Origin of the sequence: Parabacteroides distasonis ATCC 8503, from assembly GCF_000012845.1 — a bacterium.
GTDB lineage: Bacteria > Bacteroidota > Bacteroidia > Bacteroidales > Tannerellaceae > Parabacteroides > Parabacteroides distasonis.
The window spans coordinates 1,992,988-2,050,658 of sequence record NC_009615.1 but is presented as its reverse complement, the minus strand read 5'-3'; the positions used below and the strand labels follow the sequence as shown (position 1 = coordinate 2,050,658).

The following is a 57,671-nucleotide window of genomic DNA, read 5'->3' as shown; positions in this document are numbered from 1 at the left end:
TGAAAATCAATAATAGTCTTAAGAAAAAAAACAATAGTGTTAATGAGCGGAGTGAAATAAAACCATTTACCACCAGAGTCCCGCAGGTACTCGTAAACTTAAAGAACCATGAAACACCTACTTTATATATTTTTAGTTTTAGCAACCTTGCTTACGGGGTTGTACTTGCTACCTAAGCATACTCCCTTATTTGAGTATTATAGGCTGAGGCCTGTTTTTGAGGTAGCTACTATCGTATTTTTAATCGGTGTCTTATGCTTGTATGGGCGGGAGAAGAGGCAAGTCAAGATGATCTTCTCCCGTCTGTCTCAAAAGAATTTCTTCTTGGATTTGGCCATACAGTGTGGAGGCATATACATCTGGGAGTTTAAGGACGAGGAGTTCTTTTTCGAGTATCCTGTCGGTGACCAGTCATCACGGATCGAGTTGGAAGAGATGTGGAGGCTGATACATCCCGATGATCTCACTGCTTTCAAATTACTTTGGCAATCCTTATGGAAGGCGGACAAGGAGGTATTCCAATGCCGTGCCCGCTTCGCCGGATCTGATTATGAATGGTGGGAATTCCGCTTTAGCGCCATGCCTGCGGTAGATAATGCGGAGGGAGGCAAAGACGTGAGCGGTATACTTATCAATATCAATGACATGAAGAAACGAGAAAAAGAGCTTATCCTCATGAGGGGATATGAGCAAAAGTTCTTGGCGAACATGAGCCATGAGATACGTACGCCGCTGAACTCTATCGTAGGCTTCTCGAACCTGCTGGCCTCGGAGAAGGACTTAGACGAGGCCGACAAGCAGCTGTTTGCCAAGACGATCAATCAGAGTTGCGATCTGTTGTTGGTGCTCATCAATGATATTTTGGAGGTTTCGAGACTTCAATCGGGACAAATGAAATTCGAGAAAGAGAGCTGCTCCGTCAAGGAGTTGGTAGACGACCTTTACCTCGCCCATCAGTTATTAGTCCCCACCCACCTACAATTCTCGAAAGAGGCGGAGGGGGATTTGTTTATCTATACGGATAAAAAGAGACTTTCTCAAGTTATAACCAATTTCTTGACAAACGCTTGTAAATTCACGAATAGCGGATATATAAAGTTGGGATTTAAGCATCTGAGGGGGACGGATGAGGTAGCGATTTTTGTCAAGGATTCCGGGATCGGTCTATCGGAGGAGCAACAAGAGAAGGTGTTCAGCCGTTTTTTCAAGCAAGATGAATTCAGCCAAGGGGCCGGTCTGGGGTTGTCTATCTGCCAAGGAATCGTACAAAACTTGGGGGGACGGATAGAACTGAGTTCTAAGCTAGGAAAAGGAAGCCGCTTCTCGGTTGTGCTGCCGGTATATAAGGGGGGATACGTTTGATCATTCGTTTTTTTCATTCTACCAAAATCTGATATCTGATGGGAAAGAAGTACATTTGCCGGATCAAAATAGAAGAAGATAAATGGCATTGAAACTTATCCATACGGCCGACTGGCATCTGGGCCAGACCTTTTTCGGCTACGACCGGGAGGCGGAGCACGAGGCTTTCCTCGGTTTTCTGACAAATCTATTGGTGGAGCGGGAAACGGATGTCCTGTTGATCGCCGGCGACGTGTTCGACGTGACGAACCCTTCCGCCGGGGCGCAACGCCGTTTCTATCGTTTCCTGCGGGAGGCGAACCGCCTGAACCCGGGCTTGCAGATCGTGATCATCGCCGGCAACCACGACTCCGCGATCCGTCTGGAAGCCCCGAATCCCTTGCTGGAGGAATTGAATACTTCGATTGTCGGTATCGTGGGGAGGACGGATTCCGGGGAGATCGATCTCGCCTCGCTCGTCGTCCCCTTGAGGAACCGGGCGGGAGAACGGGAGGCGCTTTGCCTGGCGGTGCCTTTCCTCCGCCAAGGGGATTACCCGGCGGCGCCCGAGGGAGAGCTTGATTCGTATGTGGCGGGCATCGGCCGGATGTACCGGCGGCTCTACGCCTATGCCGATGCCCAGAGGAATCCCGGCGAGGCGATCGTAGCCTTGGGACACCTCCACGCTACCGGAGCCGAGTTGTCGGACGACGACCGGAGCGAGCGCGCCATCATGGGAGGTCTGGAGTCCGTATCCGCGGATACCTTCGACGCCGGGATCGCTTATACGGCGCTGGGGCATATCCATAAAGCGCAACGGATCGGCGGGCGCGAGGCGGTACGTTATGCCGGAAGCCCGCTTCCCATGTCGTTCTCGGAGAAGAATTACCGGCATCAAGTGATAGCTGTAGAGATCGAGGAGGGGAGTGTCACGGAGATCGAGGCGATCGGGATTCCTAGAGTCGCGGACTTGATGCGTATACCGGACAGCCCGTTACCTCCGAAGGAGGTCTTGCGATGCCTCGCCGGGCTTCCGGAGCCGGAGGAGGGCAGGGAGGACGAGAGCCGCTGGCCTTATTTGGAGATACGGGTCCTGCTGACGGAGCCGGACCCTACGTTCCGCCATCGGGTAGAGGAGGCGTTGGTCGGGAAGGCGGTCCGCCTCACCTCCATCGTTCCTTCGTATCCCCGGAGGGAAGGGGAGGCCGAGGAGAGGGCCTTATCCTATAATGATTTGCAAAAGATAGCCCCGTTGGATATGCTGAGGCATACGTTTGCAGCGAGATACGGAGGCGAGTTGCCCGAGGAGATAGAGACATTGTTTAACGAGGTGATAAGGGAGGTCGCTTTATGAGAGTGCTGGCGATCAGAGGACGCAACCTTGCGTCGTTGGAAGGAGAGTTCTCCATTGATTTTACGGAAGAGCCTTTGGCTTCGGCGGGTATCTTCGCTATATCCGGGCCTACGGGGGCAGGAAAATCCACGTTGCTGGATGCCATGTGCCTCGCCCTCTTCTCCCGTACGCCGCGAACGGAGCTGGCGAAGGAGAATAACGTGCGGCTGAGGGACGTGCAAGAGGATGTGTTGCCGCAAAGCGACCCCCGCTTCCTCTTGCGCCGCGGGACGGCCTCGGGCTATGCCGAGGTGGATTTCGTGGCGCTGAACGGGTGTCGGTATCGCGCCCGCTGGTCCGTATCCCGGGCCCGGGAGAAGGAGAGCGGACGTTTGCAGGCCGCCCGCCTTACATTATATAATATAGATGCCGGGAAAGAGGAGCCGGGAACCAACAAGGACCTGCAAGCCCGTATCATCGAGCTGATCGGCCTGACTTTCGATCAGTTCACCCGCTCGGTGCTCTTGGCCCAGAACGATTTCTCTACCTTCCTGAAAGCGGAGCAGGGCGAGAAGGCCTCCTTGCTGGAAAAACTGACCGGTACGGAGCAATACTCGGAGATCTCCCGCCGGATCTTCGCCAAGAACGCCGAGGCGAAGGAGGCCTACGAGCAGCTATACGCCCGCGTACAAGACATAGAGCTTCTGTCGGAGGAGGAGGTGGAAGCCTCCCAAACCCGCCTTTCGGCCTTGGAGGTGGAGCTGGCCCGTCTGGAGAAGGCGAGGGCCGAGCGGCAAAGCCTGCGGGAGGCCGTGAAAGCGGCCGAGGTCCAGATCGCCTCGAAGGAAAAACAGCGGGAGGAGAACGCCCGTTTCTTGGAACGGGCGTTGGCATCGCTGGAAACCTCAAGGAAGGAGTATGAGCAAGGAGAGGTGCGATTGGCGAGGACGGATGAGGAATCTAAGGGCTTGCGACTGGAATTGCAACAGGCCCGGAAACTGGACGTGCAACTGGAATCGGCCTTGAAAGCCCGCTCCGAGGCTGATGAACGGATGAAAGACTTCTCCCGGCGGAAGCAGGAGGCAGAAGAGAAACTCAGGAAGGTGGAAGAGCGGCAGAAGAAAGCCTCGGAGGAATGGGACAAGCTGACGTCGTGGCGTGAACGTTACCGGAGCAAGGAGGGGATCGCCGAGCAACTGTCGGCCTTGTTGATTCATCTGGATACCTGCCTTACGGCTCGCCGGGCAGTCGAGCGGTCGGACAAGGCCTTGCTAGCCATCCGACAGAAAATCCAGCGGTTGGAGGTTCGGAGGCAATCCTTGCGGCGGGAGGCGGAGACGCACGCCAAGGAACAGGTAAAGATTGAGGAAGAGCGGAAGTCCGTAGCGCTTGCCCTCCAGGAATTGGAACCGGAGGCTTTGGACCGGTCGATCGAGACCTGCCGTACGGAACGGGAGCGTTTATTGCTGGAGCAAGCCCAGTTCGTGACGACTGGCGATATCAAAAGCCTGCGGGACAAGCTGACTGCCGGAACGCCTTGCCCGGTCTGCGGAAGCCTTGAGCATCCTTTCGCCTCTCACGAGGCGCATGAGCGCCTGTTGGCCTTGGCGGATCGCATCTCGGAAGCTACCCTGCGCCTCAAGCGGCTTCTCGACCGGAAAGAACGGCAGGAGGCCTGCGGGAAACAACTCGCCGCCCTGCAACAGAAAGAATTGGAGCTGCATAAACAACTCGCCGCGGACGAGAACGCACGGACGGAATTAAGGAACCAGTTACAATCCTTGTCCGAGCAAATCGACCGGGAAGAACTGGATAAGCGGGAACAGCAGGAGAAGCTGTCCCAATCCCTATCAGCGGCCAACGCCCTGTTCGGGAACGACGCATGGCAGACGGGCTGGAACAAGGACCCGGAAAGCTTCCGGGAGACCTTGACGGATTTCGCCCGCCAGTGGCAAGCCAACGGGGAACGCCTGCGGGAACTGGAACGGGAGCGGAGCGCCCATCAAGCGGAACGGGAGTCGTACGAGGCTTTCCTCCCTCCCTTGCGCAAGCAGTACGAGGACGCCGCGAAAGCCTACGACGAGAAGAATCAATCCTATACCCGCTTGCGTTCGGAGCGGAATCTCCTGCTGGGAGGCCAGCCAGCCGACCAGGTGGAACGTACCTTCCACGAACGGGTGGAAGCCTTGAAGAGCCATTTGAAGCAGTTGCAAGAGAGTACGACGAGGCACGCCGGCGAGGTGGAGCAATACCGGGGGGGTACGGAACAGATCAAGAAGGATCTGGCGGAGACTTCCGGTCTCCTTTCCGCACGCCGGCAGGAGCTGGATAACTGGATGGTCGCCTATCAAGAGAACTCCGAGGGGAAGACGCTGGAGGAATCTCTGTCGGAAATGACGGCCCAAAAGTCTGAATGTAGTTTCCGTCTGCGTACGCACGAGGAGAATAAGCGGAAGATAGCCGGCTTCCAGCAAGAGCTCTCGGAGCGGAGGGCGATGAGCGAGCGTTGGGCGAAGCTGAATGAGTTGGCAGGCTCGGCGGATGGCGCCAAGTTCCGTAGGATCGCCCAAGGCTACACCTTGGATGTCTTGTTGAGTTACGCGAATGTGCAATTGCGGCAACTATCCCGGCGTTACCGGTTGGAGCGTGTGCCGGATACCTTGGCCTTGCAGGTGATCGACCAAGATATGTGCGACGAGATCCGTACCGTGCATAGCCTTTCCGGAGGGGAATCTTTCTTGGTCTCGCTGGCCTTGGCGTTAGGCTTGTCCTCGCTCTCCTCGAACCGGATGAAGGTTGAGAGCTTGTTTATCGATGAGGGCTTCGGCTCTTTGGATGCGGAGACGTTGCGGGTCGCTATGGATGCCTTGGAGAGCCTGCGTACGCAAGGGCGCAAGATCGGCGTTATCTCGCACGTACAGGAAATGACGGAACGTATTCCCGTGCAGATCCGGGTGAACCGGGCGGGAAACGGACGGAGTTATCTGGAAGTCATATAGCTTTACCAGCCGTTGTGATGGATCTGTTGGACGTTGTATTTGTTTTTGGGAGTCTCTTTCTGCATGGGGTATCCCACAGGTATGACGTTCAACGGCATGATATGATCCGGTAGCCGAAGCTCTTTCCGGACGATCTCGATCCGGTCCGGATAGGGGTAAACAGCCGTCCATACGGCTCCCAATCCCATGGATTCGGCGGCAAGTAGCAGGTTTTGCGAGGCGGCGGAACAATCCAGAAACCAAGCGTTGGAGGATTTGATCGTATCGCCGCAAACGACGATCGCTTGCCTTGTCTCTTTCAGCATCCGGGCGAAGGGGAGACCTTCGGCCATTGTGTCCAAGGCTTTCCGGTCGGTTACGATAATGAATTCCCAAGGTCGCCTGTCACGGGAGGAGGGGGCGGCCATTCCGGCTCGTATCAGTTTGTCTATCTTTTCCTTTTCTACCGGGCGATCCTTATACTTACGTACGCTTTTGCGATTGAGTATCGTTTCCAAGGTCTGGTTTTCCGGTTCCTGCCGCTGGTTCCCCGTAGAGGAGCAGGCCATGAGGAAAACGGTGATCAAGAAGAAAAGACAGATTCTCATAAAGACGGATTTATATGGTTTATAACGGATTATTTACTTAATATCAACGTAGAAGGCATCTTCTGCAAGGCTTCTTTCCGGTGCTCGGAGACATCGTTCCATGTCTTATAACTGATCAGCATGAAGTTGAAGCCGTTGAAAGACTGGGGCGTAAGGTCTTTTTCTCGTAGAAGCGTGGTCTGCTTCACGTCTTCCGTGAATCGCAGGATTCCTTCCTTGATCACCTCGTTCCCCGGGGTCGTGCTGCTGGATTTATCAAGTACGCTGGCCGAGCCGTGTGTAGACTTCAATAAGGTCTGGGCATATCCCAACAGGAATAAATCCTCCTCGGAATCGATGACCACGATCACGTTCGACGCCTTGACGAAATTCCGGTTCACGAATACACCTACCGGGCAATTGCTTTGCTCGATAAACATCTTCGTCTTGTCTTTCAATAAGGCACCCGGATAAAACCAAGATTCCGGAGCCTTGAAGCGTTTGAAATAACGGTTGTAGAAAGAGGCCCGGTAATGGCTTGCCGCTATATCATCCGGTGTGTTGCTCATCGATATCCCGGAACCGACCAGAAGGAAATCATACCCCTCATTGTTTACGATGCTACAAATATCCACTCCGGCGTTGTTCGATACCTCGTAGCGGGTCTGTATCTGAATGCCCAGCTTCTTGGCCCCGTAAAGGATCGGGCCGAAGCTGACTTCCTCGAAATTATCCGTGTGTAACGGGTTTACGTCCGAGCCAACCGTTAAGTGCAGCGCCGTCAGCTCCAGCTTGTTTTTGCCTTGGGCGAACATCTGGTAGGCTACGTCCAGCATGATCTGTCCATTTCCGGCTCGTCCGAAGGACAACAGTACCTTGAATATTCCCTCCAATGGCATTCTCTCTTTTTGCTCCATCAGCTTGTCATGCGTCCGGTAACAGAATTTGATGAATGAGACCAACGGTGTTGTCATAAAGGTGGTGACCAGCGTCATTAGCACTAAGATCACGAATACGGAAGGTGTCAATATCCCCATCTCGTACCCGATCGTCAATACGACCAGCTCCATCAACCCGCGGGTGTTCATGAGTGCCCCTATGTATAGGCTATCCTTCCAGCTCTCACCCACGAATCGGGCGGAGAACATCGCTCCCCCAAACTTTCCCGCGATGGCCACGATTATGAAGATAAGGCATAGCCACCATAACTCAGGCTTGTTTAGAAGACCTATTTCCGTACGTAATCCGGTGGATACGAAGAATAAGGGAAGAAATAGCGCAAGGGATACATCCTCTACTTTCTCGGTCATGATCTTGCGGAATTTGACATTTCCCGGCATCACCACCCCTGCGATAAAAGCGCCGAACAAGGCATGCAATCCCAATATCTCAGTCAGATAAGCCGAGGTGATCAATAGCAAGAAGATGAAAGCGACCAGCCCCTTGTCGATTACCTCCTTGTTGTGGTAAATATGTCCGATCATCCGCAGGAATGGCCGCACCGCCAAAAACATAAACACTATGTAAAGGACTGAGAATAAGATGTTGTAAACGGCACTTAGCATCGAACCCGCTTGTGCGATCGCTATGACAACCGCTAGCAAGCACCATGCGGTGATATCCCCATTCGCCGCGCTTGCCAACGAGATGGTACCCAAATGTGTCTTGGTAAGTCCTTTCTCTTGGATAATACGTGCCAATACGGGAAAGGCGGTAATACTCATGGCGATACCTATAAACAAGGCGAAAGAGAGGAAAGGCGTACTCTTATCCGCATATTTGTCGTACACGAAATAGGCGGTCAGCATACCGAAAAAGAAGGGGACGATCGTACTGGTATGACTGATTAAGATCGTCTCTTTCAGCTTTTTCCTTACCTCGGAGATATTAAGTTCCATCCCGATAGCGAACATAAAGAGTATAAGTCCGAATTGACTCAGCATATTTATATTCACCAACGATTCCACAGGAAAAAGGAAGGCGGAAGCCTCCGGGAATAAATTGCCTAATACGGACGGCCCTAGCACGATTCCGGCAACGATCTCGCCGATGACGGTGGGTTGCCCGATCTTCTGGAATAACCAACCGAACAAACGGCACGTAAGCAATATCGTGATGATTTGTAAAAGCAGAATTCCTATGGAAGACTCGATATTATGTACTAATAATTGAGTAAATATGGTAAATCCCTCTTCTAAATTACTAGGTGCGTTTTGAATGGACGCAATCGAATTTTCCAGTTGCTGACTTTCCCCTTCTTTGGCGATAAAGTACATCAGCGAACCGAAAATGAGGATCATCATTAGGTAAAAGGCTATACTTTTTGTTCCTTTGCTCATCTTTATACGGTTTACCGCGAATATAAGAAATATCCTAATATTATCAATGGGTATGTTTTTTTCTTTTATCTTTGCCGAGAACCAAATTATAATAAATCATGGAGTCTCTAAATCTGATAAAAAATGACCCGTGGCTGGCCCCTTATGAGGCGGCTATAGAAGGCCGGTATCAATACGTGATTGATAAAGAAAAGAGCTTGACGAATAATGGTAAACTAACTTTATCCGAGATGGCTTCCGGATATCTTTATTTTGGGTTACACAAAACCACGAAAGGCTGGGTGTTCCGTGAATGGGCGCCGAATGCTACCGCTATTTATTTGATCGGAACATTCAACGGATGGCAGAAAGATAATAAATACAAGCTTAAACGTAAGGCGAATGGCATATGGGAGATCGCTTTGACCGATGCGCAGATGTGTCATGAGGACTTGTTTAAGTTGCTGGTCGAGTGGGACGGCGGTAGCGGAGAACGTATTCCCGCATGGACTCGCCGGGTGGTGCAAGATGAGCAATCTAAGATATTTAGCGCTCAAGTATGGAACCCGGAGAAACCTTATAAATTCAAGAATAAACGATTCAAACCTAAGAAGTCTCCCCTTTTGATCTACGAGTGCCATATCGGTATGAGCACTAACGAGGAGAAGGTGGGGACGTATAATGAATTCCGTCAAAATATATTGCCTCGTGTAGCGAAGGATGGTTATAACGCCATTCAGATCATGGCTATACAAGAACATCCTTATTATGGATCGTTCGGCTATCACGTAAGTAGCTTCTTCGCTGCCTCTTCCCGTTTCGGTACGCCGGACGAGTTGAAACAACTGATCGACGAGGCGCACGGGATGGGTATCGCCGTGATCATGGACATCGTACATAGCCACGCCGTAAAGAACGAGGTGGAGGGATTAGGCCGCTTTGACGGTTCGTATGACCAATATTTCCTGAGTGGCGAACGCCGTGAGCATCCGGCATGGGATTCCCTGTGCTTCAATTATGGAAAGAACGAGGTGCTTCATTTCTTATTGTCGAATTGTAAGTTCTGGCTGGAGGAGTATAAGTTCGATGGTTTCCGTTTCGACGGCGTGACCTCCATGCTTTACTACAGCCATGGCTTGGGCGAGGCTTTCTGTAATTACGGCGATTATTTTAATGGCCACCAAGATGGCGACGCTATCGCTTATCTAACCTTGGCCAATAAATTGATCCATGAGGTGAATCCGGGCGCTATAACGATCGCCGAGGAGGTGAGTGGCATGCCGGGTTTGGCAGCCAAGGTCGAAGATGGTGGTTATGGCTTTGATTATCGCATGGCCATGAACATCCCGGATTATTGGATCAAGACGATCAAGGAAAAGAAGGATGAGGATTGGCATCCGTCTTCGATCTGGTGGGAGACGACGAACCGTCGTGCCGATGAGAAGACGATCAGTTATGCCGAGAGCCACGATCAAGCCTTGGTGGGTGATAAGACGATCATCTTCCGCTTGATCGACGCCGATATGTATTGGCATATGCAAAAAGATGACCATAATTTCATGGTAGATAGAGGTATCGCCTTGCATAAGATGATCCGTTTGGTTACGGCTTCTACCATTAATGGCGGTTATCTGAACTTCATGGGAAATGAGTTTGGGCATCCGGAGTGGATCGACTTCCCAAGGGAGGGCAATGGATGGTCTTATAAATACGCTCGCCGCCAATGGAATTTGGTGGACAACTTGGATTTGAAGTACCATTTCTTGGGCGATTTCGACCGTGAGATGTTGGAATTGATCGGGGATGTGAAGAATTTCCAAGATACCCCTATCCAGAAGGTTTGGGATAATGATGGCGATCAGATATTGGCTTATATGCGTAAAGACTTGGTTTTTGTGTTCAACTTTAGCCCGACGAAATCGTTCACGGATTACGGTTTCTTGGTTCCGAAGGGAGAATATGAGGTCGTATTGAACACTGACGCTACCCGTTTCGGGGGGTTTGGCTTGGCTGATGATACCATAAGGCATTTCACGCAATTTGATCCGTTATATAAGAAAGAAAAGAAAGAATGGCTGAAACTTTATATCCCGGCACGTAGCGCCGTCGTATTAAGGAAAGTGAAGGTCAAAAAGTAAAACTCTATACACAAAACACGTTATGTTATATCCATTTACATTTAAGCCGATCCTCAAGAAGGTGATTTGGGGCGGTTCAGATATCTGCCCGTTTAAGGGTATTACTCCGGTTGAGAATGGTGTAGGCGAGAGCTGGGAGCTTTCTCATGTTGAGGGAAATTATTCTATTGTCGATAATGGCGAGTTGGAAGGCAAGTCTTTGGATGAGTTGATCCGCTCTTATGGCAAGGAGTTGCTGGGAGAGAAGGTGATGGAGAGATTCGGGACGACTTTCCCGTTGCTAATCAAGTTTATCGATGCCCGTGATAATTTATCTATTCAAGTTCACCCGGACGATGAGCTGGCGAAAAAGCGCCACAACTCTTTCGGTAAGACGGAGATGTGGTATGTGATCAAGGCGGAGAAAGGCGCTGGCCTATATTCCGGTTTCTCTGAGCAAATCGACGCAGAGGAATACGTGAAACGGGTGGAGAACAATACGATCATGGATGTGCTTCAACGTTACGACGTAAATGAAGGTGATGTATTTTTCTTGCCGGCGGGACGTGTGCATGCGATCGGAGCGGGTTGTTTTATCGCAGAGATCCAGCAGACTAGTAATATCACGTATCGTATTTACGATTACAACCGTAAAGATGCGAACGGTAATGGCCGTGAGCTGCATACGGAATTGGCGAAAGACGCGATCGATTATACGTTGTATCCGGATTACCGTACTCACTACAAAGGTCATACGAATGCCACGGTAGAGTTGGCGGACTGTAAGTATTTCACGACAAACCTTTTGGATCTGGATACGATTATGGTTCGTAATTTCTCGGAACTGGATTCTTTTGTCGTTTATATCTGTATGGCAGGCAAGGCTTCCATCCGTGATAATAAAGGAAACGAGATCTTTGTACACCAAGGTCAAACTGTCTTGATCCCTGCGGACACGGAGGTAATAACCATCTCTCCGGCTCCGGGCGCTAAGTTCATGGAGACTTATATCGGTCAATAAGATCGATGCGCTAAATAATAATGAGGGGGTGTGTCAAATCTAATAAACCGGACTTTTGACACATCCCCTTTTTATTATCCTTTCCTGCAAACGCAGTCTATCAGATGATCATTGATAAATCCCGAAGCCTGTAGGTGGGCGTAACAAATTGTAGGTCCGAAGAATTTGAAGCCCCTCTTCTTCATGTCCTTGCTCATGGCTTCGGATTCAGGCGACGTGACAGGGATCTCGCTCAATGACCGGAATGTGTTGATAATCGGTTTTCTGTCGGGAAAGAATGACAGGGTGTAATTGTAAAAGCTGCCGAACTCCTTTTGTATGGCGAGGAACAGCCTTGCGTTTGTGATTGTGGATTTGATTTTCTGGCGGTTTTTCACGATACCCTCAAACCGCATCAACCGTTCAACATCCTCATCGGTCATTTGCGCTACCCGTTCGGTGTCGAAGTCACAAAAAGCCTTACGATATCCCTCACGCTTCCGAAGGATTGTTATCCAACTCAATCCGGCTTGAGAGCTTTCCAATACAAGAAACTCGAACAGTGTTTTATCGTCAGTCACCAACTTTCCCCACTCTTGATCGTGGTACGCCATATACAACTCGTCAGTTCCGCACCAACCGCAACGCCCGTTTATTAGATCTTCCATAATGTATGATATTACTGATTTTTCGGATAGGGATAAAAAGACAATCCGTTATACATAAATCGATAAGTAGGGACATCAACGCCGAGCTTCTCCGCTTGACGAATAACATATCCGGTCAATGTTTCCAACTCTGTTTTTTTCCCGGCGAGAAAATCACTATGCATGGAAGTCGTGGAGCCGGCCGGCATCATCTTTTGCGTCTCGATGGAAGTATAGACGATGTCATCGGGTAAACTGACTCCCATAGCCTCCGCTACGCTTTTTAATTCCGTACCCAAAGCGATGAATAGATCAATATGTTGGGCTAGTACTTCATCAATGGGCTGGTTGAAGAAACTCGTAGCCGTAGCCGCCGTAGAGATCATGAAGAATTTCTTCCAGATGCGTAGGTCTATATCCGCTGGATTAAAAGCGTTTAACCGGGCATACATAAGTAATTTAAGCAACTCGGTTTGCTTATCTTTGTTTGCATCTTTGTTGCCGAAGAAAATACGTTCCTTCAAGGAGAATTTCTCGACAACACCCGGCTCTGTCAAGCGGGAACCGATATAAACACATCCTTTCCAGACCTCTTGTCCGGGTAGTATATTATGGATTCGTTCTTCGATATCCAATCCGTTTAGCAAGGGGATGATAACGGTCTTAGGTCCGATAACAGGCTTTAGCTGCTGGATGTTTTCTTCTAGATCGTAACTTTTTGTACAACAGAAAAGGTAGTCTACCGGCCCTATCTCGGCGGGATTATCGGTGGCTAGTGCCGGAGCCGTATGGATTGTCCGGATGCCTAGTTGCATTTGTAAACCTTTTTCACGGATAGCCTTTAGATTTTCTCCACGGGCGATAAAAAAGATATCTGCTTTTATTGTTCCTTGATAGCGGGCGGCGACCATACCTCCGTAATAACCACCCACCGCACCGATACCAGAAAACGCTATTCTTAATTTAGCCATACTATTATATTCCTTTTATTTGCAAATATGAGAAAAAAAAGGCTCTCATTTATATCAGTTTCAGTTCTTTTAGTAAATCCGGAATGGATTGTTCGAAGTTCACGCCAAAGCGATAATCCGTTTGCGCCTTGAATGTTCGAAGAATACTTTCTGCCGTGAAGCGAACGGCTATTTCCGCAGATCTCTCCAAGTTGAAATTATTTAACAAACCGGACAGTAAAGCACTTGCGAAAACATCTCCCGTACCATGATAATAACCGGGTATTTTCTCTGTTAAAACATACTCTGTCGCATTTCGTTCCATATCGAAAGTGGCGGCTCCCAGTTCTTTCTCGTCGAAATAGACACCGGTCAAGACAACTTGCTTAGGGCCTAGCTGACTTAGCTTATGTAAAATACCATCGATATAAGCTTTGGTATAGGGACCTGCTTGGTAGGGTTCGCCCAACAATAATGCGGCCTCCGTCAGGTTCGGCACGATAATATCCGCTCTTTCACAAAGGGATCTCATTCCTTTCGCAAATTTAGGGGTGAAGATCTTGTACAGTTCTCCGTTATCGCCCATGACAGGATCGACTAGAATCAGGTTATCTTCCCGCTTGAAAAGGGAGAAGAACTCTTTTACGATATCTAATTGCTCGAAAGATCCAAGAAAGCCGCTGTAGACGGCGTCGAAACGGATATCTAATTCTTTCCAATGCTTCATGAACGGACGCATATCTTCCGTCAAGTCTCTATATGTATAGCCGAGAATACCTCCTGTGTGTGTAGAAAGTATGGCCGTAGGTAAGGCGCTTGTCTCTATTCCTGCCGCCGAGAGGATCGGGAGGGCAACTGTCAATGAACATTTGCCGAATCCCGATAGGTCATGAATGGCGGCTACTCTTTTTTGTTGTTCCTTATTCATCTTGAATCGATTAAAATGTGATAGGAAAACAAGAGCGGATCGGTAAAGGTTTATTTTACTTTCCTAGAAATAGTTCCATGTCTTCGTCTACACTACCTATTCCGGCGATCCCGAAATTATCGACCAATACTTTGGCTACATTCGGCGACAAGAACGCTGGCAATGTCGGTCCTAAGTGAATGTTTTTTACGCCTAGGTAGAGTAGGGCGAGTAATACGATTACCGCTTTTTGCTCGTACCATGCGATATTGTATGCGATAGGTAATTCATTGACATCATCCAGCCCGAAGATCTCTTTTAACTTGAGGGCGATCATCACCAATGAGTAACTGTCATTACATTGTCCGGCATCTAATACCCGTGGAATACCTCTGATCTCCCCCAAAGGCAGTTTGTTGTAACGATATTTGGCACAACCGGCGGTTAATATGACGGTATCTTTCGGTAATTTCTCGGCGAATTCGGTATAGTAGCTACGGCTCTTCATTCTTCCGTCGCAACCTGCCATGACAAAGAATTTACGTATCGCTCCTGATTTTACGGCATCGATAACCTTGTCGGCTAATTGGAATACCTGCTCATGAGCGAATCCACCGATGATTTCCCCGTGTTCGATTTCCGTTGGAGGGGCGCATTTCTTTGCGTGTTCGATTAACGCAGAGAAATCCTTAGAGCCTCCGGGCTTACGATCGGCGATATGTGGGAATCCTTCGAACCCGGTAGAGCCGGTCGTATAGACCCGATCGGCATAAGTGGCGGAAGAACGGGGAGGGACAAGGCAGTTGGTCGTAAACAGGATAACTCCATTGAATGTCTCGAAATCGGATGTTTGTTTCCACCAGGCGCTACCGTAGTTTCCTACAAAATGCTTATACTTCTTGAAAGCCGGGTAATAATGTGCGGGAAGCATCTCGCCATGTGTATAGACATCTATGCCTGTACCTTCGGTTTGTTCCAGCAAGTCTTGAATGTCTCTCAAGTCGTGCCCACTGATAAGTATACCCGGGTTCTTTCCTACGCCGATATTCACTTTCGTAATTTCCGGGTTGCCATAGGTGGAAGTATTCGCTTTATCTAATAAGGCCATGGCTTTTACTCCGTATTCGCCGCAGGTAAGTACCCATTGGGTTAAATCGGCGACAGTCAGGTCTGATCGAGTCGTCGCTACCAAGGCATCTTGCATAAAGGCATAGAGGCTGGTATCCTCGAAACCTAGGTTGTAAGCGTGCTCCACGTAGGCGGCCATACCTTTAACCCCATAAGTGAGTAATTCGCATAGAGAACGGATATCCTCGTTTTCTGTGGCAAGAATACCTACTTCTTTCGCTTTGACCTCCATTTCCTCTACTTTATCCGATTTCCAAGTCAGACAGTCGCAGGTTAAGGAAAGATGGATTCCCAGTCGATGCAATTCGTTGAGAAGGTTCTCCCGTAGCTGATAGGCTTCCTTGATCTTTGAGACGAACCTGGATGAATCGAAATTGGCGTTTGTGATGGTCATGAAAAGTCCGTCTACGATAAACTTATTGGCCGTGGATGATTCCACGCCTTGTTTGCGTAAAGTCGTTGTTAATTTGGAGATTCCCTTCATTAAGTACATCAGTAAATCTTGTAATCCGGCCACTTCGGCGGTCTTACCACATACACCTTTTAATGTGCAGCCCTTTCCTTGGGCGGTTTCTTGACATTGATAACAGAACATAGCTTTTATTTTTAAAGTTTATCGCGAATGTAGGGGGGAGAAGGTCGTTTAATCTGTAACAGTTGTTACACTCTTTGATTATTTTCTTTATCTTTATCCGCAAAAGGAAGTTTTATGAACCTGAGCTTGTGTCCTATTTGCGGAAAATTGTCTGAGGAAGAGCAAACCGCTCTTTTCAGTTCGTTGGATTATTCGACAAGGTCGTTTAAGAAAGGTGACTGGGTGGCTCGTCAGGGAGATGCCTTATCTTCGCTTTATCTATTGAGTAAAGGACGGGTAAAGACTGAGATGATCACCGAAAGCGGGACAATTCTGGAAGTGGAGACTTTATCGGCGCCTACTCCTTTGGCCTCCGCATTTTTGTTTGCGGAAAATAATCGCTTCCCGGTAGATGTTATCGCCTTGGAGGAATGCGAGATCATTTTAATACCTAAGAGTGCGGTGATGCGTTTGCTGGCGACAAACGAGCATTTTCTTCAAAGCTATATGGCTTTTAACGCCAACCGAACACAATTTCTTTCTGAACGTCTTCAATTATTATCGATTAAGACCATTAAAGGTAAACTGGCTTACTATATACTTAAACGTATTCAAGGAGACCATTATAAGCAGGATCGTAATCAAACAGAGCTTTCGGAATATTTTGGAGTGGCCCGTCCTTCATTGGCCCGTAGTTTCTCGGAAATGATAGAGGAAGGGGCTATTTCCCGGGAAGGGAAAATAGTTGATATGAATAAGCTGAAAAGCTACGTGCTTTGAAAATCCATCTACGAATGTACTTGTTCTCGAAACAACTTCCTCTCTATATATGTTACTAGAGTAGATGATTTTTCATTCGACATGGTTATGATGATAAATGAATTAAATACAGGCTTGATTGAAGCTTTAAAAGAAAAACTTCCCCCTAAGACAAATTTGGCGAATCTGTTGATGGATACCCTTTGTATTGGCAGAGAAGCCATTTATAGGCGCTTACGTGGCGAGGTTCCTTTCACCTTGGAAGAGGCAGCTCTTATCTCAAGGAAATTGGGTGTGTCATTGGATAAAATAGTAGGGGTTAGTTTTAGTGCCAATGCCGTGTTCGACTTGAATGTGGTAGATCACGATGATCCTTTTAATGCTTATTTTACGATCTTGTCTAGATATGTGAAGATCTTTAGGGCCTTTCAGGATGATCCTACTACGGCTTTGGGTACCTCTTCCAATACTATTCCTCAGACCCTTTATTTGAAGCATGACCTTTTGTCAAAGTTTCGTTTATTTAAGTGGATGTATCAGAATAAGCATATCCAATGCAATCATTTTGAGAATCTGAAGATGCCGGAAAAACTGGTTGATACCCAAAGAGAATTTGTATCGTTGACACAGTATATCCATTCTACGGATTATATTTGGGATAATATGATCTTCCATCATTTGGTCAATGACATTAAATATTTCTCCGATATCCATCTTATTTCCTGTGAGGATATACAACGTATCAAAGAGGAGTTATTAGTGTTGGTGGATGAATTGGAAGAACTTGCCATGAGAGGAAAGACCGAGGCTGGCAATAGTGTACGAATTTATGTATCGCATATTAACTTTGAGGCTACGTATAGTTATCTGGAAACAAGTTCTTTGCAGTTAAGTATGATACGGGTTTACTCGATAAATTCTATTACGACACAGGATACTGAGATGTTTAATAGCTTGAAAGACTGGATTCAATCTTTAAAAAAGTTCTCTACCATGATCTCCGAGAGTGGAGAGATGCAACGTATCCAGTTTTTCAATAGACAAAGGGAGATTATAAATACGCTTTAGGGTTTGAACCTGTTTCGATAAATGAAACAACCTAGATCTTCCGATTGCGCGATTCGAAATTTATAGGTGCTTTTTTAGTTTAATTTCGTTTTCTATCTTTTTCTGTCTGTGTTTGCTTTAATTAGAAAAGGAACAATTCTCATAGGCTTGCTTTATCGTACAAAACTATCGTTTACATGTTTTACATTTGCCAAATGTATCAAGGAATATTAATAGTTGGAAATAAGGTATAAGGCAATGAAAGATAGTATTGTAAATGAATTGATAACCGCAATGAAAGATAGGCTTCCTCCCGGACAAAATCTTGCTAATTTCTTGACGGATACTTTATGTATCGGGAGAGAGGCGGTGTACCGCAGGCTTCGTGGGGAGGTCGCTTTTACGATTGATGAGGTTGCGCAAATTTCCTGTAAGTTGGGATCAGATCATAGGAAATCACTTGTATAATAGAGTGACTTTCGATATGAACTTGCTCCGATCCGCTAATGCGATAGAAAGTTATTATGAGATTATTGATCGTTATTTACGGATTTAACGTATTGACTTTATGAAAAGTCAGAGGTTGGTTATCGATGCGTTATAAAAATGAAGAGGCTTTACACGATAAAGGTTAAAGAACTAGCTAATTTCGCCCGGATTCTACTTAAGGATTGAGCCGTGACACCTAGATAAGAAGCTATATATTTTAGGGGGACGGATTGGATGATTTCGGGCTGCTTGTCCAATAGAATGGCGTAACGTTCAATGGCGGTTCGTTTGTAAGAACTTAACCATGAAGTCTCGATCTCAAGCATAAAATTCTCTAGAATCCTTCTTCCGATATTTGCTAATTGCACGGAGGATTGAAATAGGATTTCTAGTTTCTGTTTGGATAGGCAATACGCCTCGCTTTCCGTAACGGCTTCTATGGTATAAAGAGAAGGAGAGCCGGAAGTATATCCCCATACCGGGAGTGCGATCTCGCTCTCCACGGCGAACCAAAAGGTATCTTCCGTCCCATCTTTAAATGTATAAGCCCGCCAGATTCCCTTGGATAAGATATACATATTCGTGTTTATCTCACCTTCATGTACGATTATATCTTTGGGGACAAACGACATCATCTCTGCGCTTTCCAGCAATAACCGCATGGCCTGCTCAGAGATTGAAAACCGTTCCATCACTTTCTGGCGAACTTCCTCTTTCATGCTCTTGTACGTTTCAATAGATAGTATACCACAATGATTACAAAAGTAATTAATTCCGACAAAGGTACGGCCAGCCAAATACCTTTAATTCCGCAGACAACAGGTAGGTACATGAAACTTAGGGTGATAATCACGATTCCTCGTAGAATAGTGAATAGCGTAGCGGGTTTGAAACGTTCTATGCTCTGGTAGTACCCGATACAAACGATATTGAGAGCGAAAAAGACATATCCCAAAGAAAAATAGGGAATGCCGGAGACCGCTATCTCGTAAGCGTTGCCATGATTACCGAGAAATAAGGAGGAGACTTCCGGGCAGAATAAAATAGTACCCACGCAGGCGAGTCCTCCGCACACGACAGCGCATAGCAGGGCTAACTTAAACGCCTGCCGTACTCTTTTCCACTGCTGTATGCCATAGTTGTAGCTTATGATCGGCTGGGTAGACTGGGCGATCGCATTGTTCACCATGAATACGATAGGAAAGCAATAACAGGCTACACTGTAGGCGGCAACCCCGTCTTCCCCAAGGTATCTCATGAATATATAATTACCCACCAGCATCATACAAGCGATAGCTGCCTCAGTTAAGAACGCGGAAGAACCAAGCTTTACCATGTATCCGATATTGCGGATTGTCAATAAGATACTTTTAAGCGAGAATTTAGGGCGGTAAAGATGTAATACTTTAGAAAAACCTACGATATAAACCACGATCATAATACTTCCTACGATTACGGAAATAGCGGAAGCTAAAGCGGCTCCCATTAATCCCCAATGCAATGGGAAAACGAAAATATAGTCTAATGTTAGGTTTATCAGGGCCGGGATAGCGCTGCATAACATGGCGTATGTAGGTGATCCGTCTAACCGGATAATGAATAACCCGATATTCAATAACATGTAAAAGGCAAGGAACGGGACGATCCAGTTCATATATTCCAATACGGAGGGCAATAATTGCTCGGAACTACCCAATAAAAGAGCGACCTCAGCACGGAATGTCATCACTAACAAGGAAAGCGATAACATAATACATAATGAGATCGAAAGCGCTTGCGTGATATTAATATTCGCTACCTTGACTTTCTGGTGTGAAAGGTGGATCGAGGCGACGATAGAAGCGCCTACTCCGAACATAAGCCCGATTCCGGTTGCTAACATGAAAAAAGGAGCCACGATATTTACCGCAGCCAAGGCGTCATTTCCTACGCCTCTTCCTACGAATATTCCATCGGCGATATTAATAGTGGCGGAAAGGATCATACCTAATAAGGTAGGGATAAACATCATACGGAACAACTTCGGAATGTTCATTGTTCCAAAATCAATACTGTCTTGCATCATCAGTTTCTTTTCTTTTTATTTTTGCGGCACAAAAGTAGGCTTCTCCATTTAGAAAAAAGTTACCATTAGGGTAAAAAACGGAGTATTTATCAAGTTTGAATTCGATAGCTTATATTTCCTTTGTACATTTGTCCATAATTAAATATTATAGTGACATAATGAAAGACGCATTTATAAAACTGCATATATCTATTATTTTGGCAGGTGCGACGGGCATATTTGGAAAATTGATTAGCTTGAATGAAGCCCTATTGGTCTGGTATCGTATGATGCTTGCGTCTTTGTTGTTTTTACTCGTTTTATCCGTCAGCAAAAGATTGAATCGAATTTCTTTCGGGGATGCCTTGAGAATAGGGGGAGTAGGGTTATTGCTGGGATTGCATTGGGTTTTCTTTTATGGGAGTATAAAGGCTTCGAATGTGTCTATTGGAGTGGTTTGTTTTTCTCTGGTAGGTTTCTTTACGGCTTTTCTAGAGCCATTGATTAATTGTCATAGAGTGTCTTTCAAGGAGGTTGTTTTTAGTTTGTTGACTTTATTTGGGGTGGTACTGATTTTCCATTTCGATACTCGCTATCGTTTAGGAATAGGTTTGGGTATTATATGGTAGGTGGCTTTATCGGGCTTTCCTGTATTTTACCGTTCTATTTGCGATATTTTCCTGTATCGACGATTGTTCCCGGGCTATTAGATTTTACTTATTTATTGCTTTTAGCTTCTGTTTGTACGATTGGTTTGTATTTACTTCAGATACAAGTCTTGAAAAAGATCTCTGCGTTCACGGTAAACTTGAGTTATAATCTGGAACCTATTTATAGCATTATCTTGGCTATGCTTCTTTTTAGTGAGGCTAAAGAGTTGAACGCCGCTTTTTATATAGGGCTAGGGGTAATAATATTGTCTGTCATCTTACAAACACTAAGTGTTATTCGATCAAACAAGAAGATTTAGTGTAGGTAACAAAAAATCTAAAAAGTCCCACAAATCGTTGGATTTGTGGGACTTGACTGCTCATTATCTGGTTAGTTCTGCGGAGAGAGCGGGATTCGAACCCGCGAAACCCTTTAGGGGTTTACACGCTTTCCAGGCGTGCCTCTTCAACCACTCGAGCATCTCTCCAAGGTCTTGTTGAAACCGGGTGCAAAGGTATTGATTTTTTTTGATTATGCAAGAGTTTCGCTTGCGAATTTACATAGAGATGCAATGTCTGGATGCGATTACTTGGCTCACCCGATATTTATTGGGGACAGACTTAATTCAAAGGGATAAGACAAGAATCGCGGATGTCAGCTTAATGCGATGAATGGTATCTTTTTGATTGAAATGCCTTCTTTTTCACGACACGGCTCTCTGGCTATAAAAGCCAACGGGCGTAAACGGGGAGCGCGAACAAGCTGCCACCACCGCTTTTTAACACGATAAGCGTCGCTTTTTAACGAATATATACGTATCAACCTACACATATGGCTGTATCAGCTCACACATATAGCAGTGTTAACCCACACATATAGTTGCGTCAAGCTACACATATAGTGGCGTAAGCCTACACATATATAGGCATCGGCCCTCAGATGCGGTAGCGTTGGGCATTATTACCGCCTAACGACCGTAAAACATGAACTAGGGTGAATTATTTCGACTGGAACGAAAGGCCGTTTTTCAGCAAACAGCTATCAAACAGAGAATTGCTGTTTTTTTCTCTCGAATTTGGAAGCGAGACTCACTTAGGTACGGAATAATCGATTCTCCGGGACTTCAGATTACAAGTTGTCAAAAAGACAAATGGGGCACTTGTATCTATAGTTCCTCTGCCATTTCCCGATAACCATCGGGGGAGAGACGGTTAATGTATAATTTATGCCTTGTCAGGTGAATAACTTACGGCTTGTCAAGTGAATAACTTACGGCTGGAGGTAGCCGTAAGCTTACGAGTCTGGAAGTGGTTAGTTATTCACTTGGGAAGCCTTTCTCAAGTGAGTTGGCCTGTTGATTAACAGGATATAAGACAGCGATTTATATGGCAATGGTTATCCCATGATCTCATCTGTTGGCCGACTTCTATATTTCTGTAGGTCGACTTGTCTTAGGTTGCCGGCTGAAATGAAATATAGATGAGCCTGAAGATACCCCCACTGATTATCGGGTGAGCCGAATTTTCTTCTGATAAGGCATTGGAGACAAGACTTATAGGTAATAAAAAAAACCTACAAATCAGCGATTTGTAGGTTTTTGTCCACTTACTCTCTTGTTTTGTTCAGTAGGTTCTGCGGAAAGACAGGGATTCGAACCCCGGGAACCTCTCGGTTCAACGGTTTTCAAGACCGCCGCAATCGACCACTCTGCCATCTTTCCAATATGTTTTGCGATCAAACGTTTCGTTTAATCGCTTTGCAAAGGTAGTCATTCTTTTGGAATATACAAGAGTCTTATGCGCTTTTTTTCTTTTTGTTTATTCTTTTCTTTTAAGAATAGAATGTGTGGGAATCCCCTTTTTATTGCTATTTTTGTAGCAAATAATTTATCAATCAAGTAAAAGGTTTCTATATGAGAAAGTTGAAAAGTTTATGGCTGGTTTCGGTTGTGCTGCTATTAGTAAGCTGCTCGATGTCCGCTAAATCAGATAAATCAAGTGAGGCTGGTACCGCCTCCAAGGGAGAGGTCGTTACTTTGAACAAGGCAGAGTTCTTGCAAAAGGTATTCAATTACGAGAAGAACGCAACGAAATGGGTATATGAAGGTGATAAGCCTTGTATCATCGATTTTTATGCGGACTGGTGTGGTCCCTGCAAGCAAGTGGCTCCTATTTTAAGGGATTTGGCTATCCTGTATAAGAATGATATCGTAGTTTATAAGGTAAATGTGGATAAGGAAAAGGAGTTGGCTGCCGCTTTCGGCATACAAAGTATTCCTACGTTCTTGTTTATCCCTAAGGAAGGACAGCCTCAGATATCGATGGGAGCTCTTCCCCGTGAGGAGTTTGTGAAACAGATCGATACTTTCTTGTTGAAGAAGAAGTAACACGACTTAGTTAATCATCATTTATAGATCGGAAAGCCGTAGAATTTTAGATTTTACGGCTTTTTTAATTGGGAGGGATGCTTTATGAAAGTAGGAATTATCAGATGTATGCAAACAGAGGATTTTTGCCCCGGTACTACTGATTTTAGGATGATCCGTGAGAAAAAGGGAGCCTTTGAGGGCGTAGAGGAAGATATTGAGATCATCGGGTTTATCAATTGCGGAGGTTGTCCCGGAAAAAAGGCCGTATTAAGGGCGAGGGAGTTGGTGAATAGAGGGGCGGATAGTATCGCTTTTGCTTCCTGTATCCAAAAAGGGACGCCGATAGGTTATGCCTGTCCTTTCGCCAAAAGGATGAAGGATGTTATCCAGAACGATTTAGGCGATGGCATCCGGCTGATCGATTATACGCATTAGGAAGATCCGGTAGCTGGTGGAAAAGGCATAAAAAAAGAGGGCATTGAAAAATGTCCTCTTTTTTATTTTGGCATCGCACGAATTATTCAGCGCTTTCAGTTGCCGGAGCTTCTTCAGCGGGAGCCGCTGCGGCTGCTTCCTCAGCTTGCTTAGCAGCTTCAGCTGCTGCCAATTCTGCTTTCTTTTTAGCTACGATTTCTGCTTTTGCCTTATTCGCTTCCTTTTCAGCCTCAAGACGTGCTTTAGCTTCTGCTCTAGCTGCTTCGCTGTCTTTTTCTTTGATAGCTTGTACGGAAGCTTGTTTGTTCTTCAACCAAGCTTGGAATTTCTCCTCAGCTGCGGCTTCGTCGAACGCACCCTTCTTAACACCTTCCAATAAATGCTTTTTCAAGCAAACGCCTTCGCGAGAAAGAATGTTACGAGTTGTGTCTGTAGGTTGAGCACCTACTTGTAACCAATACAAAGCTCTTTCGAAGTTCAAATCTACTGTAGCAGGATTAGTGTTCGGATTATAAGAACCTATCCTTTCAATAAATCTTCCATCACGTGGAGCCCTGCTGTCTGCGATCACGATTTGGTAGAAGGCGTAACCTTTACGACCGTGTCTTTGCAATCTAATTTTTGTTGCCATGTTTGAATAATTAATTTAAGCTGTTTGTATTAGCGGGTGCAAAGATAGGAGTTTCTGTTTATAAAACAAGCGTTTTGTTGGAAAATATGTGGATGCTTCTGCTTTTTTTAAAGGTAGTTTAAGGGATTAGTCCCTTATGCAATTGGTTGCCGACACCGTCGGCAATAATGCTGACGCTGTCGGAAATATTGCTGACGGCGTCGAAAATATTGCCGACGGCATCGGCAACCAATTTCTTCCTAGTCTTGCCCCGGAAAGATCGTATGAAATCTCCTGTACATCCCTAATGAAAGGGATTTTTCTTATCTTCGCGGCTTCATTATATTAATGTATTAAAATAAACATATGATTTCAGTTGACGGACTAACAGTAGAGTTTGGTGGAAGCGCCCTTTTCTCGGATGTTTCTTTTGTGATTAACGAGAAAGATCGTATCGCCTTGATGGGTAAGAACGGTGCCGGTAAATCTACCTTGTTGAAGATATTGGCCGGCGTGCGGGAGCCAAGCCGTGGAAAAGTGTCCGCCCCTAAAGATACCGTGATCGCTTATTTGCCGCAGCATTTGATGACGGAGGATGGCCGTACCGTTTTCGAGGAGACGGCGCAGGCTTTCGCCCATCTGCACGAGATGGAGGCGGAGATCGCCGAATTGAATAAGCAACTGGAGACTCGTACGGACTATGAGTCGGATAGTTATATGGAGCTGATCGAGCGGGTCTCTACCTTGAGCGAGAAATTCTATTCCATAGAGGAGATCAATTACGACGCCGATATAGAGAAAACCTTGTTGGGACTGGGTTTCAAACGGGAGGATTTCGACCGGCAAACCAGTGAATTCAGCGGTGGCTGGCGTATGCGTATCGAGCTGGCGAAACTACTGTTGAAGAAACCGGATGTCCTTTTGCTGGATGAGCCGACGAATCACTTGGATATCGAGTCTATCCAGTGGTTGGAGGATTTCTTGATCGATAACGGTCAGGCCGTAGTGGTGATCAGCCACGACCGTGCGTTCGTGGATCATATCACGACTCGTACGATCGAGGTGACGATGGGCCGGATTTATGATTATAAGGTAAACTATAGCCAATACTTGCAATTACGGAAGGAACGTCGTGAGCAACAACAGAAGGCTTATGACGAGCAACAGAAGATGATAGCCGAGACGAGAGAGTTCATCGAGCGTTTCAAGGGCACGTACTCCAAGACCTTGCAGGTGCAGAGCCGTGTGAAGATGCTGGAGAAACTGGAGATCTTGGAGGTGGATGAGGAAGATACCTCGGCTTTGCGCTTGAAGTTTCCGCCTTCGCCTCGTTCGGGCTCTTATCCGGTGACGATCGAGAATGTCTCGAAAGCGTATGGCGATCATACGGTTTTCCGAAACGCTAATCTGATGATCGAGCGAGGGGATAAGATCGCTTTCGTCGGGAAGAATGGCGAGGGTAAGTCTACCTTGGTGAAGTGTATCATGAAAGAGATCGAGCATGAGGGGACGTTGACGCTGGGGCATAACGTGATGATCGGTTATTTCGCCCAGAACCAAGCCTCCCTGCTGGATGAGAATCTTACGGTTTTCCAGACGATAGACGATGTGGCGCAAGGCGATATCCGTAATAAGATCAAGGATCTGCTGGGTGCGTTCATGTTTGGCGGCGAGAACTCGGCGAAGAAGGTGAAGGTGCTTTCCGGTGGCGAGCGCACACGTCTGGCTATGATTAAGCTATTGTTGGAGCCTGTGAACTTGCTGATTCTGGATGAGCCGACAAACCATCTGGATATGAAGACGAAGGATATCTTGAAGCAGGCGTTGCTTGACTTTGACGGGACGTTGATCGTCGTATCCCACGACCGTGATTTCTTGGATGGGCTGGTCTCTAAGGTCTATGAGTTCGGAAACCAAAAAGTGACGGAGCATTTGGAAGGCATCTATGAGTTTATGCAGCGCAAGAAGATGGAGAATCTGCGTGAGCTTGAGCGGAAGAATTAAATCCTCCACCCAAGCGTCAGCATAATATCATACGTGGAGCTATCTATATCTTTATGATACTTATAATGGGTACGGCGGGAGAAATAACGATTTCGCAACGCAATATTCCATTTATGCTTGGACATATAGGCTAAGGTGGTGGAAAATACCGTTAAACGTGCGTTGCCGGCATCGCCTTGTACGTTTAACTTTGTAGGGTCCACCGCATTCCAGTCTATATCCGGCTCGTATCCTTTCCATGTGAAGATATGGTAGTTCTCCAAATCGATCAAGAACGCCCAGCGTTTATCGTAGGCCAATCCGGTAAACGCTTTCACGCTATAACCGCTTCCCAGATTATAATCTCTCTCTTCCAGCCGGAGGTAATCGGAGATGCTTGCGCCCAAGGCGACTCCTGTTCCGTATAATTCGGCGTAAACATCTACCTTATTGTCCGGCGTGCCTCTTTTGTAATAGATCAATCCACCACCGACCGCCGCCGCTTCCGATATGCGGTAGGGAGCTACCGTTTGGGAACTATTGGATTTTAACTCGGAATCATAGTAGTCGAAATGCTGAAAGATTCCAGCGGCCAGACTACGAGGGCCTTTACTCCAGACCTGTTTCCCCCAGATAGCCCCAACGGCATTGACTTGGCTGATGAGCGGCTGGCTCGAAAAGAAATCGAACCCGGCCTTCAACTGAAACCATTCATAGGGCGAATAGAAATCATCATTGAAAGGATCTCCATAATCCAACCTGAAGGATACGTGCATGCTCGTAGTGCCATGCTTGGAGCCTTCCTGCTCGGCAAGGAAGCGAGGACCAACACCCACGATGAAGTTTACGGGAACCGAGGTGTAGACACGCCCCTTGGAGCTGCTGTGTCTCCAAGCTTCTCCCGTGATGATACGATTGATCGCCCGCATCGGAGATATCAAACCGGATAAGATCTCCCGTCCCACACGTTCCGCCCCGTGGGAGCGGTTGTCGATGAATAAGTCGGAGAGCCGGTAGGTAATCTCACCTAATTCTATACCGCCGAAAGAGGTGGCAAGCATGTCATTGATGGAGGGCGGTTCCGTTTCCATAAAGAATTCCCACATTAGGCTGCCTCCCGCCGCGAATGGAATGGATTGCCAGAAATTCAGTCCATTGCTACGGGCCGCGTTGAAATATAACGATCCGTGATAGGGATGGGCGACCAGATTGGTAGAGAACTTATCCGTGTCCCAAACAGGCCCCGTCTTGAAGTTTTGCTTAATCGTATGTCCGTTTATCTTCGCGAAATCCTCGTTCATTAAGAAACGGTCGAAAGTCCAGACGGCCATGTTCATTCCGAATACCTCGCTTGCTGCCAACCAAGGGCGGCGTGGAATGAAAAGGGCCGTGTCGCTCACGTAATTGCGGGCATCCATCTGAGGGAAGTGTTGCCCCCACATCCATTGGCTGGATAGCAGACAGATCAACCCGATCAACATGCATTTTTTCATCCTCATCTAACTCAATTCTCTTTTGTAAATAAAAATCAATAGGTTACGGTTATAACCACTCCGCAAACTTATATATAATAAACATTAAGGGATTCGTTTGGTTTAAATTATTGTTAGGTATTCTTTCTATAAATGCTGTTATTTGCGAACTATTCCGTATTTTTGCGAAAAAAACAAAATGATAGATTTTATCACCTTTTGTGACTATACAGGGACCTTTGCGTTTGCCATAAGTGGCATAAGATTGGCTTCTGCGAAACAATTTGATTGGTTTGGCGCCTATGTGGTGGGTGTCGTGACCGCTGTAGGAGGAGGTACGATTCGTGATATTTTATTGAATGCGGTGCCTTTTTGGATGGAACAAGCCTCTTATTTGATTGTCTCGGCCTTGGCTTTGTTGTTCGTTATCGCTTTCCGAAAATACGTGATCCGTTTGAACAATACATTTTTTATATTCGATGCTATCGGATTGGGGTTGTTTGTGGTGGTAGGTATCGCCAAGACCTTGGATTTCGGGTTTCCCATGTGGGTGGCGATCGTGATGGGAACTATAACCGGCTCGTTTGGCGGTATGATGAGGGATATATTGATTAATGAGGAACCTTTGATATTCCGGAAAGATATTTATGCGTTGGCTTGTGTCTTTGGCGGTTTGATATATTATATATGTATGCAAACTTCTATGTCGGCGGCGATGATACAGTTCGTATCGGCGTTGAGCGTGTTCCTCGCACGTATAATCGCCGTAAAATATCATATAAGTGTTCCGGTGTTGAAAGGAGAAGAATAATTTATTAACTTTGCATAATTATATGGACATGCATACTCAACAAGAAAAGGCTTCCATCCTGTTGATATATACGGGTGGGACGATAGGTATGATCGAGAATCCGGAGACTGGAGTGTTAGAGTCGTTTAATTTCCAGCATTTGAAGGACAATATGCCGGAGTTGAAGAAACTGGGGTATTCGGTGGCCACGATACAGTTCGATCCTCCGATGGACTCCTCGGAGATGGGGCCGGACTCGTGGATGAAGATCGTGAAAATCATCGCCGATAATTATCAGAAATACGACGGCTTCGTGGTACTGCATGGCACGGATACAATGTCGTATACGGCATCGGCATTGAGTTTTATGCTTGAGAACCTAAGTAAGCCGGTGATCCTTACGGGATCGCAATTACCGATCGGGATGTTGCGTACCGATGGGAAGGAGAACTTGATTACGGCGATCGAGATAGCGGCTGCCAAGGAGAACGGCTTACCGTTGGTCCCGGAGGTCTGTATCTTTTTTGAGAATGATTTATTGAGGGGGAATCGTACGAGTAAGATAAACGCAGATAATTTTAATGCGTTCCGTTCGTACAATTACCCGGCTTTGGCCCATGCGGGTATCTATATCAAGTATGATCTGCCGCAGGTATATCATCCGGTATCGCGTAAGCCGCTGAAGCCGCATTATTTGTTGGACCGAAATATCGCTATACTAAAACTATTCCCCGGAATTTCTCCGCAAGTAGTGGAAAGTATCCTGAATATCCCGGGTCTGAAAGGTGTGGTGATGGAAACATTCGGAAGCGGAAATGCTCCGTGCGAGGAATGGTTCTTGAATATGTTGAAGGAGGCTGTAGACCGTGGTATCGTTATCGTGAATGTTACTCAGTGTAGGGCCGGAAGTGTGGAGATGCACCGTTATGAGACGGGGCACAAATTGTTGGAGGCAGGCGTGACGAGCGGCTTCGATAGTACGACGGAGAGCGCCGTGACGAAGCTAATGTTCCTCTTCGGCCATGGGCTGACACCCGACGAGGTGAAGGAGCATATGAACTGCTCGTTGATCGGGGAGGTATCGATCCCTGAGACGTTCCGCCCCTAGTGTATACTATGTAAAACAGAAAAAAAGCAGTGTTGCGGAATAGGAGAGTATGAAACTATCATTTCTGAGTTTAGCGAGTGGGAGCAGTGGGAACTGCTATTATTTGGGGACTTCGGAATTCGGTATGCTGATTGACGCAGGTATCGGAATCCGGACCATAAAGAAAGTATTGAAGGACCGGTCGATCGATTTTACCAAGATCGTGGCCGTGTTGATTACCCACGATCATGCGGATCATATCAAGACGGTCGGGTATTTGGGCGAGAAGCTTTGCATTCCTGTCTATGCGACAGCCGACGTGCACCGGGGGATTGATAAGAGCCGGTATGTGGAGGAGACCTTATGTGTCTCCCGTAAGGTTATAGAAAAAGAAGTTCCATTCCTTATCCGTGATTTCCGTATCACGGCTTTCGAGGTGCCTCACGATAGTACTGATAATGTGGGGTACCATATCGAGTATGGTAATCATAAATTCACTTTCGCTACCGACGTAGGCCATATCACGGACACGGTGGGGAAATATATCTGCATGGCGAACCATTTAATATTGGAAGCGAACTATGACGAGGAGATGCTTCGTTTCGGTACATATCCTGCTTTCTTGAAAGAGCGGGTGGCGAGCCCGACCGGGCATTTGAGTAATAGGGAGGCCGCGGAGTTCTTGGCGACCCATTATAATACCGGTTTGAAGAATATCTGGCTTTGCCATCTCAGCCGGGACAATAACCATCCCGAACTGGCCTATAAGACAGTGGATATACGTCTTTTCCAAGAGGGCATAAGGGTAGGGAAAGATGTCTCATTGGTAGCGTTGAAGCGGACTACACCCTCGGATATTTACGAGTTTGATTAAAATTTTATGAAAAAAAGTAGTCGAAAAGTTTGCGGGGAAAAATAAAACCTCTATCTTTGCACCCGCAATCGAGAAACAAACGGTGGTTTGAAAAAGTAACGATAGCGAAACAGAATGACTTGGTAGCTCAGTTGGTAGAGCAAATGACTCTTAATCATTGGGTCGAGGGTTCGAGCCCCTCCCAGGTCACTCAAACAAATAACATGTTGACTTGGTAGCTCAGCTGGTAGAGCAAATGACTCTTAATCATTGGGTCGAGGGTTCGAGCCCCTCCCAGGTCACACGATTTACTTATTGGAAAGATGGCAGAGTGGTCGATTGCGGCGGTCTTGAAAACCGTTGAACTGAGAGGTTCCCGGGGTTCGAATCCCTGTCTTTCCGCAGAGAGTCCTGTAAGGCGAAAGCTTTACGGGATTTTTTGTTTTTGAGGCGTTTGTCCGGGCACAAACGGAAAGAGGTAGCGGGCATCGCTAGAATGAGAAAGTGTATAATAATATGGAAACAGGATCATTGCGGATAAGTGATATACGGCCGGATTTTATCTATATGATGGAACAAGCCGTGAAAGCCCCATCGGGGCATAATACCCAACCTTGGTTGTTTCGTGTGCAAAAGGATAGGATACAGATTCTTCCGGATATGAGTAAGTCCCTTCCGGCCGTAGATCCGGATAACCGTGAGTTATTTATTAGCTTAGGATGCGCCACCGAGAATCTTTGCATTGCGGCTGAGGCAAAAGGATATACTCCGCTACCGTTTTTTTCAGGATCGGGGGAGATCACCGTACTCTTGTCGGAGGCATCGATGATTAAGGAGACGAGTGGGCTTATCGAGGAAATTTCGGTGAGACAGACGAATCGAGGCATATATTCCGGGGAAATGATTCCATCGGATCAACTGAGCTATTTGAGGAATACGCCTTTGGAGGAAAATATCAGTCTGCATTTGTGGTCGAAAGGAGAGTGGGAGTTCGATACGCTTTCTTCTTATATATTTGCGGGGAATAACCGGCAAATGAACGATCGTCTGTTTAAGCGAGAGCTGAAATCATGGATGCGTTTTAATAAGAATCATGTACGAGCTACATCGGACGGCCTGAGTTATGCGGTGTTCGGGGCGCCGAACCTTCCCCGTCTTATCTCAGAGACAATCATGGGAAGTGTCTTGAAAGCCGGCATACAAAATAGGGGAGACAAGAAGAAGCTGGACTCTTCTTCTCATTTAGCCTTGTTCGCCTTACGGATAAATACGCTACCGGAATGGTTTGCGCTAGGCCGGAGTTTGCAACGTTTTCTTTTGAGAGCTACGGAAAAGAATATCGCTTTCGCCTTTTTGAACCAGCCTTGTGAGGTGCGTGATCTTTCCGGTTTGCTGGCGAAAGACTTGTCTTTCACCAACGAGATTCCAGCCTTGAGCCTCCGTCTGGGATACGCCAAGCGGAAAATGCCGTACTCACCTCGAAAGTCTTGGCGTGAGAGGCTGGTTCCGTAATGGTTAAGTCAGATAGCGAGTACCCTCGTTCATGCCAGCTTGCACGGGATATGCCAATACGAAACTGTTTGCCTGGAAGTATTTGTTGAGGTACTTGGGGATACGGGCCATGGCGGGAGCGTAGGAAAGTCCTTCCTTGCGGCTAAGGATAATCCACATCGTGTCGTCCGGTTTTATATCCCGGAAAACGATCAGGAAGTCATCCCAGTCGTTGAATTCGATATAACTGGCTTCTCCGCTTTTCTTGGCTAATAATTTCTTTAAGGCATTCAAGGTCGCTTCCGAACCGTAAAAGACTGTCGCTGCACCTGTGTTCTGGGTCACGTTTCGTAACCGGAAGATGATTTGGTTGAAACCGATTTCTTTTTCGGCCAATTCCGGGATGATGATCAGATGCCGTCTAACGGTAGATATGGGTTGTGCGGGCTTGTATATGAATGTACTTACACTACTTTCCGCCAATACACTTTCCACGATATGGCCTAGGAAGGCCGCCGGTATATCTTTTTCCTTGTGCAATCCCACTACCAGATCTGTGATCTCCCGCTCTTTTACCACGCTGGCGATAGCATTCGATACGCTTAAGTCATATCTTAATAAATCTTTCATCCGGGTATCCGTGGCGGCAGCCGTATTGACTGCGGTCTGTAGAACCCTGCGGGATTGTTTTAACGCTTTCTCGTCTGAATGATGGTTATCTATCACTTTTAGGGCAAACAAGCCGTTCTTGTTTTGGGGAGATTTGATCGCCAAGCTGAGGTTGACCAGCTCTTCCACGGTCTCTTCATTGCTGACCGGTATCAAGATATGCTCTGATTCTTTTTTGTTTTCCTCCTTATCGGATATATCTTGGGCCGCTATGTTATGAGCGCCTTTTTGGGCGGCGAAAGAGGCGATGGTACAAGTGACAAGTATCATCAGGATCGTACCGTTCAACACGCTCTCATTTAATAACCGGATTGGTTCCCCATTAGCGTCTGTTCCGGTGATTACGTTATATCCGACCATCACGGCGGCCAATGTAGCGGCGGCTTGTGCGTTACTTAAGCCGAAAATAACGCTTCGCTGATCTGTGGACAGATGGAAAGTCTTTTGGGTCATCCAAGCGGCTATGTATTTGGCGGCCGTAGCTACGATAATCATGATAAGCCCTACTTTAATGGTCTCGAAACTGGTAAAGAACGTACGATAATCTATTAACATACCTACGCCCAACAAGAAGAATGGGATGAATATGGCATTTCCTACGAACTCGACACGATTCATCAAGGGTGAGCTTTGCGGGATAAGGCGATTTAGGGCTAGTCCGGATAAGAACGCCCCGATGATCGCCTCCATACCCGCTACCTGAGCTAGGAAAGATCCCAGAAATACCATCACCAGCACGAATATATACTGTGATATATTATCGTGTACATGCTTAAAGAACCAACGCCCAATGAAAGGGAAACCGAATAATACGATTAACGCGAATATCAAGATGGAAACCCCCAGACGAATCCAAAACATATCGTTGACCTGTCCGGTGGCCATGCCGACAATGATCGTTAGGACGAGCAATGCCAAGGTATCAGTGATCATCGTTCCTCCTACGGTGATACTGACAGCTTTGTTTTTGCTGATACCCAGTTTGCTGATAATCGGATAGGCGATCAATGTATGGGAGGCGAACATACTGGCGAGTAAAACGGAGGTCAATACGTTGAATCGCAGGACCCATATTCCGACAACCGTTCCTAGGATCATCGGAATGAGGAATGTGTACATGCCGAATGCTAGGCTTTTCGTACTATTTCTCTTAAAATCCGCCATATCGATTTCCAATCCGGCGAGAAACATGATATAAAGCAATCCCGCCGTCCCGGACAAGATAATGCTGCTATCCCGTAATACGAGATTAAAGCCGTGCGGTCCGATAATTGCGCCGGCAATGATCAGTCCAAGCAGGTGAGGGATTCTCAGCTTGTTTAATAAAAGGGGAGCGGCCAGGATAATTAAAAGAATCAAGAGAAATTTTAATACCGGGTCCGCTAAGGGCAATGTGAAATCTATTGTCGAGGCTAATACCATATGCGTAATTTTTTCGTTATAATTTGAAACAAAAATAATAAGAATTTGCGGAGATTGCAGCGTTTACGCCAACTTTGCATCTTCTTTTATAGATAACAATGAATGTGTGAGTTTTATAAGTTAAAGTATATGTAAATCTTGGGACATTAGCGTGAACCGATTATATTTGTACATACATTGCATTGAGTTTATTGTTATAAAACTAAAAAGCGTTTAAACCCTTTGCATAAAAGGGTGTCAAACATGAAAAGAGAAAAATATTTATTTAATGTAGAGGAGAAACAAATATGAAACCCATGAAATTAACATCTTTAGTGATGATGCTTCTGATCGCGTTTAGTGCCGCGGCTCAGGAGGAGTTCTTTGATGATGTGTATTTCTCTTCCAAAAACAAGAAAAAGAAAGAACAGGTTGAAGAGAAAAAGGTTGTTCAGCCGAAACAGGAGTCTAGGGCCCTGGTCGCTACAGCCAAGAGCCCAGCTTCTTCAGACAGCCGGGATGTGGATGAATATAACCGTCGTTATACATCAGTCGAGGTAGAGGAGCCTTATCGTGAGGATGATTCCGTTATCTATGAGGATAGCGATGAGAATGAGTCTTCTTCCGAGCGTCGTTCGGATACTGAATATACGGAACGTATCATTCGTTATCATTCGCCGAGTAAGATTACGATCGCCGGAGCGGATCAAGTCGATTTGTATCTGAGTGACGGATATTATGGTTACGGCTATGATACGGATTATTCGAACGGTAGCGCGAACGTGAATTTTAATATCAATGTCGGCAACGGCTGGGGCTCGCCTTGGTATACAGGTTGGTACGATCCTTGGTTCTATAGCTATAGCCCTTGGTGGACTTATTCATCTCGCTTCTACGGCCCGTCTTGGGGATTCGGCTGGGGCTGGGGAGGCTTTTATGCCGGCTATTATAGTCCGTGGTACGATCCATGGTATGGCCCGTCTTGGGGCTGGGGTGGAGGCTATTGGGGTGGCCATTGGGGACATCATCACCATTACTATCCCGGTTACTACTCGACTCCAAGTAGACATTATTCAAACGGACGTTCCTCTTATCGAGATAATCGCTCTTATGCGAGTGGCAGAGGTTCCGGTTATACAGGTGGGCGGAGCAGTGGCTCTTCTTCCTTGAGAAATTCAGGATCGACTACAAGACCTTCGTCTTCAAGTTCATTGAGCAATGGACGTGCGGGATCTACCCGTAGGGAATCTGCTATATCCTCTGGTGCGGGACGTCGTTCCTCTTCTTCTGTTAGAAATTCGGCAACGACAAGAAGTAGCTCGGGCATACGTAATAGCTCGGCGAGAACAAGGATTTCCAGAAGTAGTTCTGGAGCCGCATCTTCTTCCGGACGTCAATATTCAGCTCCGGTAACACGTTCCTCTTCTAGGAGCAGTAGCGATTTCTCAAATAGTCGCTCTTCTTCCAGTCAATTTAGAAGTTCCTCTCCTTCTCGTAGTAGTTCGGTAGGTTCTTCTTCCGGTAGCTTCGGTGGAGGTCGTTCTAGTGGAGGCTCTGTTGGTGGCGGAGGTGGCCGTGCCGGTGGTGGTCGCAGGTAAAAGTGTTAGGTTGATAAAATTAGAGATACGATGAAAAGGATAGGAATTATAATGTCGGTGCTTGCCCTGTGTGGCGGCACCGCTTTTTCGCAGTCACAGTTGGATGCCTTTAAGTATTCCCAGACGGAGTTGAATGGTACGGCTCGTTATTTAGGAATGGGTGGTGCTTTTGGTGCGTTAGGTGGTGATATTTCCGCTATGAATACGAACCCGGCAGGCTTGGCGATTTATAAAAGCTCGGAGGTGGTTACGACATTGAGTTTGTCTTCGGCCTCGGCGAAGACCGATTGGCTTGGTTCGAAGGTGGATAACAGCCGTACGAAGGTGAGTTTCGATAATATCGCTTACGTAGGATATTTCCCGACAGCGAATGATGAGGGTATCGTGAGCTGGAACGTTGGTTTCTCTTATAATCGCTTGAAGAATTATAGCCGGAACTATACGATGGCTACAGGAGGTGATTTGAATACTTCTCTTTCTGATTATGTGGCCATGCGTGCGGCAGGAATGCCTAGCGGACTGTTAGGGGAGGATAAGGACTATAATCCTTATAACAATCAAGACTTGGGTGATTGGCTATCTATTCTAGGATACAATGCCGGTTATATGGATTCATATAACGATAATGATAAAGAGTATTATAGTGCGTTCGGAGATAATAATGCGGATGGGCAATGGAGTCCATATTTATTGCAAGGAGGTCAATTAAAAGTTTCAGAGCGAGGTTCCGTGGATCAATATGATTTGGCTTTCGGTATAAATATATCGGAACTTGTGATGCTTGGCGCTACGGTTGCGATTACGGATCTGAACTATCGATATCAGTCATCGTATGATGAGGAATTTACGAACGGCAATAATTTATACTTAGATAATTACTTGGATACGGATGGTACCGGGTATTCATTTAATGTGGGTGCTATCGTCCGTCCCGCCGATTTTCTTCGCTTGGGTGTGGCTTATAATTCACCTACGTGGTATAAGATGACAGATCGTTATTATGGTGAGGCCGGTTCTTATCTGACCTTTATGGATAAAGGGGAGATGAAAGAGCGTAAACTAGATGCCGCTACCCCTAATAATGCTTATTATGACTATGAATTCCGTTCTCCGGATAAATGGATCTTTAGTGCCGCCGCTATCTTGGGTACGACCGCTTTGATAAGCGTTGATTACGAGTTGATGAATTATAAGAATATGCGTATGTATCAAACGGATGGTAGCAGTAACGTGTATACTAACCAAGATATAACGGATAATTTCAAGTCAATGAATACGATCCGTGTAGGTGCGGAGGTAAAGGTTACTCCTCAATTTGCCGTAAGAGCAGGTGTCGCCTACAGCGATAGTCCGATCAAGGATAAACTGAAGAATGGAGAGAAAGAGGTCTTTACGGTTGGTACGATTCCTAATTATACGATCGATAAAGGGGTCATGAATTATACGGTAGGTATCGGTTATCGCTTCACCCCGAACTTCTATACGGACTTGGCTTGTGTATTCCGTACGCATAAGGAAGATGTTTATGCGTTCTCTAATATGTTTGCGGGAGATGATCCGAAACCATTCCTCGAAGCCCAACCCGCCACGATGAAAACAAACACGACTCGTGTAGCTTTGACATTGGGATACAAGTTCTAATATACATATATTTTAGATCAGTAAAGTCCCCTGTTCGTATGTTAAAGGTGCGGGCAGGGGACATTCTTTTTATAATTTGAAATAAAATGTTTGTTGGTTTAAAATATTTTTCGTTCTTTTGCTTCCATAAATAACATTGTATAACAGTTAAACCCCCATCGCCTATAGCATAAACATTACTCGAATAAACTAAAAATGTGAAAGTAATGAAGACTTTAAAAATGATGACCGACGAGGAATTGGTTGTCCTTTATGCAGAAGGTAATAATGCCGCTTTCGATATTTTATTAAATCGATACAAAAGTAGCATTCATTCTTACATTTATTTCATAGTACGTAACAAAGAGCTTACGGAGGATATCTTTCAAGAGACCTTCGTGAAGGTTATCATGACTATAAAACAAGGTCGCTATACTGAGAACGGCAAGTTTAAGGCATGGATTACTCGTATTGCCCATAACTTGATTATCGATAATTTCCGTCAAGAACGTTGCGAAAACACGATCTCGAATGATGAGGTAGAAATCGACTTATTTAATAATATCAAGCTTTGCGATGGTACGATAGAGGATAATATCGTGCGCCATCAAGTATTGTCTGACGTGAAGAAATTGGTAAAGCATTTGCCGGATAACCAGCGTGAAGTGTTGGAGATGCGTTACTATCAAGACCTTAGTTTTAAGGAAATCGCCGATATCACGGGGGTTAGCATCAATACGGCCTTAGGGCGTATGCGTTACGCTATCTTGAATATGCGTCGTATGGCCGATGAGAACCGTATCGAGCTATCTATGGTGTAAAATAATTTTCTTTCCATGCAATAAGTCTTAGGTCCCTACGTTTTATTAGCAAACAAGATAAAAATAGAGGTGCCTATGAGGAAGCTTTCTACGCAATGCATGGATGATTTGGAGAAAAAAGTGAAAAGTGCCCCGGAGGCGAAAAGTTCGCCTCGGAAGCAAACGATGGATTTCTTGAAACAGTTTGCGAGGGCTTATCAAGCGGAACCGGCTGTACGTCCGGAGCTCTGCGGGTATGTGTTGAACTAAGAATTACGGAAAGAGAATCTATATTATTAGGTTCTCTTTCTTTTTTTGTGTACTTTTGTAAAAACAAAAGACAAGATTATGAAGCATTTGATAGCACCTTCCCTGCTTTCCGCTAATTTTCTGGATTTGCGGAAGGAGATGGGGATGATAAATAAAAGTGACGCCGATTGGTTGCATCTGGATATTATGGATGGGGTATTCGTGCCGAATATCTCGTTTGGTTTCCCGGTACTTAACGCATTAAAGCCTATATGCCAGAAGCCGATGGATGTGCACTTGATGATCGTGGAGCCCCAGAAGTTTATCCCCGAAGTGGCGGCTACGGGAGCCTATATGATGAACGTGCATTATGAGGCATGTTCCCATTTGCATCGGACGGTAGCGGCTATTAAGGAAACGGGCATGAAAGCGGGTGTCACCTTGAATCCGCATACGCCCATATGCTTATTGGAAGATATTATCCAAGATGTGGACATGGTTTTATTGATGTCCGTGAATCCGGGATTTGGTGGTCAACGTTTCATTGAGCATTCCGTAGATAAGGTGGCTCGTTTACGAGAAATGATAGACCGGAAGGGATTGAGTACTATGATCGAGGTAGATGGCGGGGTGAATTTAGAGACGGGGAAGCGCTTGGTTGACGCCGGTGCCAATGTGTTAGTCGCCGGTAACTTCGTATTCAAATCTCCAGATCCGATACAAACAATTAAAGACTTGAAAGCTTTGTAGAACACATTAATATATCACAAAACCTAACTATCATGATTGAGGAAATACAAAAGCGGCCTTTTGTACGGCCGCTTTTTTTATGGATAACCGGAATTTTATGCTATGCGTTTTTACCTGCCTCTTCGCTCCTATATGTTTTAGGGGTTTTATCTGCTTTGGTTTTTCTTTTTTTGGGGTTCTCGTGGGGGCAAGGGCATGCTGAGTTGCAATACGATTCCCGTTGGATATGGGGAGCTATAGTCTCCGTTTTGATTGTATGTTTGGCGGTTGAGGTCTGTTGGTATAGTGACCGGCGTATAGCGCTTGTAAATGAGCCTGCTTCTTCTTTAGATTTATTGGCTACCAAGGCTCAATATTCTTTGGTAAATACATTTGATCGTTTGCGTTTATCTGATGAGGAGAAATCTATTTTGGCTACATTGACATTGGGATATAAGAAAGCGATGAGTCGGGAAACGAAAAGGCGCTTCTCTTTGGCGGGCGTGTCTCATATATTAGCGGTGAGCGGTTTTCATGTTGCCGTGATTTGTGGATTCTTATCTTTCTTTTGCTCGTTTATGCCAAGATGGGGGATAGGACGTTGGGTTCGTTATATCATTCTGGTGGGAAGTCTTTGGGGGTTTGTCTTTATCACAGGATTAGCGCCCTCGGCGGTACGGGCAGCCTTGATGCTATCTTTATATTTAACAGGAAGGGCGCTTAGGCGTGTTACGGATGGATATAATACATTGGCCGCCGCCGCTTTCTGTATGCTGGCCTATAATCCGTATTATCTGTTTGATGTCGGTTTTCAGTTAAGCTATTTGGCTGTGTTTTTTATTTTATTCCTAGTGCCTCGTTTCAAGGAATGGATAGTGGTGAGAAATCCTTTGTTGGCCATGCCTTGGGAATGGATTACGGTGTCTATTGCTGCACAGATAGGTACTGCTTTGCTCTGTTTTTATTATTTTGGACAATTTTCGACAGTTTTCTTGTTTACGAATCTACCGGTCACTCTCTTGGCTATGTTTTTGATTCCTTTTGCCTTTTTGTGGTTAGGCTATCCGGTGGATTTCTATGGATATGACTGGATACAGAAGATCGTAGAAGGGCTGGTTCATGGCATGGTAAGGGTAGTGGACGTGTTTAGCGTTATGCCTTATGCGACGATTACGGGTCGTTTTAGCTTCTTTGAGATGCTAGGAGGTTATGGGTTTCTTGTTTTATGCTTGATATATATGAAGATACGGGAACCAAAAGTTTTGTTAGCCGCCTTAACCCTTTTGTTAATAATATCAGTAAAGATCCTTATTGAACTTTTTTTGATAGCCGGAAACTAAAAAAGTCGTACCTTTGGGGGTGAAAACAAAAAGATTATATGATCACTAAAATCATTCAAGAAGAGAAGATTCAGAAAGCCAAAAAATACGTAGAGAAAGGCGAGAGTTTTGTTATCGTGACGCATGTCTCACCAGACGGCGACGCATTAGGTTCATCCCTTGGTTTATATCATTTCCTATCCGCTTACGGTAAGGATAATGTAGCGGTAGTGGTACCGAACGCATTTTCCTCTTTTTATAGATGGATGCCGGGCGCTAAGGATGTCGTGATACATGAGAAATATCCGGATTTCGCCGAGAAATTGATCAAGGAAGCGGATGTTATTTTCTGCCTCGATTTCAATGAACCCAAACGTATCGAGAAACTGGCTCCGGCGGTGATCGCCTCAGAAGGCCGCAAGGTGATGATTGATCATCATTTGAACCCCGCAGATTTTTGTCGTGTGACGATGTCGTATCCGGAGATGTCTTCTACCAGTGAGATGATCTTCCGTTTTATTTGTCGTATGGGGATGTTCGATTTATTGAATCGGGATGCCGCCGCTTGTATCTATACGGGTATGATGACGGATACGGGATCGTTCACCTATAATTCGAATAAACCGGAGATTTATACGATCGTCAGCGAATTGATCAAGAAGGGGATTGATAAGGATTTGATCTATCGTAAGGTGAATCAGGTCTATTCCGAGTGCCGTTTACGTATGATGGGATATGTGTTGTATGAGAAGATGAGGGTCTATCCGGAACAACAGGCGGCTCTTATCACGTTATCGAAAGAGGAACTGGATCGTTTTCAGTACCAGACTGGAGATACGGAAGGTTTCGTGAACTTACCGTTAAGCATAGAGAACGTAAGCTTTAGTGTCTTTATTCGTGAGGACAGCGATTACATAAAGGTATCGCTTCGCTCCGTGGGCGATTTCCCTTGCAACCAGTTTGCCTCTACTTATTTCAACGGGGGTGGACATAAAAATGCGTCCGGAGGTGAGTTCTATGGCTCTTTATCTGAGGCCGTAGCCGTGTTTGAGAAAGGTTTACAGGAATTTAATCCTAATAAATCAGAAGATTTAGGCAAACATGCGTAAGGTTTGACGAAGATTATTTACATTTGCGATTCATTCAATTAAAGACTAACAAATGAAGAAAGGTTTTAATATCCTGTTGATTCTGTGTGCCGCATTAGTTGCTATCTCTTGTAGCAAGACAAAGTCGTACACGGATATGTTGAAAGATGAGAAAAAGGCAATCGAGCGTTTTATCGATGATAAGGGCCTTGAGATCTTAGATGATTTTCCTGCTGATAGCGTATTTAAGGAAAATCAGTTTGTGCTCTTGGATAATGGTGTCTATTTGAATATTATTGATAAGGGAAGCGATCAGAGAGCGGTGCAATATAAGACGAAAATGTTGTACCGTTGTAAGATGAGTTACTTCATGGATTCTACTATTGTCGCTATTGAGAACTATGGCCCGCATAGTAATGGAACTTCTCCTATCGCTTTTACATATGGGGATTATTCGAAGAATTCACCTTATGATCCCTCTTATTATTATGTAAGTGAGGGAATGCAAGAGCCTTTGAAGTATGTTGGAGATCGGGCTAAAGTGAAAATGATAGTGCCTTTCAAAAGAGGAGCCTATAATGATCAATCAAACGGTCAACCTGTATATTACGAAATTCTAGAATATATATTTGAAGAAAACTTATGACACTAATTAAATCTATTTCCGGTATTCGCGGTACAATAGGCGGTAGCCCGGAAGACGGATTGAATCCGTTAGCTATTGTTAAGTTTGTAGCCGCTTATGCTACATTCATCCGAAAAAACACAAAAGTGGAGACCAATAAGATCGTTGTAGGGCGTGACGCACGTATCTCCGGTCCGATGGTAAAACAAGTCGTCCTAGGAACGCTTACCGGTATGGGATTTGATGTGGTGGATATCGATCTGGCCACGACCCCGACTACCGAATTGGCCGTAGCTATGGAAGGGGCTTGCGGAGGTATTATCCTTACCGCCAGTCATAATCCGAAGCAATGGAATGCCTTGAAGCTTTTGAATGAGAAAGGTGAGTTCTTGAATGCCGCTGAGGGGGCTGAGGTATTACGCATAGCTGCCGCCGAGGACTTCGAGTTCGCCGACGTGGATCATTTGGGCAAGGTAATCCCGAATGCGACTTATAAGCAAAAACATATTGAGAGCGTCTTGAATCTGGATCTCGTGGACGTGGAGGCTATTAAGGCCGCTAACTTCCGTGTAGCTATCGATTGCGTGAACTCCGTAGGCGGTATCGTGATCCCGGATTTGTTATATGCGTTGGGTGTGAAGGAAATCTTTAAGCTGCATTGCGCCCCTCATGGAAACTTCTCTCATAATCCGGAACCCATTCCGGAAAACTTGACAGAGATCTCCGATTTGATGGGACATGCGAAAGCGGATGTCGGTTTCGTAGTAGATCCGGACGTAGACCGTTTGGCGATTATCTGCGAGAATGGCGAGATGTTCAACGAGGAATACACCTTGGTCGCTGTCAGTGATTACGTATTAAGCCATACTCCGGGTAATACGGTAAGTAACCTGAGCTCCAGCCGTGCGCTTCGTGACGTTACCCGTGCTCATGGCTGCGAATATAATGCCGCCGCTGTAGGTGAGGTAAATGTGGTTACCAAGATGAAGGCTACGAATGCAGTGATCGGTGGTGAGGGCAACGGTGGAGTGATCTATCCGGCCAGCCATTACGGACGCGACGCTTTGGTAGGTATCGCCTTGTTCCTGACTCATCTGGCAAAGAAGAAGATGAAGACGAGCGAGTTGAAGGCTTCCTATCCTCCGTATTTTATCTCCAAGCAAAAAGTCCAGTTAACGCCGGAGATCGACGTGGACGCTATCTTAGCGAAAGTAAAAGAGAAGTTCTCTCAATATGATATTACGGATATCGACGGCGTGAAGATCGATTTCCCGGATAAATGGGTTCATTTGCGTAAAAGCAATACGGAACCGATCATCCGTATCTACTCTGAGGCCCATACGATGGAGGAAGCCGAGGAATTAGGCGGTCAATTAATACAGATCATCAACGAGATGTGTAAATAACACCCTTTCGGGGCGTTTTAAAATATTGGGTTCAGTCTTCAGCTGAGGTAAGCTATTTATGCTCTGTTGATTTGACTGAACCCTTTTCTTTTGGATAATTCTCAGTTCGTGTAATGAATAAACTAATAAAGGTAATCTTATTTCTAATTGTCGGGATGGTTCAAGCCTTCGCATGGGGAGGGCTGAGAGGGGACATGTTGGCCAAGGAGCTGGATGAAGCTGTCTTGAATAGATCTTTTTATCTGCAGCAACGGGAGCAACGGATCACGCAGCTAAAGGACATGTTTCTCTTGAGCAAGATATCGTTGTGGCAGGAATATGAGATCAACCACCAATTATACGAGGAATTCAAGAAAATACAACAAGACTCGGCCATCTATTACATAAAGCGGAATATGGAAATAGCGTCATTTATGAAGGATACGGCACGCATCTATACTTCCCGCTTACGACTGGCTACGCTTTATGCTTTCTCCGGGATGTACCGTGAGTCGGAAAGTCTGTTGCGAAGCATAGACCGTGAATTGCTGTCTAAAGAGCAGAAACAGGATTTCTATGAGGCTTATTATTCGTTTTTCTCTTATTACAGTACGAATCTGGGTTCTTTTGAATATAGGAAACAACTTGATTTATACAAGGATTCGTTATTGTCTGTCTTAGATACGGTCTCTTATCGGTATAAGATAAATCTGGCGCAGAAATATCTGGCTCACGGACAGGCGAGGTCTGCGGAGAAGGTGCTCATCCCTTTATTGGAGAAAGAGGAGCGGTATAACCCGAATTTCGCGATGATCACTTATCTGCTGGGAGATGTTTATGATATGGATGGGCGTACCGATCTCGCCCGAGACTATTATACCTTGTCGGTTATCGCCGATATCAAGAGGGCCTTCTTGGATAGTGGTTCTATCCAAAAGCTGGCGTTGAATTATTATGAAAGTGGTGATCTATCCAATGCCCTTAAATATGCGCAGCTAGCTATAGAAGGTGCCGTTACTTGCAATATACAGTTCCGCATGAATGAGATATCTAAATTCTATCCTATCATTAATGCTTCCTATCAGACACGGGAAGCTCAGGGCAAAAGGCAATTGATGACTTATTTCTTGTCGATCAGCCTATTGACGCTCTTTCTGATCCTTTCTCTTGCCTATGTGTATAGGCAGATGCGGAAGATCTCAGCGATACGAGAAGAGTTGGTTAATACCAATGCCCGTTTGGTAAAGTTGAATAGAGAGATAAGCGAGACGAATGATTTATTGCAAGAGCGAAATATACAGCTATCGGAGTCAAACCATATCAAGGAGGAATACATCGCTCATTTCCTCGATCTCTGCTCCACCTATATTAATAAACTGGAGGATTACCAGAAATCGCTACAGAAGAAGGCGATGAATAAACAGTTGGACGAGTTATTCAAGATGCTCCGTTCGACCCGTATGGTGGAGAATGAGGTGGAAGCGCTTTATGTTAACTTCGATCGAATCTTTCTTGGATTATATCCTACGTTTGTCAAGGACTTCAACGCTTTGTTGCAGCCCGAGGAACGTATCGTTTTGAAATCGGAGGATCTGTTGAATAAGGAACTTCGTATATTCGCCTTGATGCGGTTGGGGGTTACGGACAGCGTAAGGATAGCCGCTTTTCTTCGTTGCTCGTTGAGTACGATCTATAACTACCGGACCAAGGTACGTAATAAGGCGTTAGTGCCTCGTGATGAGTTTGAAGGTTGGGTGATGAGGATCGGGATTAACCGGAATCCGTTATAATCAATCTACATTTTTTAGGATGGTGATCTTTATTAACTGATTTGTATTTAATAGGATAGCGGATCGTACTGTCTACATTTTTATATCAATCTTCTTTTTGCTTCTTATTCCCGGATACATTTGCGGCATAACTTTTAAAAAGAGATGCCATGAAGATTAAATTAATGATCGCTGCCGTGATTGCCTGTTTGGTGTTCACGGGATTTACGAAAGAGAACGTATCCGATACGGTCGATCACAACGCATGGAAGACAACCGGCGTCGTAGTCATACAAAATGATGTCCTTACGTTGGCCGGTTCCAACGCCCGTGCCTTGTTGAACGATGGCAAAGGCTATACGAACTTCGAGTTAGATATGGATGTACGTACCACGACCGGTGGCAAAGGTTATATTGGTATCCATACAGACGCTACGGATCGTAAAGGATACCGTATCGCCTTGAACAACGATCGGGAAGATCCGGTTTGGTGGCGGATGACGGGTAGCTTGGTGTCGGTCCGGAACCTGACGAAGAGTTTCGTGAAAGAGAACGAATGGTTCAAGATGAATATCCGGGTAGAAGGACGGCTTATCCGGGTGCGGATTAATGGTGAGACTGTCGTAGAATATATAGAGCCTTCCAAACCTTTCCGTTTGAAGGAGAACGCTAAAGCATTGTTATCCCAAGGTACTATCTCGCTGGTAGGTACGGGACGTGGAAATCTTCAGTTTAAGAATATCTCGTTAGAGGCGTTCAGCGCGAAAGGAATAGACATTCCCGCTCAATGGGCGAATGCCGTGGATGAGCAGACGGACGAGATTATTCGTTTGCACCAAGAGGACTTCCCCGTGCTTGATTATCATGTTCATTTAAAAGGTGGATTGACGAAGGAAGTAGCCGCACGGCAGTCACGCCAGACGGGTGTTAATTATGGCTTGGCTATCAATTGTGGCATCGGCTTCTCGATCACGAACGATACGGAGTTGTATAATTATCTGGATACCATGCGTACCCAACCCTTTATCTTGGCTATGCAAGCGGAAGGACGTGAGTGGGTAACAACCTTTTCGGAGGCGGCCCGCAACAGCTTTGACTATGTGTTTACCGATGCCATGACGTTTCTGGATCATAAGGGGCGGCGTACGCACCTATGGGTAAACAAGGAAGTGATTATCGATGATGAGCAAGCATATATGGATATGATGTTGGACCGTATCTGTTCTGTCTTGGAAGAGCCGGTCGATATGTACGTGAATTCCTGTTTCCTTCCCGATGCGATGAGTGACCGATATGATATGTTTTGGACAGAAGAGCGTATCGACCGTTTCGTGAATGCCTTGGCAAAAAGTGGAAAGGCTTTGGAGATAAACGAGCTTTATCATATTCCGAATAAAGCGATCATTCAGAAAGCGAAAGCCGCGGGTGTAAAGTTCACGTTCGGTTCCAACAATATCACGCCGGAGGTAGGAACGCTCGATTATTGTATCCGTATGAAAAAGGAATGCGGTTTGACAGCGCAAGATATGTATAAACCACACATTAATATATAAGATTAGTTTTAAGGTCTGAACAAACATTAGATTTAAGGTAGAGGTATTAGTGCTTTAGGCAAAGATTGTTAGGTTTCGAGGTAAGATACATATGGGGTTACAGCTATAATATAATAGGTCGATTACTATAGGACAAAACATCTTATTTACTATATATAAAGATAATCATATATAGTTACATTCCACAAACCACGGCGTGAATCGTACAGACCACAGCATGGTTTGTATAATTCACGTCGTGGTCTGTACAGTTCACGCCGTGGTTTGTGGAATGTAACAGTATCTTACGAAGAATGAACAGGCTCTTGAATAACTATTCTAGCTGAAGTGTAGCGTTTTTATCCTATAGGAAAATAGCGGTGAATTCCTTTTCGAAATTCGGGGTGAATGCGCCTTTCCCCAGATTCTCTTTGATCTCCTCGATCGGCCAGAAACGTCCTCCGTCCAGTTCCTCGGGATCGGGGGTGATGGGGCCATCGTAAGTGGTCCGGAAGCTGTTTACCAATTCCTTCTCTATGGAAGACTCGAATATATAACGTTTGATGAAGACAGGCGTAAAATCAGTAATGCCCAATTCCTCACGAACCTCACGGCGCAGGGCCTCTTCCACGCTTTCTCCATAATCAATATGCCCACCTACGGCCGTGTCCCACTTTCCCGGTTGTATATCCTTGTTCATGGAACGTTTTTGGAGATATAGATCTCCATCCTTATTAAAGATATGTAAATGGATTACGGGATGTAGCAACTTACTTCCGCTATGACATTCCTTGCGAGTAGCCTTTCCGATCGTCTCACCCTCCTCGTTTACCAGAGGAAACCATTCTGTTCTCATATTTTAAATAGACTTTAATTTACTGATAACCGTACCTAACTCCTCATCCGTTAAATTATTTCCATACGTAGCGTAATCCAAGCGGAACGTACATCCATTCTTGTATTCAGAGCAGCCATAAGCGGTTTTGCCCCGGAGGATAGAGCCTTTGTGACAGATGGGGCAAACGGGCTTATCCGTTGATGGAAGCTCCAATTCGGGAGTAGCCTCTGCTTTCTCTTTCTTGGCACGAGGCTTACGAGGTTTCTTTTCCTTTTTCTCCTTGGGTTCGTCTTTGGGAGTTTCTTTAGCTGCTTTAGACGTATCCTCAATCGTAATCGTTCGCCGGGTTTGGTCGGAAAGGACGTTTATGACGACCTCGTTTACCATCTGCTTCAACTCATCCAGAAAAGTACGGGCCTCATAAGTCCCTCGTTCAATCTGGCGTAGTTTCTTTTCCCAAAGCCCCGTCAACTCTGCGCTTTTCAGCAGTTCCTCATGGATCGTGCCGATCAATTCCGCGCCGGTAGCGGTGGGATAAAGATTCTTACGTTCCTTTCGTATATAATTACGCTTAAATAAAGTCTCGATGATCGCCGCACGGGTAGAAGGACGGCCGATGCCGTTTTCCTTTAAGGCATCCCGCAGCTCGTCATTATCCACTAATTTACCGGCGGTTTCCATCGCCCGCAATAAAGTAGCTTCTGTATAAGGTTTCGGAGGCTGGGTCCAAGTCTCTTTCAAGATCGGTTTATGCGGGCCGCTTTCTCCTTTCACGAAATCGGGTAATACGCCTTCTTCCTCGGTAGGTTCAGCCTCCGGATCTTTCTGCTCGGCTCCGAATACGACACGCCAACCCGGTTTGAGGATTTGCTTTCCGGTTACCTTGAATTCCACCTTATCCACTTGACCCAAGACCGTAGTGGTCGATATCTCGCAATCCGGATAAAAGGCGGCGATAAAACGACGGGCTACCAAATCGTACACCTTCCGTTCCGTATCCGTAAGATTGCGGGCGGGGACTCCGGTAGGGATGATCGCATGGTGATCGGTAACCTTCGAGTTATCAAACACTTTCTTGCTCTTCGGCAATTTCTGATTCATCAAAGGAGCGGTAAGCTCCGTATAATCCACCAGCCCTTTCAAGGTATTGGGAACTTTCGGATAAATATCATCACTAAGGAAAGTCGTGTCGACACGCGGGTAGGTTGTCACCTTCTTCTCGTAGAGCGATTGGATCAGCTTTAGGGTATCGTCCGCCGTAAACGCGAATTTCTTATTACATTCCACCTGCAACGAGGTCAAGTCGAATAGGCGAGGGGCGAATTCCTTCCCTTTCTTCTCGGTGATACTGGTAACGGTAAAATCCTGTTCCTTTACCTTCTCCAGAAAAGCCTCACCTTCCTCTTTCTTCGTGAACTTACCTTTCGTGGCGGAGAAAGTCGTATTCCTGTAAATGGTCTTTAATTCCCAATAGGGTTCCGGTTTGAAATTGTCGATCTCGGCTTGCCGGTTTACGATCAAGGCGAGCGTCGGGGTTTGCACACGGCCGATCGATAATACCTGCCGGTTCTGCCCGTAGCGCAAGGTATAAAGGCGGGTGGCGTTCATCCCCAGCAACCAGTCACCGATGGCACGGGATAGCCCGGCCTCATATAACTTATTGAATTCCGTCTGTTCTTTTAGTTTTTGGAAACCTTCCCGAATCGCCTCCTCCGTAAGCGAGGAGATCCAAAGGCGGTAGACCGGGCATTTACAACCTGCCTTTTGCATGACCCAGCGTTGGATCAGCTCTCCCTCTTGGCCGGCATCACCGCAGTTAATGACCATCTCGGCATTTTGCATCAGGCTCTCGATTACCTTGAATTGTTGCTCATACGTAGGATTCTCGATTAGTTTGATACCGAACCGGGGAGGGATCATAGGTAGTGACCCCAGACTCCAGCGTTTCCAGTTCTCCGCGTATTCATGCGGTTCTTTCAGGGTACACAAATGCCCGAATGTCCAAGTTACCTGATATCCGTTTCCTTCGATATACCCATTCATTCGTTGGGTTGCCCCTAATACTTCCGCGATTTCCCGGGCCACACTCGGCTTTTCGGCGATACAAACTTTCATCAATACATCATCCTTTCTTAAATGAACAGACAAAAATACATGATTATTTCCGAATGAGCAAAGATGTTTGTTATCGTGAGTTTATAAAGCTGTATGATGGAGTTGCTGATTTTGGTTCAATTTGTTTTTACCTTTGGGAATTTTGCATACATTTGAACCTATGTAATCGAAGTGGGAGAATAAGTCGAATGGCAGACATTGATTCAGAGAAAGAAAGAAGGCTTGTGGCGGACTTGCTAGAAGGGGACGAGTCGGCCTTTTGTGAATTATATGCCCTGTATAAGGACCGCTTGATGTGGTTTTCCTTGAAATTCCTTAAATCCCGGGATATGGCGGAAGATGTTTTTCAGGATGCTTTCGCCTCTATTTGGCAGAATCGCCGTTTCTTGAACCCGAATGTACCTTTTGGCCCGTATGTGTATACGATCGTGAAAAATCGGATCTTAAACCTGTTGGCGGGACTGGATCGTGAGTTGGAGCTGAGGGATAAGATACGGTCCGCCTCATTGGATAGCACGAACGAGACGGAGGACTCGGTATTGGATACGGATTTAAACGCATTGTTGGATAAGGCGCTTGAAACGTTGACCCCACAACAAAAAAGGGTTTTTGATATGAGCCGTAAAGATATGAAATCCCATAAGGAGATAGCCGACAGTTTGGGTATCTCGGTATATACGGTACAACAACATATCTCTACGGCCTTGAAAGTGATCCGGGCGTTTCTGGCTAAATATGCGGAGACTTATATGAAGCTACTGCTCTAAAAACACACCTCCCTTTATTCATATTCCCGATAGGCACCGAACCGGGCTAAGCGATCCTCGCCGAGTTGTTCCGGTACAGGTTGCGGGGAGAGGCCCAAGCCTTCGTTGATCTGTTCCCAAAGTCCCGTACGGGTGTAAGTTTGATGCACTTTCTGGAAATGGGTGGATAGTAATAAATCCTTGGCTTCTTGATATTGCTTCTTATCAATCAGTAGCTGTACCTTTCGCTCGACCACCCATTCATCAGAGGACGCGTTTATCTTATCCAACCATTTTTCCCGTTCCGGTAAAGCCTCTGTTCCAAACTTCTTTAATACTTTATCCCGCTCGATAACCAACTGGGGATGTAGGTTCAACCACGAGGTCTCGGGGATAGCGGCGTAAGTATCTCTCGCCTTTTCCCACGCCTGCCGACGAACATATAGCCTTGCCAATAAAGCTTTCGCCAGATCGATATCCGGAATGGATAGTTGTTCGATCGCCTCCTCTACACGTTCTCTTCCAGCCAACCAAGTCCCATAGTGGAATTGCCAATAATCCCGTTCCGGCCGGGGAGATATTTGGATCGCCCAACGAAAAGCATCGTCCAGATCTTCCATGCCGGATGGAGCCCACTGCCCGTCTTCCGGATAGGGGGCGGCGGGAAGCGTGGACTTATTCTTATAGGCATCGGCTAAGGCGATCCAGATGGAAGATTCATTCTTCCGGGCCCAGTCGAATAGCGGGATGCGATCGATCGGGCGAAGCCTTAATGCCGGAACCTTTAAGGAATAGATATCCAAAGGATGATCTGTCGGTATCCAATATTCTACGTGATTCTTTTTCTCGCCGGGACGCAATTCGAGCTTGATAGATTGGTCGCTGATCGGGCCACCTTGGATTTCTACGTAAGGCTGCCGGTCGGGGGTACTGAGCATAGACCATTCCTTGTCGCCGGCTACGCCATAACTCCATAGCTTGATACCGGGCGTACTGGATTCGTCGGCGATGTGGTAGAGGCCGCTACCCAAGGAGGGGGTGTAAGCCCCGAAAGCGTTCACGTCTTTCGTCTTCCAGAAGTAGCCGGTCATCTCTTTGATATCCCGTTCATGATGGGTTCCTTCCGTTTTCCAGTCGATCGTATCCAACGTGGAGGCATGGGATAATACGGTTCCGTTCGGGAAATCGTATTGGGTATCCGGTGCGCAAGGAAGGGCGGCGTTGGACCATGACATCCATGGATAGGCTTGCTTTCCCGGGTTGTAGTAAACAACCCTTTGGGTAAGGCATTCGTCCTTATCTCCTAAGGAATATTCTACAGACCATTGCATACCGTAATGAGATTCCCGTTCTCCGCATGTTACATATGTGCGGTCTCCCGTATGATCGATCTGATAAAGCACCGGCTCATTTTGCGTGGGAGAGTGGGAGATCGGGAAACTGACCTCGATCCCCCCGGCCACGAAATAGAAGCGGGGTAATATCCGTGTGTATTTGATTACGTCCGGCCTGTACAAGACCTCCTTGCCGCTCTCCTTGTGAGTGAGGGATATTACTTTCCCGCAAAGATCAGGGCAGATGATGGCCTTGACTTTCTCGTTCTCTAGCGAGATCATCCGGTACCTTTTAGGCACCGGACGATTTGAGGTCTCGCTATAACTCATATAGGGGTATACGCCATTCGGGTCCAAGGCAGTCGGTAGCGGGCCGGTGGGCGTCAATACGTGCGTCAGCTGTATCTGGTCGAACTCCTCGCAAACAACACCTGTTGTCTGCGAGAATGCTGTCCCTACGGCTACGCTTGCCATGAGTGATAGGATTAAACGATATGCTTTCATGTCTTTCCTGCTATATAAGCCCATTATTTCGCCAATAGATCGGACAGTTGACGGATGATGAGGTTACCCTTACGTACGTCTGCCGATATCTTGCTCTCGTCGAACTCTTTCTCTTTGGGGAAGATGGACAAATGTTGGTCCAGCTGCTTCAATAAGCCTTGGGCTTGAGCATTACCCGATTGGGCGGTCAGCTCCCGTAAGATACGGACCTTCTCGAAATCCACGATACCCTCTCTCATCTTCTCGAAGCGGATGCAACTCTTGCCTCCCGGATATACCATATAGCAGTCGCCCGCCGCCCAAGAGCCATGACGTGCGTCGCGATCGGCATCTTCCGGCCAAGCGTCGTAAGCCCATCGCAAGAAGCCGTCGTACCCATACGCCATTACATACCAACTGATCCAACGTCCCTCGATAGGAGGTGAGAACACGAAGTTGTTCGGGATCGGCGGGTTACAGCATACGTATACGGTGGACGTGCGTCCGGTGGCGGTCCGTGCCTTTTGCTCGGTGATGGTAGGTTCCTCCCCGTAGAGGAAAGAATAATCGTCCAGCAGTCCGTCCAATTCCTTATGCCAATTGCCGGCGTAAGTGATCTTCCAGCATTTATCATGGTTACGCACGACATGGATAGCCGCTAAGGTCTCTTCCATCGGATTCTCGTTGATTCCGATATAGGTGATGTCCAACCAGCTTTTAGCCTCCAGATGGAACTTGAAATCCGTGAGGAAGATATTCCACATCTTCTTGAATTCCTCCGAGCTTGGCGCCCAGTTGATATAAGAATAATCGCCTGTAGCCTCGTCCTTATAGCGGTGACGGAATCCCCAAGGAATCGGGGTGTAGAGGGTGATTGCCTCGTCGATGCCACATTCCATCGCTAATTCTACGTACTCGTCGAAGATCTTGTAGTCGAAGGCCCATGTGCCGTCTGCTTTCTTGATCCACTCGATCATACCCCCCTCGATCATATAGGAGTTATCGGACCAAGGAGAATGTACTCCATAAGTCGTGATGTAGGTACCACCTGCGTCGGCATAATGCTTCAAATGCTGCTTGAGAAGCATCTTATGTTCTGGTGACCAAGGTTCCACGTGATTGTACCATGCCACGGCCCATGGGTTCTGCCATAGGTCCAGACGGTATTTCCAGTCTTTCGGATAGGGGAGCAACTGGTTTTGCACCACGATCTCCAGATTCAATAGTTGAGGAGCCTTGCCTTTCGCCCGTACCTCCACTTTGCCTTTATACGTACCGGGAGCGGTTCCTCTCGGCACATCCACCATCATCCATACCGGACGGGTGGTTTGGGAAGGGAGATCGAAGCGGTCCAGCGTCTCGAAACGGTCTGGCATCGAGAAGCCGGATTTGTAGGGAGATTCCCCGCAGATGGCTTTTTTCTCGGCATACGGATAATTGGACAATACGTAACGCACCAACTCGAAGGTAATCCGGTCTTTCGGGATGATGTTTCCCTCGGCGCTCCTCAAGTCTTGCGTAGAGACACGTACTTGTTCCAACGCTTCTGACGACCATACCAATATCTGGGCATTCGCTCTTTCCCCCCTCCAAACGGTCGTAGAGTAGGAAGATGATAAATCGTTGTCATGGTTTACGGGTACTTCTTTCCGGAAATAAAGCCGGTCGGTCGATCCGAAGGCGGAATGGATACCCGCCTGATTGCTCCAAGCGGGTTCATTCACGCAAAAATCAAATGTTAACTCCGGGTCATAGTGGTGACTCCGTACAGGGACAAACGTGGAATCCATCTGCCCCGGATACACTTGGCCTAGACTGATATGAGAATAAATAAAAAAACTAGCTACCGCTAAAAAGTATTTCTTCATGCTATAAAAATTTAAGATAATTCATATTTAAATGGGATTCCCCTCCCAGATAGGTAGGCCCTCCCTTCTCGTATAGGTTGGGCCTACCCTCATGTATATAGTCGCTTATTCTTGGAAAAACCCTTACCAACCCGGGTTCTGTTCCAAGGTTCCTTTCGACAATTGTACCTGTTGCAAAGGGATCGGGGATAGCCAATGCTTCGGTGTCTGGAACTTGCGGGCGGACGCAGGTTGGGCGATGATAAAGCCTTCGCTATCCACCTGTATATCCTGTCCGATCACCAACTCCGGGAATTTCTGTTGATACTCCGTACCCACGAATTTCACGCCACGGATCGCAAGGGGAAGAACTGTTTCTGCCGTGCCCCAACGACGTAGGTCGTCCCGACGGTATCCTTCGAATGCCAGTTCCACGGTTCTCTCACGCCGGATCTCTTCCTGCATATTCAGTCCGTTCGTCGCTACAAACGCATTGGTCAAGCGAGGCATATTCGCCCGGTTTCGCAGGTCATTAATGGTCAGGTCTAATTGCTCGTCCGTGATCTGTCCGTTCTTCTCGTATAAAGCCTCGGCCAAGATTAATAGGACCTCTCCGTAACGGAATTCCTTGAAATCGTATTCCCCAATGAATTGTACGGCATCCAGCGTTTCATCCATAAACTTGCGGATCATGTATCCGGTCCGGGTGGAATTGTTACCGATGAATCCCGGCTCTACGGTTGCCCATCCGCCCCCTTCCGAGAATATCTCGCTACCGGGTACGACAAACGTTTGCGCCATCCGGGAATCCCGGTTCTCAAATTCGCTTGTCTGGGTTTGGAATCCTTTGAACAACTTGGATTTATCGATAGGTAAACCATCGGTACAAAGGTATACGTCCGCAAGGTTCTTTGTCGGTACCATGGCACCTAATAATAGTTCCCGGGTCCAGTTATGAGTCGCTCTCAATTTGTAATACCGTCTTGCCAACAAGACTTCCTTGCTGTCGTCGCCTTCTAGGATATGAAGATATTTGTAACTGAGTTCTCCTTTCTCGCGATATAGTTCATACTCCTTGGAATCGACAATGGCTTGGGCCGCTTGGATAGCTAGGTCGAGGTATTTGCCTGCGTCCGCCATCCCGTGGTATTTTTGCCAAGTTCCTTCGAACAAGGCCGCACGGGCCTTGAGAGCTAATGCCGCCCCTTGCGTGGTACGTCCTAATTCCTCAGCGGTCAGTCCGCTTTGCTTCGGAAGGAGAGGAATGGCCTTATCCAAGTCCTCGATAATAAAATCGATGATCTCCTGTTGGCTGGAACGAGGTGTGTAAAGTTCCTCCGAGGAGGTATTTAACGGGATGTCTATCTTAGGCACTCCTCCATAAGTTTTCACCAATTTCCAATAGTTGTAGGCACGGAAGAAATGCGCTTCTGCTTTCCAACGTCCGATCTCTTCGTCCGACAAACCGGATTCCTCCGCTTTCTTAAGCAAATAAGAGGTAGATTGGACAAATTTCCATGGGTTGTCCCAATCATCCGAGTTGACCGGGGCCAGATAGGAACCGTCGCTGACATCGTTCGTGCCGGAACCAAAGGCGATATCCGAGTTCATGTCTATATATTGGGAGACCTCTTGGAGCCCAAAATAGAAATCGTTGGCGGCCAATTCAAAGTCGGCCGGCTTTTGCCAGAATACAGCGTCCGACACTTGATCCATTGGCATTTTATCCAGCTCACAACTGAATAGTCCTAAGGTGGCGGATAACGTGATAATTATATTGAATCGTTTCATAATATTCGTTTTATTAAATAGAAAACCTTAGAAAGTCAAGTCGATACCAAATGAGTAGTAACGTTGGAACGGATAGTTGAAACCTCCAGTGTCAGACTCTGGGTCCCAACCGCCTTTTACCCCGTGTATCTCGAATAAGTCTTGTCCGCTTACATAAAAACGGGTCCGCTCGATACCGATCTTCTGCAATAAGCTTTTCGGCAGGGTATATCCGATCTGGATGTTCTTTAGGCGTACGTAAGCGGCGTTGATCTTTTGCATCGTAGACGCTTGGTAGTTCCAATGCCTGATATCGCCGTGGGTCAGACGAGGATAATATGCGTCTTGACGATCCTCATTCCAGGTTTGCCCGTAATAGAACTGAGGCGGATATCTCCACCAGTCGCTCCAAGGCATGGAGAACTCACCTTCACGGAACAAGGTGCGTTTAGCGACTCCTTGGAAGAATACGCTGATATCAAAGTTGTTCCACTTGGCACCCAAGTTTAATCCGAATGTATATCGGGGAGTGGTTGAGCCGACATACTTAGCGTCGCCGTCGTCCCCTTCCTTATCACCGTAAGTGGAGATTTTCCCATCGCCGTTCAGATCCTTGAATTTGGCATCGCCGATACCGATATTAGAGGGTACGCCTTCCAGCTTCTTGTAAGCGTCCAGATCCGCTTGGTCCTTGACTACGCCATCATATACATAGGCGAAATAGGAGTTGATGGGATATCCTTCTCTCGTCTTGTTCAAGCCTAGCTCATAAGTGTCCGAGCCTCCGTATTCCACGAGCTTGTTCTTAGCGTCGCTCAATTGGAATTGTGCGGAATATTCGACATTACCGATTTTGTCCGTCCAGTTTAAGGTAAGCTCGAAGCCATTCGTACGCAATTTGCCCGAGTTCGTATCCGGGGGAGTTGCCCCTAGCATACTGGGATAAGTTACGGGGATCAACATATTATTGTTCATCTTCACGAAGTAGTCGAAAGAGAATCCTAAGCGGGAGTCTAAGAAAGCGGCATCAATACCTGCGTTGATATTCTCCAAGATCTCCCATGTGCGATTTACGCCGGCTAAGACATCCAGCCCCATCGCTTGTGTTTGTGAACCGCTGCCGAAAGGATAGGTCAATTTAGTTCCCCAACCGTCGTCCCTGAATTTTAGCAACTGGATATAATCGTATAGACGAATACCTTCTTGATTACCTGTTTGTCCGTAAGAAGCTCTTAGTTTCAATTCGTTGAATACCTTAGAGCTCTTTAGGAATTCCTCTTGAGAGATACGCCAGCTAGCGGATACGCCGGGGAACATTCTCCAACGGTTACCCGGGGCGAAGCGGGAGGAACCATCGTAGCGGAAGTTTGTCTCCAAGATATACTTATTCTTGAAGCTGTATCCGATACGGGCGAAAGCCGAGCTTGTCGCCCAATGTTCAGCTTTGGCGTCGTTCTTCATATTTCCGGTGCCACCAAGGTTGAGTTCCCATAATTCGTCTGTGATGAAATTATCTCGGCGTGCCATGAACATACGGACCTCTTCTGCCTCATAAGCCATACCTAACATGGCATCTAAATGATGATCCAGTCCGAAGTTCTTATTATAATTCAAGTAAGCCGTATAATTTTGATAGATGGTTTCCTCGGTCGTACGATCTACAGCGGATTGTTCGGGACTACCTGCTCCCGTATAATAATTGATGTCACCGTCCCATGTATAGAGCGGGATGGCTTTCGCTATATCCTCGTTATTCTTGTTTTTGTAGTTTAAGCCCACTTGAGCGTTAAACACG

Annotated in this window: 43 protein-coding genes, 5 tRNA genes and 2 pseudogenes (1 of these 50 running past the window's edge); 31 read left to right on the top strand and 19 right to left on the bottom strand. The window is 46.3% G+C overall.

The window, feature by feature from the left end; translation table 11 throughout:
- Window positions 1-108: 108 nt before the first annotated feature.
- From BDI_RS08660 to BDI_RS08650, 3 genes are all read left to right on the top strand, one after another.
- Window positions 109-1,362, top strand: coding sequence for a PAS domain-containing sensor histidine kinase (locus BDI_RS08660; RefSeq protein WP_011966575.1), 1,254 nt, complete (start codon window positions 109-111; stop codon window positions 1,360-1,362).
- Window positions 1,363-1,444: 82 nt separating this feature from the next.
- Window positions 1,445-2,695, top strand: coding sequence for an exonuclease SbcCD subunit D (locus BDI_RS08655; protein WP_011966574.1), 1,251 nt, complete (start codon window positions 1,445-1,447; stop codon window positions 2,693-2,695).
- Window positions 2,692-5,673 carry an AAA family ATPase gene (locus BDI_RS08650; protein ID WP_009017117.1) on the top strand — a complete coding sequence of 994 codons (2,982 nt, stop codon included), beginning with the start codon at window positions 2,692-2,694 and terminating at the stop codon, window positions 5,671-5,673. The genes BDI_RS08655 and BDI_RS08650 overlap by 4 nt, the downstream gene beginning before the upstream one ends.
- 2 nt (window positions 5,674-5,675) lie before the next feature.
- On the opposite strand, the gene BDI_RS08645 is transcribed toward BDI_RS08650, so the two are convergent.
- The gene (locus tag BDI_RS08645) at window positions 5,676-6,260 is read right to left on the bottom strand and encodes a nitroreductase family protein (RefSeq protein ID WP_008779572.1); all 585 of its coding nucleotides are present in this window, start codon (window positions 6,258-6,260) and stop codon (window positions 5,676-5,678) included.
- Between the two features lie 29 nt (window positions 6,261-6,289).
- Entirely contained in the window at window positions 6,290-8,578 is a 2,289-nt protein-coding gene (locus BDI_RS08640) for a cation:proton antiporter (RefSeq protein ID WP_011966573.1), read from the bottom strand.
- A gap of 98 nt (window positions 8,579-8,676) precedes the next feature.
- Between BDI_RS08640 and BDI_RS08635 the strand changes: the two genes are divergently transcribed.
- Window positions 8,677-10,695 (top strand): alpha amylase C-terminal domain-containing protein, encoded by a 2,019-nt coding sequence (locus tag BDI_RS08635; RefSeq protein WP_009017118.1) that lies wholly within the window; start codon window positions 8,677-8,679, stop codon window positions 10,693-10,695.
- A gap of 22 nt (window positions 10,696-10,717) precedes the next feature.
- Window positions 10,718-11,695, top strand: a complete 978-nt coding sequence (locus tag BDI_RS08630) for a type I phosphomannose isomerase catalytic subunit (protein ID WP_005858180.1) — start codon at window positions 10,718-10,720, stop codon at window positions 11,693-11,695.
- A 74-nt stretch (window positions 11,696-11,769) separates the two neighbouring features.
- Here BDI_RS08630 and BDI_RS08625 read toward each other — a convergent pair whose 3' ends face one another.
- Genes BDI_RS08625 through hcp form a run of 4 tightly spaced genes read right to left on the bottom strand, consistent with a single transcriptional unit; the run spans window position 11,770 to window position 15,901 of the window.
- Window positions 11,770-12,342, bottom strand: coding sequence for a DNA-3-methyladenine glycosylase I (locus BDI_RS08625; protein WP_005858179.1), 573 nt, complete (start codon window positions 12,340-12,342; stop codon window positions 11,770-11,772).
- An 11-nt stretch (window positions 12,343-12,353) separates the two neighbouring features.
- Window positions 12,354-13,292: a ketopantoate reductase family protein gene (locus BDI_RS08620; RefSeq protein ID WP_009017119.1), complete on the bottom strand. Its 939-nt coding sequence runs from the start codon at window positions 13,290-13,292 to the stop codon at window positions 12,354-12,356.
- 49 nt (window positions 13,293-13,341) lie between these two features.
- Window positions 13,342-14,199 carry a pyridoxamine kinase gene (locus BDI_RS08615; protein ID WP_005858177.1) on the bottom strand — a complete coding sequence of 286 codons (858 nt, stop codon included), beginning with the start codon at window positions 14,197-14,199 and terminating at the stop codon, window positions 13,342-13,344.
- A 55-nt stretch (window positions 14,200-14,254) separates the two neighbouring features.
- Window positions 14,255-15,901: a hydroxylamine reductase gene (gene hcp / locus BDI_RS08610; RefSeq protein WP_008779576.1), complete on the bottom strand. Its 1,647-nt coding sequence runs from the start codon at window positions 15,899-15,901 to the stop codon at window positions 14,255-14,257.
- A gap of 114 nt (window positions 15,902-16,015) precedes the next feature.
- Between hcp and BDI_RS08605 the strand changes: the two genes are divergently transcribed.
- The 3 genes and pseudogenes from BDI_RS08605 to BDI_RS08595 form a co-directional block, all read left to right on the top strand.
- Window positions 16,016-16,660, top strand: a complete 645-nt coding sequence (locus BDI_RS08605) for a Crp/Fnr family transcriptional regulator (protein WP_005858175.1) — start codon at window positions 16,016-16,018, stop codon at window positions 16,658-16,660.
- 87 nt (window positions 16,661-16,747) lie between these two features.
- Window positions 16,748-17,707: a hypothetical protein gene (locus BDI_RS08600; protein WP_008779577.1), complete on the top strand. Its 960-nt coding sequence runs from the start codon at window positions 16,748-16,750 to the stop codon at window positions 17,705-17,707.
- A gap of 237 nt (window positions 17,708-17,944) precedes the next feature.
- A pseudogene (locus BDI_RS08595) lies at window positions 17,945-18,239 on the top strand (hypothetical protein); the annotation flags it as partial.
- A gap of 64 nt (window positions 18,240-18,303) precedes the next feature.
- Here BDI_RS08595 and BDI_RS08590 read toward each other — a convergent pair.
- Window positions 18,304-18,894, bottom strand: a complete 591-nt coding sequence (locus tag BDI_RS08590; protein ID WP_009274915.1) for a Crp/Fnr family transcriptional regulator — start codon at window positions 18,892-18,894, stop codon at window positions 18,304-18,306.
- A complete protein-coding gene (locus BDI_RS08585; protein WP_011966572.1) occupies window positions 18,891-20,240 on the bottom strand; it encodes an MATE family efflux transporter in 1,350 nt (449 codons plus the stop codon). Before BDI_RS08585 ends, BDI_RS08590 begins: the two co-directional genes overlap by 4 nt.
- A 158-nt stretch (window positions 20,241-20,398) precedes the next feature.
- Here BDI_RS08585 and BDI_RS08580 point away from each other — a divergent pair.
- A pseudogene (locus BDI_RS08580) lies at window positions 20,399-21,189 on the top strand (EamA family transporter).
- A gap of 80 nt (window positions 21,190-21,269) precedes the next feature.
- Here BDI_RS08580 and BDI_RS08575 read toward each other — a convergent pair.
- Window positions 21,270-21,357, bottom strand: a tRNA-Ser gene (locus BDI_RS08575).
- Between the two features lie 1,148 nt (window positions 21,358-22,505).
- Window positions 22,506-22,590: transfer RNA gene (locus BDI_RS08570), tRNA-Ser, on the bottom strand.
- A gap of 192 nt (window positions 22,591-22,782) precedes the next feature.
- On the opposite strand from BDI_RS08570, the gene trxA reads away from it, so the two are divergent.
- Window positions 22,783-23,256 (top strand): thioredoxin, encoded by a 474-nt coding sequence (trxA, locus tag BDI_RS08565; protein ID WP_005858169.1) that lies wholly within the window; start codon window positions 22,783-22,785, stop codon window positions 23,254-23,256.
- Between the two features lie 84 nt (window positions 23,257-23,340).
- Window positions 23,341-23,673, top strand: coding sequence for a CGGC domain-containing protein (locus BDI_RS08560; RefSeq protein ID WP_005866270.1), 333 nt, complete (start codon window positions 23,341-23,343; stop codon window positions 23,671-23,673).
- A gap of 82 nt (window positions 23,674-23,755) precedes the next feature.
- Here the strand turns inward: BDI_RS08560 and BDI_RS08555 are convergent, their stop codons facing one another.
- The gene (locus tag BDI_RS08555; RefSeq protein ID WP_005858168.1) at window positions 23,756-24,304 is read right to left on the bottom strand and encodes a 30S ribosomal protein S16; all 549 of its coding nucleotides are present in this window, start codon (window positions 24,302-24,304) and stop codon (window positions 23,756-23,758) included.
- Between the two features lie 345 nt (window positions 24,305-24,649).
- On the opposite strand from BDI_RS08555, the gene BDI_RS08545 reads away from it, so the two are divergent.
- The gene (locus BDI_RS08545) at window positions 24,650-26,287 is read left to right on the top strand and encodes an ABC-F family ATP-binding cassette domain-containing protein (RefSeq protein ID WP_009274918.1); all 1,638 of its coding nucleotides are present in this window, start codon (window positions 24,650-24,652) and stop codon (window positions 26,285-26,287) included.
- On the opposite strand, the gene BDI_RS08540 is transcribed toward BDI_RS08545, so the two are convergent.
- Entirely contained in the window at window positions 26,284-27,765 is a 1,482-nt protein-coding gene (locus BDI_RS08540; protein ID WP_005858165.1) for a DUF3943 domain-containing protein, read from the bottom strand. The two genes, BDI_RS08545 and BDI_RS08540, sit on opposite strands and share 4 nt — an antisense overlap.
- Window positions 27,766-27,937: 172 nt before the next feature.
- Here BDI_RS08540 and BDI_RS08535 point away from each other — a divergent pair, with 172 nt between their 5' ends.
- From BDI_RS08535 to BDI_RS08505, 7 genes are all read left to right on the top strand, one after another.
- Window positions 27,938-28,549, top strand: a complete 612-nt coding sequence (locus tag BDI_RS08535; protein WP_005858164.1) for a trimeric intracellular cation channel family protein — start codon at window positions 27,938-27,940, stop codon at window positions 28,547-28,549.
- 22 nt (window positions 28,550-28,571) lie between these two features.
- On the top strand, window positions 28,572-29,636 hold the full coding sequence (locus BDI_RS08530; protein ID WP_005858163.1) for an asparaginase: 1,065 nt from the start codon (window positions 28,572-28,574) through the stop codon (window positions 29,634-29,636).
- A gap of 49 nt (window positions 29,637-29,685) precedes the next feature.
- A complete protein-coding gene (locus BDI_RS08525) occupies window positions 29,686-30,489 on the top strand; it encodes an MBL fold metallo-hydrolase (RefSeq protein WP_005858162.1) in 804 nt (267 codons plus the stop codon).
- Window positions 30,490-30,605: 116 nt separating this feature from the next.
- Window positions 30,606-30,678, top strand: a tRNA-Lys gene (locus tag BDI_RS08520).
- 19 nt (window positions 30,679-30,697) lie between these two features.
- Window positions 30,698-30,770, top strand: a tRNA-Lys gene (locus BDI_RS08515).
- A 15-nt stretch (window positions 30,771-30,785) separates the two neighbouring features.
- Window positions 30,786-30,870 (top strand) — tRNA-Ser (locus tag BDI_RS08510).
- Between the two features lie 114 nt (window positions 30,871-30,984).
- Window positions 30,985-31,980 (top strand): Acg family FMN-binding oxidoreductase, encoded by a 996-nt coding sequence (locus BDI_RS08505; protein ID WP_011966569.1) that lies wholly within the window; start codon window positions 30,985-30,987, stop codon window positions 31,978-31,980.
- 3 nt (window positions 31,981-31,983) lie between these two features.
- On the opposite strand, the gene BDI_RS08500 is transcribed toward BDI_RS08505, so the two are convergent.
- Window positions 31,984-34,050: a cation:proton antiporter gene (locus BDI_RS08500; RefSeq protein WP_005858160.1), complete on the bottom strand. Its 2,067-nt coding sequence runs from the start codon at window positions 34,048-34,050 to the stop codon at window positions 31,984-31,986.
- A gap of 287 nt (window positions 34,051-34,337) precedes the next feature.
- Here BDI_RS08500 and BDI_RS08495 point away from each other — a divergent pair, with 287 nt between their 5' ends.
- The 11 genes from BDI_RS08495 (at window position 34,338) to BDI_RS08450 (ending at window position 46,764) form a co-directional block, all read left to right on the top strand.
- Window positions 34,338-35,627: a hypothetical protein gene (locus BDI_RS08495; protein ID WP_011966568.1), complete on the top strand. Its 1,290-nt coding sequence runs from the start codon at window positions 34,338-34,340 to the stop codon at window positions 35,625-35,627.
- Between the two features lie 30 nt (window positions 35,628-35,657).
- Window positions 35,658-37,268 carry an OmpP1/FadL family transporter gene (locus BDI_RS08490; RefSeq protein WP_008779585.1) on the top strand — a complete coding sequence of 537 codons (1,611 nt, stop codon included), beginning with the start codon at window positions 35,658-35,660 and terminating at the stop codon, window positions 37,266-37,268.
- A gap of 206 nt (window positions 37,269-37,474) precedes the next feature.
- Entirely contained in the window at window positions 37,475-38,068 is a 594-nt protein-coding gene (locus BDI_RS08485; RefSeq protein WP_005858157.1) for an RNA polymerase sigma factor, read from the top strand.
- A gap of 75 nt (window positions 38,069-38,143) precedes the next feature.
- Window positions 38,144-38,317 (top strand): hypothetical protein, encoded by a 174-nt coding sequence (locus BDI_RS21045; protein ID WP_005858156.1) that lies wholly within the window; start codon window positions 38,144-38,146, stop codon window positions 38,315-38,317.
- A 78-nt stretch (window positions 38,318-38,395) separates the two neighbouring features.
- Entirely contained in the window at window positions 38,396-39,046 is a 651-nt protein-coding gene (gene rpe, locus BDI_RS08480; protein WP_011966567.1) for a ribulose-phosphate 3-epimerase, read from the top strand.
- Between the two features lie 32 nt (window positions 39,047-39,078).
- A complete protein-coding gene (locus tag BDI_RS08475; RefSeq protein WP_005858154.1) occupies window positions 39,079-40,365 on the top strand; it encodes a ComEC/Rec2 family competence protein in 1,287 nt (428 codons plus the stop codon).
- A 38-nt stretch (window positions 40,366-40,403) separates the two neighbouring features.
- A complete protein-coding gene (locus BDI_RS08470) occupies window positions 40,404-41,453 on the top strand; it encodes a DHH family phosphoesterase (protein WP_011966566.1) in 1,050 nt (349 codons plus the stop codon).
- Window positions 41,454-41,505: 52 nt separating this feature from the next.
- Window positions 41,506-42,078 (top strand): DUF4827 family protein, encoded by a 573-nt coding sequence (locus BDI_RS08465; RefSeq protein ID WP_005858151.1) that lies wholly within the window; start codon window positions 41,506-41,508, stop codon window positions 42,076-42,078.
- On the top strand, window positions 42,075-43,463 hold the full coding sequence (gene glmM, locus BDI_RS08460) for a phosphoglucosamine mutase (protein ID WP_005858149.1): 1,389 nt from the start codon (window positions 42,075-42,077) through the stop codon (window positions 43,461-43,463). The genes BDI_RS08465 and glmM overlap by 4 nt, the downstream gene beginning before the upstream one ends.
- 113 nt (window positions 43,464-43,576) lie before the next feature.
- The gene (locus BDI_RS08455; protein ID WP_011966565.1) at window positions 43,577-45,232 is read left to right on the top strand and encodes a DUF6377 domain-containing protein; all 1,656 of its coding nucleotides are present in this window, start codon (window positions 43,577-43,579) and stop codon (window positions 45,230-45,232) included.
- 149 nt (window positions 45,233-45,381) lie between these two features.
- On the top strand, window positions 45,382-46,764 hold the full coding sequence (locus tag BDI_RS08450; RefSeq protein WP_011966564.1) for a DUF1080 domain-containing protein: 1,383 nt from the start codon (window positions 45,382-45,384) through the stop codon (window positions 46,762-46,764).
- A 343-nt stretch (window positions 46,765-47,107) separates the two neighbouring features.
- Here the strand turns inward: BDI_RS08450 and BDI_RS08445 are convergent, their stop codons facing one another.
- The gene (locus BDI_RS08445; protein WP_005866300.1) at window positions 47,108-47,599 is read right to left on the bottom strand and encodes an NUDIX hydrolase; all 492 of its coding nucleotides are present in this window, start codon (window positions 47,597-47,599) and stop codon (window positions 47,108-47,110) included.
- Between the two features lie 3 nt (window positions 47,600-47,602).
- Window positions 47,603-49,696 (bottom strand): DNA topoisomerase 3, encoded by a 2,094-nt coding sequence (locus BDI_RS08440; protein ID WP_005858139.1) that lies wholly within the window; start codon window positions 49,694-49,696, stop codon window positions 47,603-47,605.
- Between the two features lie 188 nt (window positions 49,697-49,884).
- Here BDI_RS08440 and BDI_RS08435 point away from each other — a divergent pair, with 188 nt between their 5' ends.
- Window positions 49,885-50,463: an RNA polymerase sigma-70 factor gene (locus BDI_RS08435; protein ID WP_005858137.1), complete on the top strand. Its 579-nt coding sequence runs from the start codon at window positions 49,885-49,887 to the stop codon at window positions 50,461-50,463.
- Between the two features lie 14 nt (window positions 50,464-50,477).
- Here the strand turns inward: BDI_RS08435 and BDI_RS08430 are convergent, their stop codons facing one another.
- The 4 genes from BDI_RS08430 to BDI_RS08415 all read right to left on the bottom strand — a co-directional run.
- Window positions 50,478-52,280 (bottom strand): DUF5107 domain-containing protein, encoded by a 1,803-nt coding sequence (locus tag BDI_RS08430; protein ID WP_011966562.1) that lies wholly within the window; start codon window positions 52,278-52,280, stop codon window positions 50,478-50,480.
- 23 nt (window positions 52,281-52,303) lie between these two features.
- Window positions 52,304-54,127, bottom strand: coding sequence for a DUF4091 domain-containing protein (locus BDI_RS08425; RefSeq protein WP_011966561.1), 1,824 nt, complete (start codon window positions 54,125-54,127; stop codon window positions 52,304-52,306).
- A gap of 123 nt (window positions 54,128-54,250) precedes the next feature.
- Window positions 54,251-55,897 carry a RagB/SusD family nutrient uptake outer membrane protein gene (locus tag BDI_RS08420; protein WP_011966560.1) on the bottom strand — a complete coding sequence of 549 codons (1,647 nt, stop codon included), beginning with the start codon at window positions 55,895-55,897 and terminating at the stop codon, window positions 54,251-54,253.
- 27 nt (window positions 55,898-55,924) lie between these two features.
- Window positions 55,925-57,671, bottom strand: the 3' portion of a protein-coding gene (locus BDI_RS08415; RefSeq protein ID WP_005858129.1) for a TonB-dependent receptor. Its footprint extends 1,661 nt past the window's final position; the window shows 1,747 of its 3,408 coding nt (coding positions 1,662-3,408); its start codon lies off the right edge, out of view; it ends in the stop codon at window positions 55,925-55,927.

Excerpts from the sequence above, each read along its gene's own strand:
- BDI_RS08660 (WP_011966575.1), top strand. The coding sequence starts at position 109 with ATGAAACACCTACTTTATATATTTTTAGTTTTAGCAACCTTGCTTACG.
- BDI_RS08655 (WP_011966574.1), top strand. The coding sequence starts at position 1,445 with ATGGCATTGAAACTTATCCATACGGCCGACTGGCATCTGGGCCAGACC.
- BDI_RS08650 (WP_009017117.1), top strand. The coding sequence starts at position 2,692 with ATGAGAGTGCTGGCGATCAGAGGACGCAACCTTGCGTCGTTGGAAGGA.
- BDI_RS08645 (WP_008779572.1), bottom strand. The coding sequence starts at position 6,260 with ATGAGAATCTGTCTTTTCTTCTTGATCACCGTTTTCCTCATGGCCTGC.
- BDI_RS08640 (WP_011966573.1), bottom strand. The coding sequence starts at position 8,578 with ATGAGCAAAGGAACAAAAAGTATAGCCTTTTACCTAATGATGATCCTC.
- BDI_RS08635 (WP_009017118.1), top strand. The coding sequence starts at position 8,677 with ATGGAGTCTCTAAATCTGATAAAAAATGACCCGTGGCTGGCCCCTTAT.
- BDI_RS08630 (WP_005858180.1), top strand. The coding sequence starts at position 10,718 with ATGTTATATCCATTTACATTTAAGCCGATCCTCAAGAAGGTGATTTGG.
- BDI_RS08625 (WP_005858179.1), bottom strand. The coding sequence starts at position 12,342 with ATGGAAGATCTAATAAACGGGCGTTGCGGTTGGTGCGGAACTGACGAG.
- BDI_RS08620 (WP_009017119.1), bottom strand. The coding sequence starts at position 13,292 with ATGGCTAAATTAAGAATAGCGTTTTCTGGTATCGGTGCGGTGGGTGGT.
- BDI_RS08615 (WP_005858177.1), bottom strand. The coding sequence starts at position 14,199 with ATGAATAAGGAACAACAAAAAAGAGTAGCCGCCATTCATGACCTATCG.
- hcp (WP_008779576.1), bottom strand. The coding sequence starts at position 15,901 with ATGTTCTGTTATCAATGTCAAGAAACCGCCCAAGGAAAGGGCTGCACA.
- BDI_RS08605 (WP_005858175.1), top strand. The coding sequence starts at position 16,016 with ATGAACCTGAGCTTGTGTCCTATTTGCGGAAAATTGTCTGAGGAAGAG.
- BDI_RS08600 (WP_008779577.1), top strand. The coding sequence starts at position 16,748 with ATGATGATAAATGAATTAAATACAGGCTTGATTGAAGCTTTAAAAGAA.
- BDI_RS08590 (WP_009274915.1), bottom strand. The coding sequence starts at position 18,894 with ATGAAAGAGGAAGTTCGCCAGAAAGTGATGGAACGGTTTTCAATCTCT.
- BDI_RS08585 (WP_011966572.1), bottom strand. The coding sequence starts at position 20,240 with ATGATGCAAGACAGTATTGATTTTGGAACAATGAACATTCCGAAGTTG.
- trxA (WP_005858169.1), top strand. The coding sequence starts at position 22,783 with ATGAGAAAGTTGAAAAGTTTATGGCTGGTTTCGGTTGTGCTGCTATTA.
- BDI_RS08560 (WP_005866270.1), top strand. The coding sequence starts at position 23,341 with ATGAAAGTAGGAATTATCAGATGTATGCAAACAGAGGATTTTTGCCCC.
- BDI_RS08555 (WP_005858168.1), bottom strand. The coding sequence starts at position 24,304 with ATGGCAACAAAAATTAGATTGCAAAGACACGGTCGTAAAGGTTACGCC.
- BDI_RS08545 (WP_009274918.1), top strand. The coding sequence starts at position 24,650 with ATGATTTCAGTTGACGGACTAACAGTAGAGTTTGGTGGAAGCGCCCTT.
- BDI_RS08540 (WP_005858165.1), bottom strand. The coding sequence starts at position 27,765 with ATGAGGATGAAAAAATGCATGTTGATCGGGTTGATCTGTCTGCTATCC.
- BDI_RS08535 (WP_005858164.1), top strand. The coding sequence starts at position 27,938 with ATGATAGATTTTATCACCTTTTGTGACTATACAGGGACCTTTGCGTTT.
- BDI_RS08530 (WP_005858163.1), top strand. The coding sequence starts at position 28,572 with ATGGACATGCATACTCAACAAGAAAAGGCTTCCATCCTGTTGATATAT.
- BDI_RS08525 (WP_005858162.1), top strand. The coding sequence starts at position 29,686 with ATGAAACTATCATTTCTGAGTTTAGCGAGTGGGAGCAGTGGGAACTGC.
- BDI_RS08505 (WP_011966569.1), top strand. The coding sequence starts at position 30,985 with ATGGAAACAGGATCATTGCGGATAAGTGATATACGGCCGGATTTTATC.
- BDI_RS08500 (WP_005858160.1), bottom strand. The coding sequence starts at position 34,050 with ATGGTATTAGCCTCGACAATAGATTTCACATTGCCCTTAGCGGACCCG.
- BDI_RS08495 (WP_011966568.1), top strand. The coding sequence starts at position 34,338 with ATGAAACCCATGAAATTAACATCTTTAGTGATGATGCTTCTGATCGCG.
- BDI_RS08490 (WP_008779585.1), top strand. The coding sequence starts at position 35,658 with ATGAAAAGGATAGGAATTATAATGTCGGTGCTTGCCCTGTGTGGCGGC.
- BDI_RS08485 (WP_005858157.1), top strand. The coding sequence starts at position 37,475 with ATGAAGACTTTAAAAATGATGACCGACGAGGAATTGGTTGTCCTTTAT.
- BDI_RS21045 (WP_005858156.1), top strand. The coding sequence starts at position 38,144 with ATGAGGAAGCTTTCTACGCAATGCATGGATGATTTGGAGAAAAAAGTG.
- rpe (WP_011966567.1), top strand. The coding sequence starts at position 38,396 with ATGAAGCATTTGATAGCACCTTCCCTGCTTTCCGCTAATTTTCTGGAT.
- BDI_RS08475 (WP_005858154.1), top strand. The coding sequence starts at position 39,079 with ATGATTGAGGAAATACAAAAGCGGCCTTTTGTACGGCCGCTTTTTTTA.
- BDI_RS08470 (WP_011966566.1), top strand. The coding sequence starts at position 40,404 with ATGATCACTAAAATCATTCAAGAAGAGAAGATTCAGAAAGCCAAAAAA.
- BDI_RS08465 (WP_005858151.1), top strand. The coding sequence starts at position 41,506 with ATGAAGAAAGGTTTTAATATCCTGTTGATTCTGTGTGCCGCATTAGTT.
- glmM (WP_005858149.1), top strand. The coding sequence starts at position 42,075 with ATGACACTAATTAAATCTATTTCCGGTATTCGCGGTACAATAGGCGGT.
- BDI_RS08455 (WP_011966565.1), top strand. The coding sequence starts at position 43,577 with ATGAATAAACTAATAAAGGTAATCTTATTTCTAATTGTCGGGATGGTT.
- BDI_RS08450 (WP_011966564.1), top strand. The coding sequence starts at position 45,382 with ATGAAGATTAAATTAATGATCGCTGCCGTGATTGCCTGTTTGGTGTTC.
- BDI_RS08445 (WP_005866300.1), bottom strand. The coding sequence starts at position 47,599 with ATGAGAACAGAATGGTTTCCTCTGGTAAACGAGGAGGGTGAGACGATC.
- BDI_RS08440 (WP_005858139.1), bottom strand. The coding sequence starts at position 49,696 with ATGAAAGTTTGTATCGCCGAAAAGCCGAGTGTGGCCCGGGAAATCGCG.
- BDI_RS08435 (WP_005858137.1), top strand. The coding sequence starts at position 49,885 with ATGGCAGACATTGATTCAGAGAAAGAAAGAAGGCTTGTGGCGGACTTG.
- BDI_RS08430 (WP_011966562.1), bottom strand. The coding sequence starts at position 52,280 with ATGAAAGCATATCGTTTAATCCTATCACTCATGGCAAGCGTAGCCGTA.
- BDI_RS08425 (WP_011966561.1), bottom strand. The coding sequence starts at position 54,127 with ATGAAGAAATACTTTTTAGCGGTAGCTAGTTTTTTTATTTATTCTCAT.
- BDI_RS08420 (WP_011966560.1), bottom strand. The coding sequence starts at position 55,897 with ATGAAACGATTCAATATAATTATCACGTTATCCGCCACCTTAGGACTA.